The sequence below is a fragment of the Rhodoferax sp. RT4P68 genome, from assembly GCF_056521305.1.
In genome coordinates this window covers 515,712-571,838 of record NZ_JBWMBB010000004.1, presented here as the reverse complement: position 1 = coordinate 571,838, position 56,127 = coordinate 515,712, and the positions used below count along the sequence as shown (strand labels likewise).

General features: G+C 68.2%; 47 protein-coding genes and 1 pseudogene. 19 read left to right on the top strand and 29 right to left on the bottom strand.

All coding sequences use genetic code 11. The annotated features are described in order from the left end of the window. The 3 genes from AC099J_RS11950 to AC099J_RS11940 all read left to right on the top strand — a co-directional run. Positions 1–189 (top strand): beta-barrel domain-containing protein (locus tag AC099J_RS11950; RefSeq protein ID WP_479615451.1); only part of this gene is annotated, 189 nt, incomplete at its 5' end. Positions 190–219: 30 nt separating this feature from the next. Continuing rightward, positions 220–2,013: a multicopper oxidase family protein gene (locus AC099J_RS11945; RefSeq protein ID WP_479615450.1), complete on the top strand. Its 1,794-nt coding sequence runs from the start codon at positions 220–222 to the stop codon at positions 2,011–2,013. 48 nt (positions 2,014–2,061) lie between these two features. Then, positions 2,062–2,682 carry an SCO family protein gene (locus tag AC099J_RS11940; RefSeq protein ID WP_479615449.1) on the top strand — a complete coding sequence of 207 codons (621 nt, stop codon included), beginning with the start codon at positions 2,062–2,064 and terminating at the stop codon, positions 2,680–2,682. Between the two features lie 59 nt (positions 2,683–2,741). On the opposite strand, the gene AC099J_RS11935 is transcribed toward AC099J_RS11940, so the two are convergent. Further along, positions 2,742–4,322, bottom strand: a complete 1,581-nt coding sequence (locus tag AC099J_RS11935; protein ID WP_479615482.1) for a right-handed parallel beta-helix repeat-containing protein — start codon at positions 4,320–4,322, stop codon at positions 2,742–2,744. 270 nt (positions 4,323–4,592) lie between these two features. Then, positions 4,593–6,557 (bottom strand): S9 family peptidase, encoded by a 1,965-nt coding sequence (locus AC099J_RS11930; RefSeq protein WP_479615448.1) that lies wholly within the window; start codon positions 6,555–6,557, stop codon positions 4,593–4,595. 199 nt (positions 6,558–6,756) lie between these two features. Here AC099J_RS11930 and AC099J_RS11925 point away from each other — a divergent pair, with 199 nt between their 5' ends. From AC099J_RS11925 to AC099J_RS11910, 4 genes are read left to right on the top strand one after another with little or no spacing between them, the layout of a single operon-like run. Further along, on the top strand, positions 6,757–7,413 hold the full coding sequence (locus tag AC099J_RS11925; protein ID WP_479615447.1) for a response regulator: 657 nt from the start codon (positions 6,757–6,759) through the stop codon (positions 7,411–7,413). Beyond that, positions 7,410–8,810 (top strand): ATP-binding protein, encoded by a 1,401-nt coding sequence (locus AC099J_RS11920; RefSeq protein ID WP_479615446.1) that lies wholly within the window; start codon positions 7,410–7,412, stop codon positions 8,808–8,810. The genes AC099J_RS11925 and AC099J_RS11920 overlap by 4 nt, the downstream gene beginning before the upstream one ends. A 49-nt stretch (positions 8,811–8,859) precedes the next feature. Further along, complete coding sequence (locus AC099J_RS11915) at positions 8,860–10,134, top strand: MFS transporter (RefSeq protein ID WP_479615445.1); 1,275 nt, start codon at positions 8,860–8,862, stop codon at positions 10,132–10,134. A gap of 25 nt (positions 10,135–10,159) precedes the next feature. After that, positions 10,160–10,477 (top strand): YkgJ family cysteine cluster protein, encoded by a 318-nt coding sequence (locus AC099J_RS11910; RefSeq protein WP_479615444.1) that lies wholly within the window; start codon positions 10,160–10,162, stop codon positions 10,475–10,477. 84 nt (positions 10,478–10,561) lie between these two features. Here AC099J_RS11910 and AC099J_RS11905 read toward each other — a convergent pair whose 3' ends face one another. Next, on the bottom strand, positions 10,562–11,035 hold the full coding sequence (locus AC099J_RS11905; protein WP_479615443.1) for an Lrp/AsnC family transcriptional regulator: 474 nt from the start codon (positions 11,033–11,035) through the stop codon (positions 10,562–10,564). 131 nt (positions 11,036–11,166) lie between these two features. On the opposite strand from AC099J_RS11905, the gene AC099J_RS11900 reads away from it, so the two are divergent. The 4 genes from AC099J_RS11900 to kynA are packed head-to-tail and all read left to right on the top strand — an operon-like array spanning position 11,167 to position 15,489. Then, on the top strand, positions 11,167–12,579 hold the full coding sequence (locus AC099J_RS11900; RefSeq protein ID WP_479615442.1) for an amino acid permease: 1,413 nt from the start codon (positions 11,167–11,169) through the stop codon (positions 12,577–12,579). A 44-nt stretch (positions 12,580–12,623) separates the two neighbouring features. Beyond that, the gene (gene kynB / locus AC099J_RS11895) at positions 12,624–13,259 is read left to right on the top strand and encodes an arylformamidase (RefSeq protein WP_479615441.1); all 636 of its coding nucleotides are present in this window, start codon (positions 12,624–12,626) and stop codon (positions 13,257–13,259) included. Positions 13,260–13,282: 23 nt separating this feature from the next. Next, positions 13,283–14,641 carry a kynureninase gene (gene kynU / locus AC099J_RS11890; RefSeq protein ID WP_479615440.1) on the top strand — a complete coding sequence of 453 codons (1,359 nt, stop codon included), beginning with the start codon at positions 13,283–13,285 and terminating at the stop codon, positions 14,639–14,641. Beyond that, on the top strand, positions 14,641–15,489 hold the full coding sequence (gene kynA, locus AC099J_RS11885; RefSeq protein ID WP_479615439.1) for a tryptophan 2,3-dioxygenase: 849 nt from the start codon (positions 14,641–14,643) through the stop codon (positions 15,487–15,489). Before kynU ends, kynA begins: the two co-directional genes overlap by 1 nt. A gap of 886 nt (positions 15,490–16,375) precedes the next feature. On the opposite strand, the gene AC099J_RS11880 is transcribed toward kynA, so the two are convergent. From AC099J_RS11880 to gcvA, 4 genes are all read right to left on the bottom strand, one after another. After that, the gene (locus AC099J_RS11880) at positions 16,376–17,053 is read right to left on the bottom strand and encodes a nitroreductase (protein ID WP_479615438.1); all 678 of its coding nucleotides are present in this window, start codon (positions 17,051–17,053) and stop codon (positions 16,376–16,378) included. Positions 17,054–17,247: 194 nt separating this feature from the next. Then, positions 17,248–25,809 (bottom strand): glycoside hydrolase family 94 protein, encoded by an 8,562-nt coding sequence (locus tag AC099J_RS11875; RefSeq protein WP_479615437.1) that lies wholly within the window; start codon positions 25,807–25,809, stop codon positions 17,248–17,250. A gap of 107 nt (positions 25,810–25,916) precedes the next feature. Continuing rightward, complete coding sequence (locus tag AC099J_RS11870) at positions 25,917–26,171, bottom strand: DUF1488 family protein (RefSeq protein WP_479615436.1); 255 nt, start codon at positions 26,169–26,171, stop codon at positions 25,917–25,919. A gap of 219 nt (positions 26,172–26,390) precedes the next feature. After that, positions 26,391–27,272, bottom strand: coding sequence for a transcriptional regulator GcvA (gene gcvA, locus AC099J_RS11865; RefSeq protein ID WP_479615435.1), 882 nt, complete (start codon positions 27,270–27,272; stop codon positions 26,391–26,393). A 123-nt stretch (positions 27,273–27,395) separates the two neighbouring features. Here gcvA and AC099J_RS11860 point away from each other — a divergent pair, with 123 nt between their 5' ends. Together AC099J_RS11860 and AC099J_RS11855 are read left to right on the top strand one after the other, a co-directional pair. Next, a complete protein-coding gene (locus AC099J_RS11860; protein ID WP_479615434.1) occupies positions 27,396–28,382 on the top strand; it encodes a tripartite tricarboxylate transporter substrate binding protein in 987 nt (328 codons plus the stop codon). Between the two features lie 30 nt (positions 28,383–28,412). Continuing rightward, entirely contained in the window at positions 28,413–29,780 is a 1,368-nt protein-coding gene (locus AC099J_RS11855) for an amidase (RefSeq protein WP_479615433.1), read from the top strand. 10 nt (positions 29,781–29,790) lie between these two features. Here AC099J_RS11855 and trxC read toward each other — a convergent pair whose 3' ends face one another. From trxC to AC099J_RS11825, 6 genes are all read right to left on the bottom strand, one after another. After that, positions 29,791–30,237, bottom strand: a complete 447-nt coding sequence (gene trxC / locus AC099J_RS11850; RefSeq protein ID WP_479615432.1) for a thioredoxin TrxC — start codon at positions 30,235–30,237, stop codon at positions 29,791–29,793. A 39-nt stretch (positions 30,238–30,276) separates the two neighbouring features. Next, entirely contained in the window at positions 30,277–31,329 is a 1,053-nt protein-coding gene (locus AC099J_RS11845) for an NADP-dependent oxidoreductase (RefSeq protein WP_479615431.1), read from the bottom strand. A 166-nt stretch (positions 31,330–31,495) separates the two neighbouring features. Then, complete coding sequence (locus tag AC099J_RS11840; RefSeq protein WP_479615430.1) at positions 31,496–32,221, bottom strand: Crp/Fnr family transcriptional regulator; 726 nt, start codon at positions 32,219–32,221, stop codon at positions 31,496–31,498. A 74-nt stretch (positions 32,222–32,295) separates the two neighbouring features. Then, entirely contained in the window at positions 32,296–32,913 is a 618-nt protein-coding gene (locus AC099J_RS11835; protein ID WP_479615429.1) for a PAS domain S-box protein, read from the bottom strand. Positions 32,914–32,969: 56 nt separating this feature from the next. Continuing rightward, a complete protein-coding gene (locus tag AC099J_RS11830) occupies positions 32,970–35,591 on the bottom strand; it encodes a chemotaxis protein CheB (protein ID WP_479615428.1) in 2,622 nt (873 codons plus the stop codon). After that, on the bottom strand, positions 35,588–35,956 hold the full coding sequence (locus AC099J_RS11825) for a DUF1428 domain-containing protein (RefSeq protein WP_210827756.1): 369 nt from the start codon (positions 35,954–35,956) through the stop codon (positions 35,588–35,590). Before AC099J_RS11825 ends, AC099J_RS11830 begins: the two co-directional genes overlap by 4 nt. A 285-nt stretch (positions 35,957–36,241) precedes the next feature. Here AC099J_RS11825 and AC099J_RS11820 point away from each other — a divergent pair, with 285 nt between their 5' ends. After that, complete coding sequence (locus AC099J_RS11820; RefSeq protein WP_479615427.1) at positions 36,242–36,532, top strand: HepT-like ribonuclease domain-containing protein; 291 nt, start codon at positions 36,242–36,244, stop codon at positions 36,530–36,532. A 94-nt stretch (positions 36,533–36,626) separates the two neighbouring features. Here the strand turns inward: AC099J_RS11820 and AC099J_RS11815 are convergent, their stop codons facing one another. From AC099J_RS11815 to AC099J_RS11775, 9 genes are all read right to left on the bottom strand, one after another. Further along, positions 36,627–37,652: a DctP family TRAP transporter solute-binding subunit gene (locus AC099J_RS11815; protein ID WP_479615426.1), complete on the bottom strand. Its 1,026-nt coding sequence runs from the start codon at positions 37,650–37,652 to the stop codon at positions 36,627–36,629. Between the two features lie 22 nt (positions 37,653–37,674). Next, entirely contained in the window at positions 37,675–38,712 is a 1,038-nt protein-coding gene (locus tag AC099J_RS11810; protein WP_479615425.1) for an L-idonate 5-dehydrogenase, read from the bottom strand. A 56-nt stretch (positions 38,713–38,768) separates the two neighbouring features. Next, positions 38,769–40,049 (bottom strand): TRAP transporter large permease, encoded by a 1,281-nt coding sequence (locus AC099J_RS11805; RefSeq protein WP_479615424.1) that lies wholly within the window; start codon positions 40,047–40,049, stop codon positions 38,769–38,771. Continuing rightward, complete coding sequence (locus tag AC099J_RS11800; protein WP_479615423.1) at positions 40,046–40,627, bottom strand: TRAP transporter small permease; 582 nt, start codon at positions 40,625–40,627, stop codon at positions 40,046–40,048. Before AC099J_RS11800 ends, AC099J_RS11805 begins: the two co-directional genes overlap by 4 nt. Before the next feature lie 27 nt (positions 40,628–40,654). Further along, entirely contained in the window at positions 40,655–41,668 is a 1,014-nt protein-coding gene (locus tag AC099J_RS11795) for a TRAP transporter substrate-binding protein (protein WP_479615422.1), read from the bottom strand. Between the two features lie 71 nt (positions 41,669–41,739). Beyond that, positions 41,740–42,720: a TRAP transporter substrate-binding protein gene (locus AC099J_RS11790; RefSeq protein ID WP_479615421.1), complete on the bottom strand. Its 981-nt coding sequence runs from the start codon at positions 42,718–42,720 to the stop codon at positions 41,740–41,742. Positions 42,721–42,753: 33 nt separating this feature from the next. Beyond that, a complete protein-coding gene (locus AC099J_RS11785) occupies positions 42,754–43,719 on the bottom strand; it encodes a 2-hydroxyacid dehydrogenase (RefSeq protein WP_479615420.1) in 966 nt (321 codons plus the stop codon). A gap of 35 nt (positions 43,720–43,754) precedes the next feature. Next, positions 43,755–45,002, bottom strand: a complete 1,248-nt coding sequence (locus tag AC099J_RS11780) for an enolase C-terminal domain-like protein (protein WP_479615419.1) — start codon at positions 45,000–45,002, stop codon at positions 43,755–43,757. Positions 45,003–45,009: 7 nt separating this feature from the next. Next, positions 45,010–45,789 carry an SDR family oxidoreductase gene (locus AC099J_RS11775; protein WP_479615418.1) on the bottom strand — a complete coding sequence of 260 codons (780 nt, stop codon included), beginning with the start codon at positions 45,787–45,789 and terminating at the stop codon, positions 45,010–45,012. 120 nt (positions 45,790–45,909) lie between these two features. Here AC099J_RS11775 and AC099J_RS11770 point away from each other — a divergent pair, with 120 nt between their 5' ends. The 4 genes and pseudogenes from AC099J_RS11770 to AC099J_RS11755 all read left to right on the top strand — a co-directional run bounded on the left by AC099J_RS11770 (position 45,910) and on the right by AC099J_RS11755 (position 47,732). Continuing rightward, positions 45,910–46,869, top strand: a complete 960-nt coding sequence (locus AC099J_RS11770; RefSeq protein ID WP_479615417.1) for a FadR/GntR family transcriptional regulator — start codon at positions 45,910–45,912, stop codon at positions 46,867–46,869. After that, positions 46,866–46,985: pseudogene (locus AC099J_RS11765) on the top strand (galactonate dehydratase); the annotation flags it as partial. The gene AC099J_RS11770 and the pseudogene AC099J_RS11765, both read left to right, overlap by 4 nt. Positions 46,986–47,115: 130 nt before the next feature. Continuing rightward, the gene (locus AC099J_RS11760) at positions 47,116–47,394 is read left to right on the top strand and encodes a type II toxin-antitoxin system Phd/YefM family antitoxin (protein ID WP_479615416.1); all 279 of its coding nucleotides are present in this window, start codon (positions 47,116–47,118) and stop codon (positions 47,392–47,394) included. Next, the gene (locus AC099J_RS11755) at positions 47,391–47,732 is read left to right on the top strand and encodes a type II toxin-antitoxin system RelE/ParE family toxin (protein ID WP_479615415.1); all 342 of its coding nucleotides are present in this window, start codon (positions 47,391–47,393) and stop codon (positions 47,730–47,732) included. The genes AC099J_RS11760 and AC099J_RS11755 overlap by 4 nt, the downstream gene beginning before the upstream one ends. Positions 47,733–47,786: 54 nt before the next feature. On the opposite strand, the gene AC099J_RS11750 is transcribed toward AC099J_RS11755, so the two are convergent. Both AC099J_RS11750 and uraD read right to left on the bottom strand, forming a co-directional pair. Next, positions 47,787–48,767, bottom strand: coding sequence for a Bug family tripartite tricarboxylate transporter substrate binding protein (locus tag AC099J_RS11750; protein ID WP_479615414.1), 981 nt, complete (start codon positions 48,765–48,767; stop codon positions 47,787–47,789). Next, a complete protein-coding gene (gene uraD / locus AC099J_RS11745) occupies positions 48,764–49,327 on the bottom strand; it encodes a 2-oxo-4-hydroxy-4-carboxy-5-ureidoimidazoline decarboxylase (RefSeq protein ID WP_479615413.1) in 564 nt (187 codons plus the stop codon). The genes AC099J_RS11750 and uraD overlap by 4 nt, the downstream gene beginning before the upstream one ends. A 104-nt stretch (positions 49,328–49,431) precedes the next feature. Between uraD and AC099J_RS11740 the strand changes: the two genes are divergently transcribed. Beyond that, positions 49,432–50,364: a LysR family transcriptional regulator gene (locus AC099J_RS11740; protein ID WP_479615412.1), complete on the top strand. Its 933-nt coding sequence runs from the start codon at positions 49,432–49,434 to the stop codon at positions 50,362–50,364. Positions 50,365–50,523: 159 nt separating this feature from the next. Here AC099J_RS11740 and AC099J_RS11735 read toward each other — a convergent pair whose 3' ends face one another. From AC099J_RS11735 to AC099J_RS11715, 5 genes are all read right to left on the bottom strand, one after another. Then, positions 50,524–51,972: an NCS1 family nucleobase:cation symporter-1 gene (locus tag AC099J_RS11735; protein ID WP_479615411.1), complete on the bottom strand. Its 1,449-nt coding sequence runs from the start codon at positions 51,970–51,972 to the stop codon at positions 50,524–50,526. A 117-nt stretch (positions 51,973–52,089) separates the two neighbouring features. After that, entirely contained in the window at positions 52,090–53,109 is a 1,020-nt protein-coding gene (locus AC099J_RS11730; RefSeq protein ID WP_479615410.1) for a LacI family DNA-binding transcriptional regulator, read from the bottom strand. After that, positions 53,106–54,083 carry a 2-hydroxyacid dehydrogenase gene (locus tag AC099J_RS11725; RefSeq protein WP_479615409.1) on the bottom strand — a complete coding sequence of 326 codons (978 nt, stop codon included), beginning with the start codon at positions 54,081–54,083 and terminating at the stop codon, positions 53,106–53,108. Before AC099J_RS11725 ends, AC099J_RS11730 begins: the two co-directional genes overlap by 4 nt. Beyond that, a complete protein-coding gene (locus AC099J_RS11720; protein WP_479615408.1) occupies positions 54,080–55,030 on the bottom strand; it encodes a sugar kinase in 951 nt (316 codons plus the stop codon). Before AC099J_RS11720 ends, AC099J_RS11725 begins: the two co-directional genes overlap by 4 nt. Then, positions 55,027–55,752, bottom strand: coding sequence for an amino acid ABC transporter ATP-binding protein (locus AC099J_RS11715; RefSeq protein ID WP_479615481.1), 726 nt, complete (start codon positions 55,750–55,752; stop codon positions 55,027–55,029). The genes AC099J_RS11720 and AC099J_RS11715 overlap by 4 nt, the downstream gene beginning before the upstream one ends. Between the last annotated feature and the right edge of the window lie 375 nt (positions 55,753–56,127).

Genomic DNA, 56,127 nt, shown 5'->3' with positions numbered 1-56,127 from the left:
CAGACCAACCTGCCGTACTACCACGTGATGATCCTGGCCGATGCCGACTCCCTCAAGTCGATCAGCGAGTTCAAGCTGCAGGCCGGCATGCCCGCAGAGGTCTATATCGAAGGCTCCCAACAGACCGCGCTGCAGTATCTGGCCGAACCCATCACGTCCACTGTCCGCCGCGCGGGCAGGCAGATGTGAGTGCATTTCCCTTTCAACAGGAGACCTGCCATGAGCAAGTTTTTTGCGCGACGTAAGAGTGGTGAGGCGCTTCACGCCGACCATGGGCGACGCAACATGCTGAAGACGTCGATTGCAGCAACGGCGGCACCGCTGGTGCTGACCTCACGCAAGACCGAGGCACAGGTCACTCCGCTTCCGCCGAGTCCGCCGACCACCCCGTGGGTCGACGAACTGCCGACGCAGATCAAGCCGCTGGCCCCGGTCACTGCCCCGTTTTACCCGCCTCCCACCGGGGCGGCCAATTATGGGGGCGGGGAGTGCGGGCGCGCCGCACATCAGCGCTTCACGGAACTCACCGGGCCGGGCGGCGTGGCGGGGACACCGCTGCACTACCAGATGACCGCGAAGGAAAACCCGGCCTGGCAGTTCAACGGCAACAACCCGTACTACCCGCCGCAGCCCATTTGGGGCTATGAAGGCGACACGCCCGGCGCGACGACGCCGGGGCCCACGGTGTTTGCCCGCTACGGGCAGTCGATCATCCTGCGCATCCGCAACGAGCTGCCGGCCAACCACACCGGTTTCGGCTCGCCGGAGATCTCCACGCACCTGCACAACATGCACACGCCGTCTGAAAGCGACGGCTACGCGGGCGACTTCTACAGCGCGACCCAGGCCGGCCCCACGCTGACCGGACCGGGTTGGTACAAGGACCACTTCTATCCGAACGTCTACGCCGGACTCGACGAGTTTGGCGGGATCGGTGATTCGCGCGAGGCACTGGGCTCGCTCTTCTACCACGACCACACAGAGGGCGTGACCGCCCCGAATCTCATCAAGGGGCTGTTCGGGCGCTACATGATCTTCGACGACCTGGACACGGGCAACGAGCAGACGGGCCTGCGGCTGCCGAGCCACCCTTACGACTATCCGCTCAGTTTTTCAGACAAGCGATTCGACTCGGGCGGGCGGGTGACCTTTGACGAGCTGAGCCCCGAGGGGGTCCTGGGCGACAAGATCGTGGTGAATGGCAAGATCGAGCCGGTGCTGCGCGTGGCGCGCCGCAAGTATCGGTTTCGGCTGCTCAATGCCGGGCCCTCGCGGTTCTACGAACTCCTGCTGCAGAACGCGAGCGGCACCACGCTGTACACCTTCGCGTACATCGCCAACGACGGCAACCTGCTACCCAATGCGCTGGCCAACCAGTTCAGGGTACGGCTCGGCGTCGCAGAGCGCGCCGATATCGTCGTGGACTTCTCAAGGTTCCCGGTCGGCACCACGCTCTACCTTGTCAACCAACTGGTGCAGATCGAAACACGCCAGCCCGGCGACGTGGTGGCGCCGGGCGTTCGCGTGCTCAAGTTCATCGTCGACCGCAACCCGCCTGCGCCTGACCTGAGCGTCGTGCCGAACGTGCTGCGCGCCCTGCGACCGCTGCCGTCTGCGGCGGAGCTCGCGGCGTTGCCGGTGCGTACCTGGGTGTTTGCACGCTCGAGTGGCATGTGGACCGTGAATGGGCAGTTCTTTAACGTGCTCACACCACGAGCGACGGTGGCCCGGGGCAGTGCGGAGATCTGGGAGTTCGTCAATCCCGACAACGGCTGGCAGCATCCGATCCACATGCATTTCGAGGAAGGGCGCCTGCTGAGCAAAACGTTGAACGGGGTCAACGTGGCGATCCCGCTGCACGAGCGGGGCCGCAAGGACGTGTTCATCCTGGGTCCACGGGCGACGATGCGGGTGCTCTTTCGCTTTCGCGACTTCGGCGGAAAGTACATCCTGCATTGCCACAACCTCACGCACGAAGACCACGCGATGATGGTCCGCATCGACATCGTGTGAGAGCGACCGACTGCCGTGTGCCTGCCCTTGTCCTGAAAGGAAACTGCGATGAACACCCGAAGGTATCTGCTGGCTGGTGTGGGCGCCGCCACACTGGGCGTGCTTGGCGCACGCGCCGAGTCCCTCACGCCATCCACCGCGGGTCGGCCGCCTCACCGACGGATTCCGAACGTGGAACTCAAGACCCATACCGGTGCAACGGTCAGGTTCTACGACGATCTGGTCCGCGGGAAAATCGTCGTCATCAACATGATGTACGCGGACTGCGAGGGGCTCTGCCCGCCGATGACGGCGAACCTGGTTCGCGTGCAGGAGCTCCTCGGAGATCGGGTAGGCAAGAGCATCTTCATGTACTCCATATCGCTGCGCCCCGAAGTGGACACGCCGCAGGACCTCGCGGACTACGCCGAGATGCACGGCGTTGAGCCAGGGTGGCTGTTTTTGACGGGGGCCCGGCACGATGTCGAGCGCGTCCGTTATGCATTGGGGTTCTACGACCCCGACCCGGTCGTCGACAAAGAGGCGGGGCGCCACGTCGGCATGGTCCGCATCGGCAACGACCGCTATGACCGATGGGCGATGGCGCCCGCGCTGGCGGCCCCCGAGCAGATCGTGAGTTCCATCGTGCACGTCGATCGGCAGCCCGTCGGCGCCAGCAACAAGACTTGAAGAAAAAAAGAGCGTCTACAGGACAGGCGGCGACCGCCTGCCGTTGCAGCTGCTCAACTTCAGCTGGAAGCCGCTTCGCAAGTCTTGACCTTGCCCACGTAGGGATCGCCGAACGTTGCGTTGTTGCATGGCACGCTACCGGTGACGGTCTTGAAGAAGTACCTGCCATCGATGCCGTAGCGGACCTGGCGCGTACCGGCCACTGTGCAGGTGCCGTTCTCCGACGCACAGCGGCTCCACGTGGGCGCTGCCGACGCGGTGGCATCGAATGCGCAGGCTTTCAGGACCCCATAGATGGGGTCACCGAAAGTTGCGTTGTTGCAAGCCACCTGGTTCGCCACCCATTTGAAGTGATATTTGCCGCTGGCGCCGTAGCGCACGGTGCGCTGGCCAGCGACGCTGCAGGTCCCATTTTCCTGAGCGCACTGGGTCCAGCCTGGCGTGCTCGGTGCAGCTGCGGGTGGGGTGGTCACGCTGGTGGTCTGGGTGGACGCTGTCGAGGTGCTTTCGTAGGCGCCAATGTCGAGCTTGCCCACCACCGTGCGGGCCCGCGACGAGGCGACAGGCGCGTATTCCATGGCCGGCGTCAACGACACGCCCGAGGGCGGCGTGGCGGCGGCGATGCCGTTGTCCACGGCTTGGGTGCCTGCAAGGGGGCGCAAGTCATAGTTCGCACGGTCTACGAACGCGTAGGAAGCAACTTTCAGGTTGTTGCGATCGACGGTGGTGCCCTGCGTCGAGAAGGTGCCGCTGCCAACGAACAAGTTGTTCTGCGCAAGCACTGGAACCGTCACGCCCGCACCGACCACCAGGAAGGTGCCGCCCGAACTGCGGTCGTTGATGAAGGTGTTGTTCACCACGTACAGGTCCTTGCCGGTGTTGCTTGCGCCTTCCATACCGAAGCTGACCAGGCCAGGGTTGTGGTTGTCTGCCGGCTGCTGAATCACGTTGCCAATGAGGTAGGTGCTGCCCGCATTGGGCAGGTCAATCTCATAGCTCGGCTTGCCTGTCGTGCTGGAGAAGCGGCTGTATGCGATGAAGTTGGTGTTGGCGCGCGACTTCAGGTTGTGGCCAACGTTCGCGTCGTGCGAGAAGTTGCCGAGAAACACCAGGCTGTTGACCTTGCCGATGTAGACGTTGTGCGAGAAGCCGTCGCCGTATCCGTTGGCGCTGAACTCCGTGCCTTCGATGACGATGTTGGAGACCCCATCGTTGTTGGTGAGGATGCTGTTCTCGTTGTGGTGCAGAAAGCTGTTGCGCACTGTCAGGTGCACACCGTCCAGGCGCAAGGCGGCGCCGTTCTGGTCGGGCACTTTGGCGCCAAACATCTCGACGTTTTCGATCGTGGTGCCGGTGCCGCCCACCACCCAGATGCCTTTGCCTCGGCTGTGTTTGCCCCCCGCGTCGATCTTGGGGCGACCATTGACGCCGCGGATGGTGAGGTTGTTTGCAAAGAAGTCGCAGACGTCACCCGTGTATGTGGTGCCTCCTGCAATTTCCACGAGGTCGCCATCGACCGCACGGGTCAGTGCTTGGCAGGGTGTTGTATACGTCTTGCCGGGGCCGACCGAGAGGGTCGCGGCGGCCACTGGGAGGCAGAGAGAAAGTGCGAGGGATGAACCAACTGTGAGGGCGGGCACCAAGGGAGCTGCTAGGCGTTCGAAAATTGACTTTGACATGATCACTAGGAGATTGGAGCGCCGGATTCTGGGGCTCTCGACGCGGGGCCCGGTGACAAAGTGTCGTCACCAGATGGGCCATAGAACGCCGCATAAGAGGGGCGGTCAGCCCCTTTTCCCTAGGTGCCCTGCAGGCTCTGCACGCGGCCTCAGCCCATGGCATCTGGCCCGAGGGGCCGCCTCATAGTTCAGCGCGCGCAGGGCAGAGCCGGCTCCTGCCACAGGCTCAGATCAAAACAACCACGCCCCCAGCTGGTAGTAGTCAAACCCGCTGCTGCGCCCGCCCAGGCAACTGGCCAGGAAGTCCTCGGTCTTGCGGTACATGGCCAGGTTGTTGGTCCACTTCTGATTGCCGTGACCGTCGCCCTGGAACGTGAGGTACTCCACCGGTTTGCCGGCCGCGCGTAGCGCCGCCACCATGCGTTCGGACTGGTCCAGCTTCACGCGCGGATCGTTCACACCATGCATGATCAGGATCGGGCCCCTGGCCTGATGCGCGCGGTACAGCGGTGACTTGTCGCGCATGCGCTGCAGGTCTTCGGGCTTGGCCGGGTCGCCCACGAAGCGCTGCCACCACGGGCGGCTCAACTCCCAGTACGGTGGCGCATCCTTCAGCAGGCTGGCGAGGTCGCTCATGCCGACCACGTCGACCGCGCAGGCGAACACTTCGGGCGTGAAGGTCGCGCCCACCAGGGCCGAATAGCCGCCGTAGCTGGCGCCGTAGATCGCCACGCGCGCGGGGTCGGCGATGCCGGCATCCACCGCCCAGCGCACACCGTCGACCAGGTCGTCGTGCATGCGGCCGGCGAACTCGGCGATGGCCTTTTCCATGAACGCGCGCCCGTAGCCGCTGGAGCCGCGGTAGTTCACCTGCAGCACTGCGTAGCCGCGATTCGCCAGGAACTGCTGGATGGCGCGGTTGTTGGCGCCACCACCCCATCGGTCGCGGATCCATGGCCCGCCGTGCACCAGCAGCACCATCGGCAGTGCCTTGGGCGCCACGCCGGGCGGCAGCGTCAGGTAGCCGTGCAGGCGCAGGCCGTCGCGCGCGTCGAAGGCCACCGGCCGCGTGGCCGAGAGCGTGGTGCCGATCAAACTCAGGCTACTCTCGCCCAGCAGGCGCGGCGCCTGCTCGCCCTGCAGCAGCCAGCTGCGGCTGCCACGGTCGGTGGTCACCACGGCCACCATCACACGCTCGCTATCGTCCATGCTGGCGATCTGCACGTCGGCCGGCTGGTCGCCGGCCAGCGCGTCCAACCGCTTGGCCAGGTCGGCATCGAACACCTCGCGCCGGGGGTGGCCGGGCATGGAATGCACGACCAGCGGCTGGCGCGTGCGACGGCTCAGCACCACGCTGTCCAGGTCCACATCGGTCGCGTCGTGCACCATGGTTTCGGCACCGGTTGCCAGGTCGAAGCGCACCAGCGCCAGCTTGTCGCGGCCGCGGTTCGACAAGGCCCAGGCGTCGTGGCCGTCCTCGTGCAGTCCGAACAGGCGCACCGTGTCCCAGCGGCTCCACTGCGCCAGGTCTTGCCAGGCCGTGCCGTCCGCTCCATCGGCGCCGGGGCGCTGCAGCCGGCTCTGCTCGCCCTCCAGCGCCACGCGCGCCAGCAGGCGGCCCTGGCGGTCCACGCCCCACCAACCCACATTGCCGGGGTTGGTGGCCAGCAGGGTGCGCTTCGCCGTGCGCGGGTCGATGCGGTACAGATCGAACACGCGCTTGTCGCGCAGGTTGGACGAGACGATGAAGTCCGGCGATCCTTCCACGGTCTGCACGATGTGCGAGGTGGTGCGGCTGAACGGCGTGAGGTCCACCGGCTCGGTGGCGCCGGCCTGCACGTCCACGGCCAGCACCCGGTGGTCTTCGTCGCCGGCGCGGTCGGCCACGATGGCCAGATAGCGGCTGTCGGCGCTCCAGCGCAGGCCGCGTGCCCTTAGCCGGATGGCGCGAGCGTCGTCGGCGCCCAGCGTCTGGACCCAGATCGCCGGCACCACGCCGTCGGTGCCGAACCATGCGATGCGCCGGCCATCGGGCGAGACGCGGTAGCCGCCGCTGGACTGCCGGTTGGCCACGAAATCGCGCACCGGCACCAGCTCGGGCAGCGCCGCATCGCGCAGTGCGGGGTGCGTGGGCGCAGTGGCGCAGCCGCCCAGCAAAGCCAGCGCCAGCACTGGCGCGATCCAACGACCCAACATGTTGTTCTCCTGGTGACGAGGTGCGCGAATTCTGCGGCGGCCCAGCTTAAGGCCAGCCAAAGCCCGGCCTGCAACGCAGTGTCGAACCGCCCCCGGCCCCGCCAGAATGCAGGCATGTCGCCCCCACGCCCATGGCTCCGCGTCTTGCTGCCGCCCGAGGAGACAGCTCAACGCCTTCGGGCGGCCGGGCGTCGCTGAGATGCATCTGCTGCTCATCGAAGACGACCTCGACCTCGGCCGCGCGCTGCAGTCCGCCCTGAAGCTCGAAGGTCTCAGCAGCGAATGGCGGCGCCGCGTGGCCGATGCGCCGCAGGCCATCGACGCGGCCCTGTTCGACTGCGTGCTGCTCGACCTGGCGCTGCCTGACGGCTCGGGTCTGGACTTGCTGCTGCGCTGGCGCGGCGAGGGCGTGCAGGTGCCGGTCATCGTCATCACGGCGCGCTCGGCCGTGGCCGACCGGCTGGCCGGGCTCGATGGCGGGGCCGACGATTTCGTCGTCAAGCCGTTCGCGACCGAGGAGCTGATCTCGCGCATCCGCGCCGTGTTGCGTCGTGCCGCGCGCCAGGCCAGCGAGCGCTGGGTGCTGGGCGCGCTGGTGATCGAGCCACGCCGTCGCCATGTCGCGCGCGATGGTGTGCCGCTGGCGCTGTCGCCGCGCGAGTTCCAGATCCTCTTGGAACTGGCGCGCGAGCCCGGCGCCGTGGTGCCCAAAGGCGTGCTGTCGCAGCGGCTGGAGCCACTGGGTGAGCCCCTGGACTTCAGCGCGCTCGAGGTCCACATCTCCAACCTGCGCCGCAAGATCGGCGCCGACGCGATTCGGACCGTGCGCGGCGTTGGCTATCTGCTGACGGTATGAAGTTGCTGCACCGCCTGCGCGCCTCGCTGGCCGAACCCACGCTGGTACGCCGCAGCACCTGGTCGGTGCTGCTGGCCTTCGTCGTGGTCTGGGCTGTGCTGCTGAGCTACGAGTACGCGCAAAACCGGCATGCACTGGCGACCGGCCCGGGCCTGCAGAAGTTCGGCCGTGCGTTGGCCGGTGCACTGGCTGAGATCGACGATCCGGCCCAGGCCCGCGCCACGCTGGCGGCCACCACGCGTTGGCTCAACGAGCGGCGCGCGGATGACAAGCGCTTTACCGGTCGTTTCAAATTCGCGCTCGCCGATCGCGACGGCCAGAGTGTTTTCGCCTCACCGGGCTTGGCCGCCGACGCCGCACGGCCCGCCGACCCGATCTCTCATGCCGTGATCGATGGCACGCCGCACCGCATCTTCCAGGCCGGCGCCGGCCGCTGGACGCTGCGCATCGCCGAGCCCCGGCGCATGCCATCGGATTTCCTGGCATACAACGCGCGCAACCTGCTGCCCTATCTGTTCATCGCCATGCCCGTCGTGCTGCTGGCGGTGTGGCTGTCGGTGCGCAATGGTCTGCGGCCGCTGCAGCAGTTGGCCGGGCGCATCGAGCGCCGCACGGCCGGCGACCTGCAACCGGTCGGCTTCGACGCGCGCCACCGCGAACTGCGCCCGTTGGTGCAGGCGCTGGACCAACTGCTCAGCCGTGCGCGCGACACCCTGCAGCGCGAGCGCGCCTTCGTGCAGGACGCCGCGCACGAGCTGCGCACGCCGCTGGCCGTGGTGACGGCCCAGGCCCATGTGCTGGCGCGCTCACCAGACACTGCAGCGCGTGCCGAGGCACAGCAGCATCTGGAGCAGGCCATCGCCCGCGCCGCCCACCTGGCGCAGCAGCTGCTGGACCTGGCGGCGCTCGACGACGCGCCGCGCGCCGCGCCACCAATGGCCGACATCGCCGCCCAGGTGCGCGCGCAATTGGCCCAGGCCGCGCCCGCCGCGTTGGCGCAAGGCATCGAGTTGGCGCTGGAATCGCCCGAACAGTTGTGGCGCGCGGCCGAGCCCGCTGCGCTGCAGTCCATCGTGGCCAACCTGGTCGACAACGCCGTGCGCTATGGCGGTGAAGGCTGCGCCGTGCTGCTCACGCTGGTGCCCGGGCCGGCGCAGGCCTGGTCGCTGACGGTGCAGGACGACGGCCCGGGCATCGCAGCGGCCGATCAGCGCTGCGTGTTCGACCGCTTCTACCGCGGCGCCGGGCAGGCCGCCAGCGGCTCGGGCCTGGGCCTTGCCATCGTGCGCCAGGCGGCGCTGCGTCTGGGCGGGCAAGTGCGCATCGTCGATGGCTTGCACGGGCGCGGCGTGGGGATGCAGGTCGAGGTGCCTGCAGCCGTCCTGACCGCCTCCTAGAATCGCCGCCGCCGCGGCGCATTGCGCACCGGGGCGCCAGCCCCACGCCATGCCCGCATCCCACGCCTCTGCCGCCCCCCACGCCCTCACGCCTGCGCTGCGCCGCTCCATCCTGCTGCTGTCGTGCGCGACCTTCGCCAGCATGGTGGCGCAGCGCATCTGCGATGCCATGCTGCCCGAGCTCTCGCGCACGTTCTCGGTATCGCTGGCGCAGGCCGCGCAGGTCGTCTCGTATTTCGCCGTGGCCTACGGCGCAGCGCAATTGCTCTACGGGCCGCTGGGCGACCGGGTCGGCAAGTTCCGCGTCGTCGTCTTCACCACCATGGCCTGCAGCATCGGCAGTGTGGTGTCGGCGCTGGCCACCGGGCTGGGGCCGCTGGTCATCGGCCGGGTGCTGGTGGCGTTGGCGGCTGCGGCCATCATCCCGATGTCGCTCGCCTGGGTCGGCGACGCGGTGGCCTACGACCGGCGGCAAGAGACGCTGGCCCGGCTGGGCCTGGGCACCACGCTGGGCATCGTCGGCGGCCAGCTGCTGGGTGGGTTGTTCACCGACTGGGTGGGCTGGCGCTGGGCGTTCGTGTTCATGACCGGCCTGTTCGGCGTCGTCGGCCTGCTGCTGTGGCGCGACCTGCAGCGCCAGGCGCTGCAGCCTCATGTGATGGCCAGCGTGGGGCCGGCACCGGCAGAGCGCCATGGCTTTGTGGCGCAGCTGCGTGTGATCCTGCGCCGCCCGCATGCGCGCGCCGTGATGCTGGTGGCGTTCGTGGAAGGCGTGCTGGCGTTTGGCGCCCTGGCGATCTGGGCCACGCATCTGCATGAGCAGCTGGGCCTGTCGCTGTCGGCAGCGGGCGCCACGGTGGCGCTGTTCGGCCTGGGCGGCATGCTCTACATGGTCACGGCGCGCGCGCTGATCCCCCGCCTGGGCGAGCGCGGGCTCGTGCTGGTCGGTGCGGCGCTGCTGGCGCTGTGCGCCTGCACACTGGGCTACGCGCCGCACTGGGGATTCATGCCGCCAGCCTGCCTGGTGGGCGGCTTCGGCTTCTTCATGCTGCACAACACGCTGCAGACCAACGCGACGCAGATGGCACCCGAGGCGCGCGGCACCGGCGTGTCGCTGTTCGCGTCGTGTCTGTTTCTGGGCCAGTCGGTCGGCGTGTTGCTGGCAGCGGGCCTGGTCGAGCCCTGGGGCTCGGGCCTGGTGATCGCGCTGGCCGGCTGCGCAATGCTGGGGGTGGCGGTGTTCTTCGCGCAGGCTTTGCGGTGGCGCGATGCGGCGGCGGCTTCTGCAGCAGCTGCTGCTGCTGCCACGGCGACGCGGTCGTGACCGCCAGCGGACGGACCACATCGCGATGAGCGCCCACGCGTCACCCTGCCAAAGCTGCGGCGCCTGCTGCGCTGCCTACCGTGTCGACTTCAGCGTGCACGAGCGGGACGACCACGGCGGCCGCGTGCCGTCGGGCCTCGTGGTCGAGGTGAACGACACCCTGTGCCGCATGCGCGGCACCGACCACACGCCGCCGCGCTGCAGTGCGCTCAGCGGCACCATCGGCCGTGCCGTGGCCTGTGGCATCTACGAATGGCGGCCCAACCCCTGCCATGAACTGCAGGCCGGCAGCGACGCCTGCGCGCGTGCACGAGCGCGGCACGGCCTGCCTGCATTGGATTGAGCGTCTGCAGGGCTTGCGCGCGTGCCGTGCGGGCTGCAGGTGAACGCGCCAGGGGTCAGGCCACCGCCGGCGCCCGACTGCCGCTCAGACCGGCACCGGCAGCCCCCCGACCTGCCCCTTGAACTCATGCAGCGACAGGTACGAGTGCACATGCCGCACGCCCGGTAGCCGGTGCAGTTTGCGCTGCAGTACGTCGCCATAGTCGTCCAGGTCGCGCGCCACCACGACCAGCATGAAATCCTCGGGCCCGGCGATGCCGTGGAACATCACGACTTCGGGGATGCCGGCCACCGCTTGCTCAAACGCCACGGACACGCTCTCGGTCTGGTGGTCGATGCTGACCATCACGAAGGCCATCACGCCATAGCCCAGGGCACGCCGGTTCAGCGCGGCGTGGTAGCCGGAGATCAACCCATCTTCTTCCATGCGCCGAACGCGCCGCCAGCAGGGCGACTGCGACAGGTTGGCCAGCTGCGCCAGCTCGCCCGAGGTGAGCCGGGCATTGGCTTGCAAGGCCTGCAGCAGCTGGCGGTCTGTCTTGTCTATTTCCATTTGCATAGATTATCTAAAAACTTCTCAATTAGGTGATTATTATTCAAAGATATTGTTGTTAAGGGATAACCATTAAGTCAACTGCACTTCTGATGAATAGCATTTTCCTCACAAGATACATCAAAGGAGGAAGAGACATGCAGAAATTCCAGGACATCGTGCAGCGCGAAACAGGGCTCAAACAGCAGCTCAGCGCGGGCCAGATGGCCATGATTGCGATCGGTGGGGCCATTGGCACCGGCCTGTTCATGGGCAGCAGCTTTGCCATCGGCTTTGCCGGCCCCAGCGTGATCGTCAGCTACGCGGTGGGGGCGCTCGTGGCCCTGCTGCTGATGGGCTGCCTGGCCGAGATGACGGTCGCACACCCGACCTCGGGCTCGTTCGGCGCCTATGCCGAGCACTACATCGGCCCATGGGCCGGGTTCATGGTGCGTTACTCGTACTGGGCCTGCGTGGTGCTGGCCGTGGGCACCGAGGTCACGGCCGTGGGCATGTACATGGGCTACTGGTTCCCGGCCGTGCCGCAGTGGCTGTGGGTGCTGGTGTTTTCGGCCGCGCTCATCGGCGTCAATGCCATGAGCGTCAAGGCCTTCGGCGTCATCGAGTACAGCTTCTCCGCCGTCAAGATCGTGGCCATCGTGGCCTTCATCCTGATCGGGGCCTACGTGGTGTTCGGCGCGCGGCCGCCGGGCATCGGGTTCGAGAACTACACCGCCCACGGTGGCTTCTTCCCCAATGGGCTGTGGGGCACCTGGATGGCCGTGATCATCTCCATCTTCAGCTACCTCAGCATCGAGATGATCGCGGTGGCTGCCGGTGAGGCCAAGGACCCGCAACGCGCCATCACCAGCGCCTTTCGCTCCACCATGATCCGGCTCGTGTTGTTCTACTTGCTCACGCTGGCGCTCATGCTGGCCATCGTGCCCTGGCAGTCTGCCAGCGCCGACAAGAGCCCCTTCGTCAAGGTGATGGAGATCATCGGCATTCCGGGCGCGGCGGCCGTCATCAACTTCGTCGTGCTGGTGTCGGCGCTGTCGGCCATGAACAGCCAGCTCTACATCACCACCCGCATGATGTTCAGCCTCTCGCGCGCCGGCCAGGCCCCGGCTGCGCTGGGCCGGGTCAATGCGCGCGGCGTGCCGATGCCGGCGCTGGCGCTGTCGTGCACCGGCATTGCGGTGGCCACCGCGCTCAGCCTGTGGCAGCCCGAGCATTCGTTCCTGCTGATGATGGCGATCTCGATGTTCGGCGCCATGTTCACCTGGTTCATGATCTTCGTGACCCACCTGTTCTTCCGCCGCAGCTGGGTGGCGCAGGGCAATGCACCGCTGGTGTTCCGCATGTGGGGGTTCCCGGTGCTCACGCTGCTGGGCGCGGCGCTGATGCTGGCCATCATGGTGTCCACCGCGTTCACCGACGTGTTCCGCCTCACGCTGCTGACGGGCATTCCCTTCCTGGTGGTGCTGGGCATCGTCTACGCCATCTGGTACCGCCCGCGCCGGGCGCCCGCCAGCGGCGGCGCGCGTGCGGTGCCGTCCCCGTTGCAATGAACCGACACCGCGCGCACGATGGTGGTGTTAGCTTTGCGCGCATCATGCCCAGCACACAACGCCATCTGTGGGACATCTCCGCCCCGGTGCACGCGGCCAGCCCCGTGTTCCCGGGCGACACGCCCTACGCGCAAGAGTGGTGCGCCAGCATCGGCCCGGGCTGCCCGGTGAACGTCAGCGCCATCCAGATGTCGCCCCACGTCGGCACCCATGCCGACGCGCCGCTGCACTACGCGCCGCAGGGCGCCGCCATCGGCGAACTGTCGCTCGATCCCTACCTGGGGCCTTGCCGCGTGATCCACGCGCTGGACTGCGGGCCGCTCGTGACCTGGGCCCACATCGCCCATGCGGTGCATGACCTGCCGCCGCGCGTGCTGGTGCGCACCTACCGGCGTGCGCCGGACGGCTGGGACGCCGCCCTGGCCGGCTACGCCCCGGACACCATCGAGCGCCTGGCCGCGCTCGGCGTGCGGCTGATCGGCATCGACACCGCCAGCATCGACCCGGCCGACAGCAAGCTGCTGGCCAGCCACCAGGTGATCCGCAGGCGCGACATGCGCGTGCTGGAGAACCTCGTGCTGGACGAAGTGCCCGAGGGTGACTACGAGCTGATCGCGCTGCCGCTCAAGCTCACCACGGCCGACGCCTCACCCGTGCGCGCCGTGTTGCGCACGCTTTGATTTTTGTTTTGGAGACCCATCGTATGACCACATTGGAAGACTGCCGCCGCCTGGACGCAGCGGACCCGCTGCGCGAGCTGCGCCAGCTGTTCACCATCCCGCAGGGCGTGATCTATCTGGACGGCAATTCGCTGGGCGTGATGCCCAGGGCCGCGCCTGCGCGCATCGCCGCCGCCGTCACTGACGAGTGGGGCACGCAACTGATTCGCGCCTGGAACGCGTCGGGCTGGTTCGACCTGCCGCAGCGCCTGGGCGACAAGCTGGCGCGCCTGGTCGGCGCCCGGCCGGGCGAGCTGGTGTGCACCGATTCGACCTCGATCAACCTGTTCAAGGTGCTCTTTGCGGCCGTCAAGATGGCGGCCGAGGACGCCCCCACGCGCCGCCTGCTCGTCAGCGAGCGCAGCAACTTCCCGACCGACCTGTACATCGCCGAAGGCCTGTGCCGCGAACGCGGGCTCACGCTGCACCTGGTCGACGACGTGGCCGAGATCCCCGCGCTGCTGCAAAGCGGCGACGTCGCCGTGTTGATGCTGACCCACGTGAACTACCGCACCGGCGCCATGCACGACATGGCCGCCATCAGCGCCCTGGCCCACGCAGCCGGCACGCTGGCCGTGTGGGACCTGGCGCACAGCGCCGGCGCCGTGCCGGTGGACCTGAACGGCGACGGCGCCGACTTCGCCGTGGGTTGCGGCTACAAGTACCTGAACGGCGGCCCCGGTGCGCCGGCCTTCGTCTGGGTGCACCCGCGCCATGCCGACCGCTTCTGGCAGCCGCTGTCGGGCTGGTGGGGCCATGCCGCACCCTTCGCGTTCACACCCGACTACAAGCCCGCGCCCGGCATCACGCGCTACCTGTGCGGCACGCAGCCCATCCTGTCGATGACGGGGCTGGAATGTGGGCTGGACGCGATCCTGGCGGCCGAGCCGCTGGGGGGCATGCAGGCGTTGCGCCAGAAATCGCTGGCGCTGACCGACCTGTTCATCGAACTCGTGGCCGAGCGTTGCGCGGGGCATGGGCTGGAGCTGGTGACACCGCGCGCCCATGCGCAGCGCGGCTCGCAGGTGTGTCTATCGGTACGTGACCCCCACGCTGTGCCGCTGCGCGGGTCGCTGCCCCCCGAGCGGGCCGTCGCCGCCTCGGGGCGGCCCGGCGGCGGCGAGTCGGGGGCCTACGCCATCGTGCAGGCCCTGATCGCGCGCGAAGTGATCGGCGACTACCGCGCCGGTGATGCGCAGATGCCCGACATCCTGCGCTTTGGCTTCACGCCGCTGTATCTGGGCTTCGAAGACGTCTGGCATGCCGTCGAGCATCTGCGGGACGTGCTGGCCACCGAGCAGTGGCGCAAGCCCGAGTTCAACCAGAAGCATGCGGTGACGTGATGACGCAGTCGCCGAAGCCCGAGTCCATCGTCCACGACGAGAAAGCCCAGCTGGACTTCAGTCAGTCCATGAGCTACGGCGACTACCTGCACCTGGACGAGATCCTCAACGCGCAGCACCCGCTGTCGCCCGCGCACGACGAGATGCTGTTCATCGTGCAGCACCAGACCAGCGAGCTGTGGATGAAGCTCATGCTGCACGAGCTGCGCGCCGCGATCCGCGCGGTGGCGGCCGACCAGCGCGCCGATGGTTTCAAGATGCTGGCGCGCGTCACGCGGATCATGGAGCAGCTGGTCGGCGCGTGGACGGTGCTGTCCACCATGACTCCCCCCGAGTACAGCGCCATGCGGCCCTACCTGGCCAGTTCCAGCGGGTTCCAGAGCGCGCAGTACCGCTGCATCGAATTCGCGCTGGGCAACAAGAACGCCGCCATGCTCAAGCCGCACGCGCACCGGGCCGATCTGCTGGCCCAGGTCGATGCCGCCTACCGTGCGCCGTCGCTCTATGACGAGGCCTTGCGACTGCTGGCGCGCCAGGGGCTGCCCATCCCCGCCGACCACCTGGAGCGCGATTGGACCCAACCGTATGTGGCCAGCCCCGAGGTCGAGGCGGCCTGGGCCATCGTCTACCGCGACCCGCACCAGCACTGGGACCTGTACCAGCTGGGCGAGAAGCTGACGGACATCGAAGACGCCTTCCGCCTCTGGCGCTTTCGCCACGTGACCACGGTGGAGCGCGTGATCGGCTTCAAGCGCGGCACCGGCGGCACGGGCGGCGTCAGCTACCTGCGCAAGATGCTGGACGTGGTGCTGTTTCCCGAGATCTGGACGGTGCGCACGGCGCTGTAGGGCCGCGCGCTATCGGTCCCATGACTTTCAAGGTCTTTGCGATCGAAGTGTGCTGTCCGTGGCGTGCCGCTCGGCCTGGGTCGGGCTGCCCGTGCTGGGTCGGGCCGCCCGTGGTGGGTCGGGCCGCCCGGCCTGGGGTGCCCGCCGTGGCCGCCCGGTGGACGCGTCCCTCGCCTAGGGGCTCGGGCAGCCTGTGGTGCTCGGCCTGCGGGCGCATTGCACAACTCGCACCACTCACTGCGTTCGTTCACCTCGAACAAGTGCAATGAGTCAGTCATTGAGGCGTGCTGCGCCGCCGCCCGCAGTCCTGCGCTCCTCGGCGCGTCCACAGGTTGGCCACGGCGGTCACCCCAGGCCGGGCTACGTGGCTGGTGGCTGAAGCGCTGCCGGGGGAACCGGGGACAGGCTCGCTCGACGCGGGCTCGTTCGCCGGACAACCAACGGCCTCTCTCTCGGGACTACCAGCGAGCACCGCACATCGGAGTCAGCCGCACCGAGCCCGGCATGGGGTACCCCCAGGGCCGGCCCTGCAGATGCGTCGAGGAGCGCAGTGGCATGGGCGGCGGCGAAGCACGCTTCAACATCTGACTCATTGCACCTGTTCGAGGTGAACGAACGCAGTGAGTGGTGCGAGTTGTGCAATGCGCCCATGCCGCGAGCACCGCAGGGGACCCCGAGCCCCTGGGCGAGGGGCGCTGAGCCGGGCCGGCCCTGGGGGTGCCCCATGCCGGGCGGCCCCCAGCACACCGGGCACACCCAGCACACCGAGCACACCCAGCACACCCAGCACACCCAGCACACCCGGCACACCCAGGCACACCCGGCACAAACTGAAAACCCAGGACTCGGCGAAGCACCAGCGCCAACACCTTCAAAGGCCTGGCTCTCAGTCCTCGAACCCCACGAACCGTGCCGCCTCGTCCACCGACTTGCGCTGCGAGACCACCGCGTTCGCCGGGAAGCTGTCGTCCGGCCAGCCCATCGCGATGCAGGTCTGGATCACCTGGTCGTCCGGGATGCCGGCCTCCTCGCGCACCACCGGCGACTGCATGATCCCCTGGCTGTTGATGACGCAGCCCAGCCCGCGCGACCACGCTGCGTTGACGATGGCGTTGACCACGCCGCCGCAGTCGAACGGCGCGATGTCGCTGCCCTGGATCGCGCGGTCATACGTCACGACGATGGAGACCGGCGCATCGAACTGGCGAAAGCCGCGCAGCACCCATTCCTGGCGCGCGGCCTTGTCCTCGCGCGCGATGCCCATGGCCGCGAACAACTGCTTGGCGATGCCGATCTGCCGCTCGCGGTGCACGCCGTCGTAGCCCGGCCCCATGCGGAACTCGCGCGAGTCCGGCACGCCGGCCAGGTTGCGCTCCACGTTGCCGGCGCGGATGCGGTCCAGCACGTCGCCCGTGACGACGTGGAAGTTCCACGGCTGGGTGTTGAGCGAAGTCGGGGCGCGCAGTGCCAGCGCCAACACCTCGCGGATGAGGGCCTTGGGAACGGCCTTGCGCTGGTAGCCCCGGATGCTGCGGCGGCGCTGGACCACCTCGTCGAAATCCATGCTGGTCTTCCTTGGTTGTTGTGGATGCTCGGCGAATCATCGCCACAGAGCGGCGGCCCTGCGATCACGTGCGTGACATGGGGTGGGCCGAGGTGCGTGACCGGCCAGATGCCACCGCGCTTCACCATGCAAGGTCCGCATCGGCTTCGTTGGCGAACTCGTGTGATGCCTGGACACCATGTTGGGCAAGCCCCTCACACCGTCACGGTCAGCACATGCTCGCCCCCATCCAGCGGCACGCACCACCCCTCTGCCCCACGCGCCAACGGCGCGCCGTCCAGCACGGCACCCAGGGAGACCGCGCCGTCCGCTGACGCCCGCTGGACGCGTACCTTGCAATGCGTCCCCGCTGCGGTGACGGTGGCCTCGAAGCCCGGCCAATCCTGGGGCATGCATGGCGCCACCAGCAGTACAGCGCCTTGCCGGCGCAGGCCCAGGATGCCCTCCACCCCGGCGCGGTGCATCCACGCGGCCGAGCCGGTGTACCAGCTCCAACCACCCCGGCCCGCATGCGGCGGAACGGAATAGACATCCGCCGCGATCACGTACGGCTCCACCTTGTAGCGCTGGGCCTCGGCACCCGTGCGTGCGTGGTGGATCGGGTTGACCAGGCGGAACAGCGCGGCCGCGCGGTCGCCGTCGCCCTGCTTGGCAAAGGCCAGGATGCCCCACATCGCGGCATGGCTGTACTGACCGCCGTTCTCGCGCAGGCCGGGCGGGTAGCCCTGGATGTAGCCGGGGTCGCGCGCGCCGGTGTCGAAGGGCGGCGCCAGCAGCAGGGCCAGGCCTTCGTCGGGGCGGATCAGGTGCTCGGCATACGAGGCCATGGCCTGCGCCGCGCGCTGCGGTTCGGCCGCCTCCGACAACACGGCCCAGGCCTGGGCGATCGCATCGATGCGGCAGGCCTCGTTGTCGTGTGTGCCCAGCCAGCTGCCGTCGTCGTAGGTGGCGCGGCGGTACCAGGTGCCGTCCCAGGCTTCGCGCTCGATGGCGGCGCGCACCGATTCGGCATGCGCGCGCCAGCGTGCGGCGCGCGCCGGGTCGCGGCCCTCGGCCAGCGGGGCGAACAGCGCGATGGTGCGCACCAGCAGCCAGCCCAGCCACACGCTTTCGCCACGGCCCTCGGCGCCCACGCGGTTCATGCCGTCGTTCCAGTCGCCGGTGCCCATCAGCGGCATGCCGAGTGCGCCCGTCAGCGCCAGGCACTGGTCCAGGCCGCGTGCGCAGTGTTCGAACAAGGGGGCCGGCGTGCCGGCCGGCATCGGCTGGAAGAAGGCGTCGTGCTCGCCGGCTGCCAGTGGTGGCCCTTCGATGAAGTCGACCGGCTCGTCCAGCACCGCCACATCGCCGGAGGTGCCGATGTAGTCGGCCGCGGCATAGGCCAGCCAGACCCGGTCGTCCGAGATGCGGGTGCGCACGCCCTGGCCCGAATGCGGCAGCCACCAGTGCTGCACGTCGCCCTCGGCAAACTGCCGGCTGGCGACGCGCAGCAGGTGTTCGCGGGTCTGCCAGGGCTGGGCGAAGGCCAGTGCCATGCCGTCCTGCAACTGGTCGCGAAAGCCATAGGCGCCGCTGGCCTGGTAGAAGGCCGCGCGTGCCCACAGCCGGCAGGCGATGGTCTGGTAGAGCAGCCAGCCGTTCAGCAGGATGTCCATCGCGCGCTCGGGCGTGCGCACCTGCACGGCGCCCAGGGTCTGCTGCCAGTAGGCGCGCACCTCGTCCAGCGCATCGTCGGGGTCGGTGTCGCGCCAGCGGGCGATCAGCGCCTGCGCCTCGGCCATCGACGCGGCCTGGCCCAGCAGGGCGACGATGTCCGTGCTCTCGCCCGGTCCCAGCTGCACCACGCATTGCAGGGCGGCGCAGGGGTCCAGCCCGGCACCGGTGGCGCCCGACAGGCGCTGCTCGCCGGCCAGGGCTGAGGGCCGGGCCGGGTGGCCGTCGCGGCCCAGGAACTCGGTGCGGTCGGCCGTCCAGGCGCTTTGGCGGCCGCACAGGTCGGCGAACGCCACGCGACCGGGCGACAGCTCGCTCCACGGCTTGCGCGCCAGCAGCGCGCCGGTGGCCGTGTCGACCTCGGTCAGCACGAACGGGGCCGATGCACCGCGCGCCGTGCCCAGCACCCATTCGACGTACGCGGTGATCGACAGCGTGCGGGTCTGGTTGGAGCGGTTGACCAGGCGCAGCCGCGAAATCTTGACCGGGTCGGCCAGCGGCACGAACAGCAGTAGCTCCGATGCGATGCCGTGGGCCTCGTGGGCGAAGCGGCTGTAGCCGAAGCCGTGGCGGGCCTCGTAGTGGCCAGCGCCGCGCAGCGGTTGTGCCGTGGGCGACCACAGCGCTCCGGTGGCGTCGTCGCGCAGGTAGAAGGCCTCGCCGCAGGCGTCGCCGACCGGGTCGTTGGACCAGGGTGTGAGCTGGTTCTCGCGGCTGTTGCCGCACCAGGTGGTGCTGCTGCCATCGGCCGAGACGTGGAAGCCGAAGCCGGGGTTGGCCACGACGTTGATCCACGGTGCCGGCGTGGTGGCGCCGGCCTGCAGCCGCACCACGTATTCGCGCCCGTCCTGGTCGAAGCCACCCAGGCCGTTCCAGAACTCCAGGGGCGGCGACGCGGCTGTCACGGGGGCGGTCGGTGCCGCTACCGTGGCAGCAGCGGTAGCGGCGAAGAGCGCCGTGACCGGGCCCGGCGCCAGGGACGCCGGCGCCGGCAGTGGCAGGCGCTCCAGTCGCTCGGCCATGTTGCCCTGGCGTGCGATCAGCTCGACGCGGGCCACCGCCTGCAGCAGCGCGCGGGCCGAGACGTCCAGCAGGTCGGCGCGCAGCACATGCACCGTGCCTTGCGCCTGCGTGCCGGTCTGCCGCGTCTGGCTGCTGCGCACGGCGGTCTCGATGGCGATCTGCAGGTCCTGCACGTACGAGGACGCGCGTTCGTTCAGGATCACCAGGTCCACGCTCAGCTGCTTGAGCCGCCAGTACTCGTGGGCACGCAGCAGCTGGCGCACCTGCGCCATGTCTTCGATGTCGTCGATGCGCAGCAGCACGATGGGCCGGTCGCCCGAGACCGCATGCGGCCACAGGCCGGCCTGCGGACCGGTTCCGCGCAGCAGCGCTGCGGGCATCGCGCGCAGGCGGCGGTCGGTGTAGAGCAGCGGGGCGGCCATGCGCTGGAAGTCGGCCGCCTCATCGGCATGGATGCCCAGGTGGCGCAACTGCACCTGCGCCTGCGTCCAGGCCAGCGTGGCGGCGCGGTCGAAGGCGCTGCGATCGTGGTGCTGGTCGATCAGGTCCAGCAGCTCGGCACGGCTGGCGGCGACCAATGTCCAGAACGCGACGCGCACCAGCCCGCCCGGCGGCACGGCCACGCGCTGGCGCAGGCTGAAGATCGGGTCGAGCACGGTGCCCACGGTGTCGGACAGCGGCAGCCCGTCCATGATGGCGGCCGCGTTGCCGGCGTCGCGGCCGCGGCCGAGAAAGCGGGCGCGGTCCGATTCGTATTGCGTTGCGGCCGTGGCCACACCTTCGACCACCGTGAAATGGGCGGCCCAGACCTGCGCCTCGTCCGGTCCGCGCCGGCGCCGCGTGGCCAGCAGGGCGCCGAACTCGGCCAGGTACTCGGTCTGCACGAACAGTTTGGAGAACGCGGGGTGCGCCTCGTCGGCGGCCTGGGCGGCCAGCACCAGTTCGGCGTATGAGGTGATCTCGGCCTCGCGCACGTCACGCCCGCCATTGGCGATCGACAGGCGGCGCACCTCGCCATCGACTTCACCGGACACCAGCACCTCCAGCGTCGTGTCCAGGCCGAACTGGTGCTGGGTGTAGGTGGCCCGGTCTTCGCTGAACAGCACCTCGCAGGTGCGGCCCAGCGACATCGGCTGGGCGCAGGCCGACCAGTTGCGCCCGGTGTGCACGTCGCGCAGGTACAGGAAGGCGCCCCAGTGGTCGCGCGTGGCGTCCTCGCGCCAGCGGGTCACGGCCAGGCCGCGCCAGCGGCTGTAGCCGGCACCGGTGGCCGTCAGCATCACGCTGTAGCGCCCGTTGGACAGCAGCTGTGTGACCGGCGCCTGGCCCGGCGTCGCCGGTTCGATGCGGCGCACCGTGGCGGCGGTGGCGGCGGCCTCGTCGCGCGAGGCATGCACTTCCTCGGCACGCGGGTGTTCGACCGCCACGTTGCGCGGCATGCGCTCTTGCAGCAGCAGCTCGCTGGCCTGGATGGAGGGCTCGCGGTGAAAGCGCGCGCGCATGCGGCCCTGCTGCAGCACGTTGGCAATCGCCACGATGCTCATGCCCTGGTGGTGCGCCATGTAGCAGCGCACCAGGGCCATGCGCGCGCCCTCGGGCAGGCGCTCGGGGGTGAAGTCCAGCGCCTCGTAGAAGCCGTAGCTGCCCAGCGCGCCGACGGCTGTCAGCCGTGCCTGGTTGCGGCAGGCGGCCTGCGCGTCGACCATGGCCGCCAGCGCCGTGGCGTACGGCGCGATGACGCAGTGGTCCGCCAGCCCGCGCTTGAGGCCCAGGCCCGGCACGCCGAAGTTGGCGTACTGGTACGTGTACTCGACGTCGCGCGCGTTGTAGGCCGATTCGGAAATGCCCCAGGGCACGCCCTGCGCATCGCCATAAGCCATCTGGCGGCGCACCACCAGGCGGTTGGTCTGCTCCAGCAGGCTGCCGGCCGGCGCGCGCATCACCAGCGAAGGCATCAGGTACTCGAACATCGAGCCCGACCAGGAGATCAGCGCCGAAGCGCCGAACAGCGGCGTGGCCGTGCGGCCCAGACGGAACCAGTGGCGCGTCGGCGCGTCGCCCTTGGCGATGGCGAACAGGCTGGCCAGCCGCGCTTCGGAGGCCAGCAGGTCGTAGCAGTTGGTGTCCAGCCGCTGGTCGGCCACGGCATAGCCGATGGACAGCAGCTTGCGGTCCGGGTCGATGAGGAAGGCGAAGTCCATGCCGTAGGCCATCGCGCGCGCGGTGTCGGCCAGCTGCTGCAGGCGGGTGTCCAGCGCCGCGGGCGTGCCGGGGTGCAGGTCGTGTGTATGCGCAGCCGCCAGGCGGCCCAGGGCCTCGACCCAGAACAGCAGCGCGTCGGTCTCGGGCTCGCCGGCCAGCACCAGGCCGCGCGCCGCGTCGGCGGCTTTGTCGGCCAGCCGGCCCAGTGCCGGGGCGATGACCTCGATGGCCTGCGCGCCCTGCAGCTGTGCGGTCATCTCCTGCAGCAGCTCGGCGATGCGCTGGCCGCGCCGGCCCGCTGCAGCGCCTTGGGCGCCCAGCGTCTGGCGTGCCAGGTCGACGGCGTCGACCATGCCGGCGCGAGCCTCGGTGCAGGGCGCGCCGCCGCGCCATTCCTCGCAGGCGTTGGCCAGCGCGATCAGGTGGCCGGCCAGGTTGCCGCTGTCCACCGAGGAGACGTAGCGCGGCTCCAGCGCGCGCCCGTCTTCGGTGGCGTACCAGTTGTAGAAGTGGCCCTTGAAGCGGGGCAGTTCGTGCAGCGAGGCAAAGGTGGCCTCCAGCCGCGCCACGGTCTCGGCCGTGCCGGCCCAGCCGAAATCACGCGCGGCGACGGCGGCCAGCAGGTACAGGCCGATGTTGGTCGGCGAGGTGCGCCGCGCCACCGTCGGGCGCGGGTCTTCCTGGAAGTTGTCCGGCGGCAGCATGCGGTCGGCCGCCGTGACGAAGGTCTCGAAGTAGCGCCAGGTGCGCCGAGCCGTCAGGCGCAGCGCCCGCGTGTCGGCCGGCGACAGCCGTTGCTGGCTGGGCAGCGGCGGTGGGCGGCTGGCCCACAGCGCCAACGCAGGGGCCGCGGCCCACAGCAGCGCCAGTGGCACCACCACGGGCCAGGCCGCCGGGGCCAGGGCGATGGCGCCGCCGGCCGCCAGCAGCCCCAGCGCCGTGCCGCCGGCCATCTGGCGGTAGAAGCCCGCCAGGTCCAGGCGCGGGCGCTGGCCCGTCTGCGCGGCCGTTGTCCATTCCAGCAGATGCTGGCGCGTCAGCCCCAGCCGCACCAGCGTGCGCACCACGGCGTCGCCAGCGCGCCAGCTCTGGTCTGGCAGGAAGGCCAGCTGCGCCAGCGTCTGCGCGGCACCGAGCTTGAGGTCGGCTGCCAGGCCCAGCAGGTGGCTGCGCAGCCGCACGCCGCTGCGGTTGGGCAGCACCGCGAACAAGGCCGGCAGCAGCGCCGGGATGGCGATGCACGCCACCACCAGCAGCAGCGCCACGCCCGCGGCCGGGGCCGGCAGCAGCCAGGCCAGGCCCACGGCGGCCAGCGTCGAGGGCGCCACCAGCGAACGGCGCAGGTTGTCCACCATCTTCCAGCGGCCGATGGGCGACAGCGCGCGTACGCCCTGGCGCGGGCCGAAGATCCACGGCAGCAGCTGCCAGTCGCCCCGCGTCCAGCGGTGCTGGCGCCGCGAGGCCACGTCGTAGCGCGCGGGCGCTTCCTCGACCAGTTCCACATCCGAGGCCAGGCCGGCGCGGGCGAACACGCCTTCGAACAGGTCGTGGCTGAGCAGCGTGTTCTCGGGCACGCGGCCCTGCAGTGCGGCCTCGAACGCGTCGATGTCGTAGATGCCCTTGCCGGTGTAGGAGCCTTCACCGAACAAGTCCTGGTAGATGTCGGAGACGGCCATCGCATACGGGTCCATGCCGCCGGGGCTCGACGAGATGCGCTGGTACAGCGAGCCCTCGCGCCCCACCGGCAGCGACGGCGTGATGCGCGGCTGCAGCACGGCGTGGCCGGCCACCACGCGCTGCGACACCGGGTCGAAACGCGGCTGGTTCAGCGGGTGCGCCATCTTGCCCACCAGCCGCAGCGCGCAATCGCGCGGCAGCCGGGTGTCGGCGTCCAGCGTCAGTACGTAGCGCACGCCCTGCGGTACCAGGGCGCTGTCGGCCGGCACGAAGCTGGTGTCCGTGGCGCCGCGCAGCAGCCGGTTCAGCTCGTGCAGCTTGCCGCGCTTGCGCTCCCAGCCCATCCAGCGCTGCTCGGCAGCGTTGAACAGGCGCCGGCGGTGCAGCAGCAGGAAGCGCGCGCCGGCCGGCGCCGGGCCGTGGCGCCGGTTCAGCACGGCAATCGCCTGGCGCGCCACGGCCAGCAGCGGGGCGTCCGAAGGCATCTCTTCGGTGTCGGCGTCCAGGCCGTCGGTCAGCAGGGCGAACACCAGGTCGCCACCGCCGGCGGCCAGGTGGTGTACCTCCAGCCGCTCGATCTGTTCCAGCAGATCGGCCTCGCCGGCCAGCAGCGTGGGCACCGCCACCAGCGTGCGCAGGGGGGTGGGCACGCCGCCCAGCAGCTCCAGCCCCGGCAGTGCCACGGCCCCGTAACGCCAGTTCACCCACCGGTGCAGCAGCGCAGTGGCCAGCTCGGTGGTGGGCAGCAGCATGGCCAGCAGCCACAGCGCCAGCAGCCCGGTGGCGGCGCTGGCCGCTGCGGGCAACAGCCACCAGGCCATGGCCAGCAGCGCCAGCGTGCCAGCCAGGATGGTCGTGGCGTAGCCGCCGATGCCCAGGCGCAGTTGCCAGCGAATGAACCGCAGCCGCAGCGGCACGCGAAAGCCCACGCGGCGTTCCAGCGCGGGCCGGCCTTGGGCGATCAGGTGGTAGCCCGGGTCTCGCAGGCGCGCGGTGTCGGGTGCGTCGGCCAGTCCCAGTGCGGCTTCATCCACGGGTTCATCCACGGCTTCCTGCGTGGCCTCGCGGGCCGCCGCCAGGGCGTGGTCGGTGACCTGCAGTTCCGTGCACGGGGAGCCGCGTGCCAGCTGCTCGATCGCGCTGCGATACAGGTTGCGCGTGGCAAAGTCCATCGCCGCATAGCCGCTGTCGGCACGCAGCCGCGCATCGACCAGGCTGACGCTTTCGAACAGGTCGGCCCAGTCGATGTCGGCCATCAACCGCAGGCTGGTGACGACGTTGCGCACCGTCACGTTGGAGGCGCCCTGGCGCAGCTGCGCATGCGCAACCGCGTCGTCGACGCTGATGCCCTGCTGCTGCAGGCGCTCTTCCAGCCAGCCCAGGGCCGGCGTGGTGCGCGGGTCCTGGTCGCGCAGGCGCTTGGCCAGCTGCGCCGCGAACAGCTCGGACAGGGCCAACGGCGAGCGCGCGGCGATGTCCTGCGCCAGCGCCGAGCGCGCGGCGCCCGAGGCCATCAGCTCGCTGGCCAGCAGGTCGGCATCGGCACGCGCCGCGCGGCCCTGCGTCATCTGGTCGGCCAGCCGGCGCAGGTTTTCGATCAGCACGATGCGCACCGTGATGGCCACGGCCCACAGCTCGCCGATGGTCAGCGGTTGCACCTGCTGGTAGGCCACCAGGAAGCCGCGCAGCACATCGGCATCGACATGGCTGTCGGTGTGCGCCACGAAGGCCCAGGCCAGGCCGAAGACGCGCGGGTAGCCGGCGAAGGGGCCATCGGACAACTTGGGCAGCTGGCGGTAGTAGTGGGGCGGCAGGTCGGTGCGGATCTCGCGGATCTGCTGCTCCACCACGTGGTAGTTGTCCAGCAGCCACTCGGCGGCCGGCACGACGCGGCGCCCGCTCTCCAGCTCGGCGGCGCTGGCCCGGTAGGCCGCCAGCAGCACACGGGCGTTGTCGTTCAGCCGCGTGCGCAGCGGCGGCACGGAGGCCGGCCGGGTCGTGACGTGCTGCGCGGCCGCCAGGCTGCGGGCATGCGCCTCGAGCCGCTCGACGCCGAACAGTTCCTGGCGCACCGGCGCGGTGTCCAGCCACGGCAGGGCGGTGCCACCACGGTGCAAGGATTTGGGGAGAAAAGACAGCATGCGCGCCCTTGTTGACAAGTTGCCGTGGCAACGTGGGCGACAGAAGGCCGCCGCGACGGTGGCGACGCAGGGGCCTGGAGAGCCGGTGGAAGAAGAAAGGGCCCTGGCTAGCGCGCCCGCAGATCGTGCTCGCGCAGCATCACGGGCTCGCGCGCGCCTTCTGCGACGCGGTGGCGCACGGCCGCCTCGATCGCGGCCAGGTTCTGCGCGTACGTCTGCAGCGGATCTTCGTCACGGCCCTCGGGCCGGTAGTGGTAGTGCAGGGTCTGTTTGCCGATGCTGGCGCCGACCCACTGCGTGTCGATCTCGACCCAGAAGCGCACGGTTTCCGAGGCTTCGTGGAAGAAGGGGGCTTGTGACATGGCGGAACTCCTGGTGTGGCGGGTCCAGCGCCTGGTGTCGGGAAGAAGGCGGCCCACACGGGCCGCAAGCGGATGGCGCAGGTGCGCAGAGCGGTGTGCCGGCATGGGGCGGTGCTGCGCGTGGCCCAGCATACGCTGGTGAATGGCTGGCGGGCGCCGACGCACGTCGTCTCAGGCGCCTGTCCTACGTCGAGGGGGGCTGATGTGTGCCCGTAGCGCTCACAACGCCAGCGATGCCGCCCAGCTGCGGAACTGATCCAGCTCGCGCGAGTGCCGCTTGTAGGTGTCCGGCGGCAGCACCAGGTAGTAGGTGGTGCTGCCCAGGTCGACCAGCAGGTTGAACGGTGCCACCAGCCGTCCTTCGCTCAGCTCACGCTCGACCAGCGCCTTCTGCGCGATGACAACGCCGTAGCCCTCCAGCGCGGCCTCGTAGGCCAGGGCCGACGACTCGTAGCGCGGGCCCCGGCTGACGTCGATGTCATCCACACCGGCGGCCCGCAACCATTGCTGCCAGTCGTCCGGCCGCGCCAGCGTGTGCAGCAGGGTCTCGCGCGCCAGATCGCGGGGGTGGCGCAGGCGGCTCAGTTTTTCGGGCACGCACACCGGGATGACCTCGTTGGCCATCAGCTTGTAGGCGACGAGCCCCTTCCAGTGGCCGGTGCCCAGGCAGATGCCCGCGTCCAGATCTTCACGCTCGAAGTCGGGCGGCAAGACGGATGTGTTGAGCTTCACGTCGATGTCGGGGTGCGCCTGGTGAAAGCCGGCCAGGCGGGGCAACAGCCAGCGCATGGCCACACTGTGCGGCGCGCGGATCGTGAACGCGTGCCGGTCGCTGACGCGGGTCAGGTCCGCCGTGGCCCGCCGCAGCCCTGCGAACAGCCGGGCTACTTCACCGTGGTACTGGCGCCCGGCCGCTGTCAGCACGATGCTGCGGTGCTCGCGGGTGAACAGATGCTGGCCCAGGTGCCGCTCCAGCGCACGGATCTGCTGGCTGATGGCCGCAGGCGTCACGCACAGTTCTTCAGCCGCGCGCGTGATGCTGCCTGTGCGGCCGACGGCGTCGAATGCTTTTAGTGCGGTCAGCGGGGGCAGGCCGTCCATGGTTCGATTTAGAAAAACTAAAGTTTGACACAGCGAATGTTGGTTGAGTGAACGCTGTGCACACCGCAACATGGGCCTTCACCCTCCCGTGCCAGCGTGTCTTTCTTCAAGGAGCACCTTCTGATGTCTCGCCACTTTGCTTGCGCCCGACGCGCCATCCTTCTCGCCGCGGCGGGCCTGTTGGCCAGCCCGGCTTTCGCGACCGGCGCATTCCCCCAGCGCACCGTCAGCATCGTCGTGCCCACGACGGCCGGCGGTACGGCAGACATCCTGGCCCGCCTCATCGCCCCGAAGCTCTCGCAGATGTGGGGCCAGGCCGTCGTGGTGGAGAACAAACCGGGCGCCGGGTCGCTGATCGGCGCCGAGTACGTGGCGCGGGCCGCGCCGGACGGCCACACGCTGATGCTCACGTTCAACGAGCTGGCCTCGCTGCCGTCGATCAACAAGAACGTGCGGCTGGACGTGGTGGGCGACCTCACCCGCATCGGCCGCATCGGCAGCCTGGGTGTGCTCGTGCTCGCGCACCCTTCGATGAAGGCCAACACGTTGCAGGAGCTCATCACGACGCTGCAGGCCAGCCCGGGCAAATACACGTATTCGTCCAATGGCGCTGGGTCGGTGCTGCAGCTGTTCACGGAGATGTTCAAGCGCGAAGCCAAGGTGGACCTTCTGCATGTGCCTTACCGGGGTGCGCTGGAGGCGTCCACCGCGCTGCTGGCCGGTGAAGTCGACGTGCTGGTGCAGTTCGCGTCCGGCAACGTGCAGTCGTATGTGACCAGTGGCCGCGCCAAGGCCTATGCCGTGGCGTCCGAAACGCGCCTGGCCGGCTTGCCCGATGTGCCCACCTCGTCGCAGGCCGGGCTGCCCGGCTTCCGTCTGGAGGCCTGGTACGGGCTGTTCGGCCCGGCGCGGATGGACCCAGCGGTTGCTGAGCGCATCAACCGCGACCTGGCCGAGGCGATGAAGCAGCCCGATGTCGTGCAGCGATTCAACGCCGTCAACCTGCGGCCCCAGCCGGGGACGGTCGCCTCCTTCGACGCCTTCTTCCGCGCCGAGACCACCCGTTGGGCCGAGCTGATCAACAGCGCCGGCATCCAGAGCAGCCAGTGAAGCCACACCACCGAACCGCAGGAGACACCCATGGCCTATGACCCATCGACCCACCGAGCGTTGACCTTCCACGACGCCCAGCCTGCATTCCTGTCGGGCAAGGGTTCGCCACGCGACTACCTCGAGTCCTGCCTGGCCGTCATCGCCGAGCGAGAGCCTGTGCTGCGCGGCTGGGTGGTGCTGAACGAAGCGGGCGCGCGCGCGGCGGCCGATGCATCGGCCGCGCGGTACCGGCACGGCCAGCCGCTGTCGGTGATCGACGGCATGCCGGTGGGCATCAAGGACCTGATCGAGACCAAGGACATGCCCACGCAGATGGGCTGCGCCGCCTTCGACGGCAACTTTCCGAAGAACGACAGTGCCGTGGTGCGCGCCCTGCGCGAGGCCGGCGCCATCATCCTGGGCAAGACGGTGACGACGTCGCTGGGGTTTCTGGACCCTGGCCCGACGACCAACGCCTTCGACAGCGAGCGCACCCCGGGCGGCTCTTCCAGTGGCTCCGGCGCTGTCGTGGGCGCGGGCATGGTGCCGCTGGCCATTGGCTCGCAGCTGGTGGGCTCGGTGCTGCGCCCGGCCAGCTACAACGCCAACTGGGCACTCAAACCGACTTACGGCGCCATCAACCGCGGCGAGCGTCAGGGCTACAGCCAGTCGCATGTGGGCGTGCACGCCAGCAGTGCGCAAGACCTGTGGAACGCGACGTATGAAATCGTGCAGCGTGTTGGCGGCGACCCGGGCCACCCAGGCCTGCATGGCGGCGCTGCACCGCCGCAGCCGAAGAAGCCGGCCACGCTGGTGCTGCTGCAAACCGAAGGCTGGGCCCGGGTCGAGCCACTTGCCATGCAGGCGTTCGAGGCGCTGCTCGTGCGTTTGCAGGGCCAGGGTGTGCGGCTGCTGCGCAGAGACGACAACCCGCTGGTCGAGCACCTGGAGCGGGCGATCGCGGATGCGACCGAGCTGTCACTGCGCCTGATTTCCTGGGAGCAGCGCTGGACGCTGGAGAACCTGGTGGAGCAGCACCCCGGCACCCTGGGCCCGAGCCTGGTGCGCCAGCTGGACACCGGCCGCTCGCTGCGGTTGGCCGACTTTCGCCAATGCCTGCTGGAGCGCGAGCACGCGCGGCAACGCCTCGCCGCGCTGAGCACCTTGGCCGACGGGTTCATCAGCCTGTCTGCATGCGGCCCCGCACCGATCGCCGCGCAAGCCAGGGGCACCAAGTTCCCGACGGGCGACGTGTCGTTCGCGTGTGCCTCATCGTGGCTCGGCACGCCGGCCGTCACCGTGCCGGTGCTGGCGGTCGATGGTTTGCCGCTTGGCGTGCAGATCCTGGGGCAGCCTCACCAGGATGAGGCTGTCGTCGCCATGGGCCGCTGGCTGGAAGTCGCCGCCCGCGGCTGAGCGGCCAGCGTCACCCCACGCGCGCCAGGTGCTCGCGCGCCCAGCGCACGATGTCGGCGCTGCCCATCGCGCCCGGCTGCCGTGCGATCTCGCGGCCGCCGCGGAACAGCGCCAGCGTGGGGATGCTGCGGATCGCGAAGCGCGCGCCCAGCGCCTGCTGGGCCTCGGTATCGACCTTGGCCAGGCGCACCTGCGGTTCCAGCAGCCTGGCTGCCTCTTCGAACGCCGGCGCCATCTGCCGGCAGGGGCCGCACCACGGCGCCCAGAAATCCACCAGCACCGGGATGTCGCTGCGGCCGATGTGTCGCTCGAAGCTGGCGGCGTCCAGCGCCAGCGAATGCCCGGTGAACAAGGGCTGGTGGCACTTGCCGCAGTCCGGGGCTTTGCCCAGGTCGGCCGTGGCCACGCGGTTGGTGGTGTGGCAGTGCGGGCAGACGATGTGCAGGGGTGTGGTCATGCCATCAACTGCGGGCCACCACTGCGCAATTCAAGGGAATCAGCGGCCGTCGTCCGCCGCCACCTGCAGCACCAGCTTGCCGAAATTGCCGCCCGCAAACAGTTTGTTCAGCGATTCGGGGAAGGTGTCCAGGCCCACAACCACGTCTTCCTTGCTCTTCATCCGCCCGTCCTGCAGGTAGCCGGCCAGCTCGCGGATCGCCTCGGGGAAACGCGGCGCGTAGTCGAACACGACCATGCCCTCCATGCGCGCGCGGTTGACCAGCAGGCTCAGGTAGTTGCGCGGGCCGGCGCCCGGCATGCTGTTGGCGTTGTTGTACTGGCTGATGGCGCCGCAGATGATCACGCGGGCCTTGCGGGCCAGTTTGGCCAACACCTGGTCGAGGATCTCGCCACCCACGTTGTCGAAGTAGATGTTCACGCCCTTGGGGCAGTGCTGCTTGAGGCCCTCGCGCACAGCGCCGGGGCCGGCCTTGTAGTCGATGCAGGCATCGAAGCCCAGCTCGTTCACGACCCAGTCGCACTTGGCCGCGCCACCGGCAATGCCGACCACGCGGCAGCCTTTGATCTTCGCGAGCTGGCCCACCGTCTGGCCGACGGCGCCGGCCGCGCCCGAGACCACCACCGTGTCGCCGGGCTGGGGCTGGCCGATGTCGGTCAACCCGAAATAGCCCGTCATGCCCGGCATGCCCAGCACGTTGAGCCACTGGCCGATGCTGCCGATGCCGAGGTCGACCTTGGTCAAGTCGCCGCGCGCGATCTGGTCGGGTGCCAGCAACGCATATTCCTGCACGCCCAGCGCGGCGGAGACGGCGTCACCGACCGCAAACGCCGGGTTCTTCGAGACGACCACGCGGCCGATGCCGCCGGCGCGCATCACCTCGCCGATGGCCACCGGCGGGATGTAGCTCTTCGCGTCGTTGAGCCAGCCGCGCATCGCTGGGTCCAGCGACAGCGACAACGTCTTGACCAGCACGCCGCCCTCGGCCGGCTCGCCGACCGGCTCGGTCGTGAAGCTCCAATGCTCGCGCGTGGCGGTGGTGTCAGGGCGTTTGGCCAGGCGGACCTGGTGGTTGGTGAGGGCGGTGGGCATCAGGTTGTCTCCGGTTGTTGTGGGTGTGCCGCTTTCGCGGGTGTCGTGCAGGATGCAGGTCATGCATTCTCCACAGAGGGATGCGCTTGATCCTGCGACGGGTTGTACGCAATGCATGACGTGGGGGCGTACCAGCCTCCTCGAAGCGATGGCTGTCGCAAGTGCTTCATGTCGCTATGCAGTGCGGCAAAAGGCGCTCGTACTCGTTCTTCACGACCCGATAGCACTCGCAGCTCCGGCCTTCCAGCGCCTTTCGGTCGATAACCGTGATACGGCCGCGGCCGTAAGTGATGAGGCCTGCTCGTTGTAATCTCATCGCAGCCTCGGTCACACCCTCGCGACGAACCCCCAGCATGTTCGAGATCAGCTCCTGCGTCATGTTCAACTGGTTGCTGCTCAATCGATCCAGGCTCATCAGCAGCCACCGACACAGTTGCTGGTCCAGCGAGTGGTAACGATTGCAAACAGCGGTCTGCGCCATTTGTGTGATCAGGGCCTGCGTGTACCGCAGCAACAGGTGCTTGACGGGTATCGAGCGATCGAATTCGGCTTTGATCACTGCCGCAGGCAGCCGGTAACCCTGCCCACCACTTTGCACGACCGCCCGATTCGGCGTCGTGTCACCGCCCATGAACAAGGAAATTCCGACAAGCCCTTCGTTCCCGGCCACGGCAATTTCAGCCGACGCTCCTGTCTCCGTCACGTACAGCAGCGAAACAATCGCTGTGGTCGGAAAGTAGACATGGTGCAGAGTGCACCCCGATTCGTAGAGCACCATGCCAAGCGGGAGCTCAATCGGCTCCAGCGCGGATAACCACTTTTCCAGGTCATCCCTGGGCAGAGATGCGACCAGAAAATTCCTTCTGGGGTCGTCGGCTTGAGTCACTGGCATTCCTAGAGCGGCGTATCGCTACGCGGGCCGCGGGACTTCAAGGCCTCGGCCACCTGTCGGCAGCTGGAGGTGGATTACTTGTCGGAATGGCGCATCTGCGTGAGGGCCGGAGCCATCAACACCAACAGGAAGCGCCCCGGTGTGATGTCCTGGTCGACCGCAGCCTGCACGGTGCGGTGCGTGCCCAAAATCGGCTTCAGCTCCAGCTCGCAGGTCTCTGGGGCGCGGCCTGGGCGCGTCCGAGCGAGCAGCGCTTGCAGTGCCTCAATGCTGGGTAGCATCAAAAAACTGGTCAGCGCAAGACCCAGCAGCTCTTTGCTGGTCGCGCCCAGCAGTCGCGCGCCTGCCAGGTTGATCTCGCACAACACTGTTCGTGTGTCAATGGTCATGTAGCCGACGGGCGCCCGCTCGACCAGATCCGCCTGGCGCCTCAGCGCAGTCTCCAACTCGGACTGTGAGCGACGAAGCTCTTCTTGCTGAAGATCCAGCTCGACCTGATGAACCTGCAGTTCGTGAAGCAGCGCCACGGCGTCCCCCGCTGTCGCTGGCGACGATGCCAGCTGATGCAGCACTGCCATAGCGTCGATCTGACCGGCCCGCTTACCAGTTGCCGGGCTGCTACCGCCCAGTTTGTCTGCGGCACGCTGGCGCAGGCTTGCCAAGCTGTGCGCCTCGTTCAATGCATCTGACATTTGAGTTCCTGTTGGATGGGTATTGTGGCCTGAACAATCCCAAGGGGCGGTGCGTTCTAGGCCTTGCGCAGGCGGGATTCGAGTTCTTTGGCAGCGGTGATGTCAATGAAGGTGATCACCACACCTTGGATCACGTTGGAGAGGGTCCGGTAGGGCTTGATGCGGACCATGAACCAAAGTCCATCGGTGGTGGTGATCTGCTTTTCGGTGAACGTCAAGGTGCGCAGCGTCTGCTTGGCATCGTCGTCCAGCTCCGGGTAGTTCAGCGTGCTGGCCAGTTCGGTCAGGGGTCTGCCGATGTCGGTTTCACGCAGGTGGACGATGCGCGCGATCTGGTCGGTGTATCGACGCACGTTCAACGCACTGTCCAGGAACAGCGTAGCAATGTCGGTGCTGTTCAGCAGGTTCTGCATGTCGCTTTGCGCCAAGGCCAGATCGTCGAGCTTCAACTGCAGCTCACCGTTGAGCGTCTGCAGCTCCTCGTTCATCGATTGGGACTCTTCTTTGGAGGTGGTCAGTTCCTCGTTTGCCGATTGCAGTTCTTCATTGGTCGATTGCAGCTCCTCATTGGCCGCCTGCAGTTCCTCCGCCGACGCCCCCATCTCCTGCCGCAATGCATGTATCTCGTCTTTGCAGCGTTGCAGTTCCTCGGCAGTCACCGCGTCGATCGTGCCCGGCTTGCCACGCCTGCGCTTCACTGGCTCGTGGACATCACGGAAGACGATCATGACCAGTCCGGCCAGAGACTTCGGTTCCTGCATGGCTTTGACGGTCACGTTGACTGTGAACTGTGCGTCATCGCCCAACCGCAGGCCCCTGAGTTCAACGGTGCTCCGGGCCTGCAGCACCTGGCGCAGTCCCGCCGCGATCTGCGCCCGTATAGGCGGGCGTGCCATGACATGAATATTCCAGTTTGCTTTGCCCGACGCAGGCTCCATGTATTTGCTGACACTGCCGTTGATGTACACCACGTCGCCCTGTTCATTGACCAACACCGCGGCCGGAGAGAACTCCTGAAGGAGTGCTTGTTCTGCATGGGTCTGGAGATTGGGCGATGGGCTGGCCGGTTGCGACACTTTCGACTCCTTGGGAAGCCGGCTCGGGAGCGGGCGAGGGATGACGGGGAATTCAACCGAACCGACACTGAGCGCTGACTCGTTGCGCCAATACAGCCTGGATTTCTGGCTGAGCGGCGTGAACAGGGCGTGCGAGCCGCCGACAGTCTCGGAGCCCCCCAGAAGCAGAGCGCCCCCGGGCAGCAGGCTGTAGCTATAAAGGGGCATCAAACGCTTTTGCAACGTGGCGTTGAAATAGATCAACAGGTTGCGACAGCTGAGCAGGTCGAGCTTGGTGAAGGGCGGATCCAGAATCACGTCGTGCTGGGCGAACAGCACCATCTCGCGGATCTCTTTGTCGATCAGGTAGCCATCGCCCTGGGTCGAGAAAAATCTCGCCAGGCGCGCCGGGCTTATGTCGGCCGCGACCTTGGCCGGGTAGCGGCCCTTGCGAGCGACGCTGATCGCATCGGCACTGAGGTCGCTGGCAAAGATCTGGACCGACTTGCCCGCCGCCGCCGGCAGCTCGGCAATGACCTCCCTGAAGACCATCGCCAGAGAGTAGGCCTCTTCACCCGTGGAGCAGCCGACAACCCAAGCCCGTAAGCGCTTGCTTTTGGGGCCTCGCGCGAGCAAGACCGGGAGAACGGATTCCTTTAGCTCCTGCCAGACCTCAGGATCGCGAAAGAAGCTGGTCACGCCGATCAGCATCTCCTTGAAGAGCAGATCCAGTTCCTGAGGGTTCTTTCTGACGAAGCCTTCGTAGTCGGCCTTGGTCGTCAGGCCATGCACGCTCATGCGGCGCTCGATGCGTCGGCGCAAGGTGCTGGGCTTGTAGTCGGAGAGATCGTGTCGGCTCCTTTCGCGAACCATGTGCAGGACCGACGACAGAGCTTGCGCGTTGCTCTCGTCACTGCCAGGGGGCAACATCGCCGCGGCCTGCCGATCGGCCGTGACGCGCAGGATGTGACTGGGCAGTTCGACCGGCAGGCCGACGATATCGACGCAACCTGCAGCAATGGCGCTCTTGGGCATCGAGTCGAACTGTGCCGATTCGGGCGACTGCGCCAAGGTCAGACCGCCCTGCGACTTGATGGCCTGCAAGCCTAGCGTGCCGTCGGCGCCCATCCCCGACAGCACCACACCGATGGCCCGCTCGCCCTGGTCGCGCGCCAGCGAGGAAAACAGCAGGTCGATCGGCAAACGCAAGCCGCGGGGCTGACTTGGCGGCGCCAGGTGCAACATGCCGGACGCCACGGTCAAGTCTCGATTGGGGGGGATGACATAGACGACATCCGGCTCCAGCCGCATCGCCTCCGCGGCTTCGACCACTTGCATGCCGGTGTCTCGCCGCAGCAGTTCCACCAGCATGGCCTTGTGCGTTGGGTCCAGGTGTTGAACCACCACGTAGGCCAGGCCGCTGTCTGCCGGGATCTGAGCCAGGAACTGCCCAATCACGGCCAACCCACCGGCCGAGGCGCCGACGCCGACCGCTTGAACCGCGTTGTCGACGCTAGCGTTGCTACCGTGAGCCGGGGATGTGGGCATGTCGAAGTATCGCTGCAGGACCCGGGCCGAAAGTAGTTTGACGCCTTTGTGGGCGGCCTTGCCACCGCCGCTCAAGCCTTCACTTCAACCACCTGTTCAAACCCGCCGAAGATCATGCGTTTGCCGTCGAACGGCATGGGCGGGTTGCCAGGGGTGGACGGATCCATGCGCGGGTCTTCCATCATCTTCTTCATGCCGGCGTCGCGCGTGGCCTTGTCCGGCCATTCGACCCACGAGAACGCCACCGTCTCCTCGGCCGTGGCCTGGACTGCACGGCGGAAATCGGTGACCTTGCCGTCGGGGACGTCGTCGCCCCAGCCCTCGATGACACGGATGGCGCCCAGCTCGATGAACAGCGAGTCGAAATGGCGCGCGTGCTCGATGAACTTCTGCTTGTTGGCCGTGGGGACGGCGATCACGAAACCATCGATGTAGGACATGTCTTCACTCCTGTTGGGTTGATCGGTCGGCGCGCTCGCCTGAGTGCGCCTCGCATCCCATCGACGAACGACAAGACGCCAAATCGACATGGCCCGCCCGCCCGGCAGCAGGGTAGGCGCCCTGTGACGGCGCCGGGGCAGCGCCGGGGCAGCGCCGGGGCAGCGCCGGGGCAGCGCCGGGGCAGCGCCGGGGCAGCGCCGGGGCAGCGCCGCTGCAGATTGTCGACCCCTCAGCGCTTGGCCGCACGCCTGTGCTCGTGATGGGCTCGCGCTGCGCTTCGACCGATGCGGCGGTGCACGTCCGGGATGGACGCAGCGGCCTACGCGGGTAACGCGCTGGTGCAGGCCGCTGTGGAACGCAAGTTCGAGGTCATCGGCGAAGCACTCAACCAATTGGCCAGACAGGACGTCACCATGGCGTCGAGCATCCCGGATCTGCGTTTGATCGTAGCGCTCCGCAATCAACTGATCCACGGGTACGCCACCATCAGCACCGGCACGGTCTGGAACATTGCACAGGACGCGTTGCCTGTGCTTGTGGCGCGCGTGCAGGGGCTGTTGGACGAATCGACATAGCGCCAGCGCGGTCCGAATCTGGTGGCCGCGAAACGCGGGCTTCACGTGCGGCCGAGGCCGATGACTCACCTGCAGCCCGCTTGCCCCCCAGCCCTCAGCGCTTGGCCGCCCGCACCTTCGCCAGCTCCCCATAGAACGACTTCGCAAACTCGGCCCCGATGGTCTCGGCGTTCTTGTCGATCACCGGCTGCACGGCCGCGCGGATCTTGTCGAGCTCGGCGGGCGGCATGTCGTTGACGGTCATGCCTTTGGCCGTGAGGTGGCCCACGGCGTCGGCCGCGTCCTTCAACTCCAGGCTGCGTTGCAGCGTGCGCGTGCTCTCGGCCACCTTCTGCACCGCCTGCTGCTGGTCAGGCGCCAGGCTGGCCCACCAGCGCTTGCTGGCCACCAGCGCCACGGGCGTGTAGACATGGTTGGTGATGGTCAGGTACTTCTGCACCTCGAACATCTTGTTGGCCAGCATGTCCACCACCGGGTGCTCGTAGCCGTCCAGCGCCTTGATCTCCAGCGCCGGGTAGACCTCGCTGAAGGCCATGGGCACGGCGTTCATGCCCATGGCGTTGAAGCTGGCCAGCGCCATCGGGCTTTGCATCACGCGCACCTTCAGGCCCTTCATCTCCGCCATGGTGGCCAGCGGGCGCTTGCTGTTGGACATGTTGCGAAAGGCGCCGCCAGCCCACACCAGGCCCTGCATGTTCATGTCGGCCAGGCCGTCCAGCAGCTTGCGGCCCACGGGGCCATCGAGCACCTGGGCGGCTTCCGCGTCGCTGGCCAAGATGAACGGGAAGTCGAAGATCTGCAGTTCCTTCTTGCGCGCGGAGATCGGCGCCAGCGCGCCCATGTACAGGTCCTGCGTGCCGCTTTGCGTGGCGATCAGCATCTTGTCTTCGGCGCCGAGCTGGGCGCTGCCGTAGACGTCGATCTGCACCTTGCCACCGGTGGCCTTGGCCACATCGGCAGCGAACTGCTTCATCGCCACGGCGCGTGGGTGGCTCTCGGTGAAGGAATGGCCCAGGCGGGCGCGCTTGACGTCTTGCGCGCTGGTGCCGGTGGTGGCCAGGGCCAGCGTGGCGGCGGCGGCGATCGTGGTGAAGGTCCGGCGGGTCGTGAAGCGGTGCATCGTGGTGGATCTCGTGGACGGTTTAGTCGAAGCTGAGCAGCACCTTCATGGACTGCGTGCGGTCTGCCGCCAGCGCGAATGCCCGGCCGGCATCTCGGTAGGGCATGGTCGCCGAAACCAGGGGTTTCAAGTCGACCAGCCGCTGGTTGATCAGCTGCACGGCCACGCCGAACTCTTCGTGGAAGCGGAAGGTGCCGCGCAGGTCGAACTCCTTGGCCACCACCACGTTGAATGGCAACGTGAGTTCGGCGCCCGACAGGCCCAGCTGCACGATCACGCCGCGCGGGCGCACCACGTCGAAGGCGGCGCGCAGCGCAGCGGCATTGCCACTCGATTCGAACAGCACGTCGAACTGGCCCTTGTCGACCGCGTACTTGGCCAGCTCGCCAGGTTGTTCTGCAATGTTGATGACCTCGTCGGCACCGATCTGCAGCGCCTTGCGCAAGGTGTTGGCCACCACGTCGGTGACGACGATGCGGCCGGCACCGGCGCGGCGTGCGGCGATCACCACCATCGCGCCGATGGGGCCGCAGCCTGTCACAAGCACCGTGCGGCCCAGCAGCGGGCCTGCCCGGTTGACGGCATGCAGGGCCACGGCCAGCGGTTCGGCCATGGCGCCTTCGCCATCGGTGATGCCGTCGGCCAGCGGGAAGGCCTGGCTCTGGTGGATCACGATCTCGCGGCGGAACGCGCCCTGCACATGCGGCATGCGCATGGCGCTGCCGTAGTAGCGCATGTCCAGGCAGTGGTTCTGCAGGCCCTGCTGGCAGAAGCGGCAGGCCCCGCAGGGCTGGCTGGGGTTGATGGCCACGCGCGTGCCGACGGGTAGCGCGGTGACACCATCGCCCAGCTCTTCGATGATGCCGGCTGCCTCGTGTCCCAGCACCATGGGCTGCTGGATGCGGATGGTGCCGAACCCTCCATGCTGGAAGTAGTGCAGATCCGACCCGCAGATGCCGCCGGCGCGCACGCGCACGCGCACCTGGCCGGCCTCGACCGCAGGGGTGGGAACATCTTCGACACGCAGATCGCCGGCGGAGTGGATGACAAGGGCTTCCATGGTGTTGTCTCGCAAAAGGTTGTTGTTGGGAACTCAGTGGGCAACGGCGGGCTGCGTCATCTCGTCATCCAGGCCAGCGGCCACATGACGATCTGCGGAAACAGCACCAGCAGGAACATCACGATGGCCTGCGCCACCATGAACGGGATCACCCCCTTGATCGCGCCGCTCATCGGGATCTTGGCCACGCCGCAGACCACGTTGAGTACCGTGCCCACCGGCGGCGTCACCAGGCCGATGGCGTTGTTCATGATGAACAGCACGCCGAAGTACACCGGGTCGATGCCGGCCTGCTTCAAGACCGGCATCAGCACGGGCGTCATGATCAGCACCGTGGGCGTGAAGTCCAGCGCCGTGCCGACCAAGAGCACCAGCAGCATCAGCACGAAGGTCAGCAGCATCTTGTTGTCCATCAGCGGCGCGACCAGTTCGGCCAGCTGCTGCGGGATGTTGGCCGTGGTGATCAGCCAGGCCGACACGCCCGCCGCCGACACCAGGAACATGATGATGGCCGTGGTCTCGGCCGCGCGGTAGAACAGGCGGAACAGCTGCGAGGGCTTGATCTCGCGGTAGACGAACATGCCCACCACCAGCGAGTACATGGCCGCGATCACCGCAGCCTCGGTCGGCGTGAACCAGCCGAACTTGAGGCCACCGACGATCACGATGGGCAGCACCATGGCCCACAGCGCCTGGCGCGTGGCCGCGAGCCGCTCGGCCGTGGTCTTGCGCGGCTCGGTGGTCATGTTGTCGCGCCCGATGCACCAGCGCCAGGCGATCATGATGGCCACGCCCATCAGGATGCCCGGCACGATGCCGGCGATGAACAGCTTGGTGATGGAGACGCCGCCCGTCACCCCATACAGGATCATCGCGATCGACGGCGGGATCACCGGCGCGATGATGCCGCCGCAGGCGATCAGCCCGCAGGAGCGGTTCACGTCGTAGCCGGCCTTGCGCATCAGCGGCACCAGCACCGCGGCCAGCGCGGCGGTGTCGGCCACGGCCGAGCCCGAGAGAGACGCCATGACGATGGCGGCCAGCACGGCCACATAGCCCAGCCCGCCGCGGATGTGGCCGATCCAGGCCATGGCCATCTGGATGATGCGGCGCGTCATGCCGCCGGCGTTCATGAACTCGCCGGCCAGCATGAAGAAGGGCACGGCCAGCAGCGGGAAGCTGTTGGCGCCGTCCCACATGTTCTGCACCACGATCTGCGGATCGGTGAAGCCCATCGTGTACATGATGGCCAGGCCGCAGCCGATCAGCGCGAACGCCACCGGCATGCCCAGGGCCATCAGCCCCAGCAGCGAGGAGATGAAGATGAAGATGGTCATGGCCGGCCCCCGGCCTTGGCGGTCTGCGCCTGCATCTCGTGCTCGGCCTCCAGCGCTTCGTTCATGCCTTCTTCGTGCACGTCGATCAGTTCATCGTCGCCCACCTTGCCGGCGAACAGCCGCACCAGGTTGGACAGGCAGATCAGCCCGATGGCGCCGCCGGTGAGGTAGCTCACGCCGTAGACCCACAACATGCTCCACTGCGCCACCGGCGATGCGTTGCCGGCGATGATGTCGTGCTGCAGCCAGGTGCCGTAGACGATGTAGACGCAGCACACCAGCATGATGGCCTGGCTGATGCCCCAGCAGATGCGCCGGCCCAGCGCCGGCAGCATCCGCACCACGATGTCCACGCCCAGGTGCGCGCGTTTGCGCATGCCGACGATGGCGCCCAGGAAGGTCATCCACACGAAGGCGAAGCGCGGCACTTCTTCGGAAAGGTCGATGCCGGTGTTCAGGAACAGGCGCAGCATCACATTGCCGAACACCATGAGCAGCATGGTGAGCAGGCACAGCACCATGACGACTTCCAGCCCGCGCGTGAGCGCATCGGCCAGCGATTTCAACATCCTGCCCATGGCAGATCCTTCGCTTCGCGCTGTCGTTTACTTGGCCCGCACCTTGTCGATCTCGGCCAGAAAGCCCTTGACGAAGTCCTCACCGATCACCGGCGCGAACTTGGCCACCACGGGCTTGACCTTGTCCTGCACGCGGGCCAGCTCGGCCGGGCTCATGGTGTTCATGGTCACGCCTGCGGCCTTGAACTTGTCCACCACCGCGGCGTCGCCTTCGTCCAGCAGCTTGCGCTGGTACAGGCCGGCCTCGGTGGCGGCCTTCTGCACGCCCGCCTTGTCATCGGGCGAGAGGCTGTCCCAGAATTTCTTGGAGGCGACCAGGGCCACCGGCGTGTAGACGTGGTTGGTCACGGTGATGAACTTCTGCACCTCCTGCATCTTGTTGGAGTACATGTGCAGCAGCGGGTTCTCTTGCCCGTCCAGCGCCTTGATTTCCAGCGCGGGGAACACCTCGGCAAACGCCATGGGCGTGGCGTTGGCGCCGATGGTCTTCCAGGTTTCCAGCGCGACCGGGTTTGTCATCACGCGGATCTTCAGGCCGCTCACGTCTTCCAGCTTGGTGACGCTGCGCTTGCTGTTGGACAGGTTGCGAAAGCCCATGCCGGTCCAGGTCAGGCCGACCAGGCCGGCCGGCGCGATCTTCTCGAAGATCTGCTTGGACGAAGCGCCGTCCAGCACGGCGTAGACCTCGCGCTGGTCGCGGAACATGAAGGGCAAGTCCCAGACCTGCACTTCCTTCACGCGGGTGGACAGGGGCGCCAGCGTGCCGATGTACATGTCCTGCGTGCCCGACTGCACGGCCTGCAGCTGCTTCTCGTCGCTGCCCAGCGTGGCCGAGTGGTAGGCCTGCACCTTGACGTTGCCCTTGGTGTAGGTGGAAGCGAGCTCGGTGAACTTGTTCATCGCCGCGGCCTGGGGGTGGCTTTCGGGCATGGCGTGGCCGATGCGGGCCTTGATCTCGGCCATGGCGGGCGTGGCGAGCACGCTGGCGGCCGCGATGGCCAGGATGGTGCGGCGGGTGGTGGTGAAGCGCGTGGACGGCATGTGGTCTCCGAATGCGGGTTGCAAACAAAAAAATTGGCGCGCCGGCCTGTGCCGGCGCGCCGCGGGTGCGCTTACTTCGTGTCTTCGATGGCCTTGAGCAGGTCAGGGCCCAGCTTCTCACCGAAGGTCTTGGCGATCGGCTCGGCCACGATCTTCTGGAACGGCGCCATGTCGACCTTCTCGACCACCTGCATGCCGGACTTCTTCAGCTCCTCGACCCACTTGCCCGCGTTGCTGGCGTTCAGCTCGCGCTGGTAGCGGGCGGCCTCGCGGGCAGACTCGACCACCACGGTCTGGTAGTCGGCAGGCAGGCTGTCGAACTTGGCCTTGTTCATGACCAGGATCAGCGGCGAATAGATGTGGTTGCTGACCGTCAGGTGCTTCTGCACTTCGTAGAACTTGGCCGACAGCGTGACGTTGATCGGGTGCTCCTGCGCGTCGAAGGCGCCGCTTTCCAGCGCACCGTACAGCTCGGCAATCGCCAGCGGCGAGGGGTTCATGCCCAGGAGCTTGAAGGCCTGGATGTGATACGGGTTGGGCGTGGAGCGGATCTTCAGGCCCTTCAAATCTTCGGGCGTGCGGATGGGGCGCTTGCCGGTGGTGAAGGCGCGCCAGCCGTTTTCCCAATAGGCCAGGCCCTTCAGGCGGTGCGGGCCGAATTCATCGAGCACCTTGGTGCCGATGGGGCCGTCGAGCACGGTGTAGGCGTGCTGTGCGGTGCGGAACACGAAGGGCAGCTCGAACGCCGCCGTGGCCGGCACGATGCCGTTGTAGTTGGAAGCGCCGCTGGAGACGATGTCGATCGTGCCCCCGCGTGCGCCGCTGATCATGGCGGCATCCGTACCCAGCGTGCTGGACGGGAAGATGGTGATCTCCACATCGCCGTTGGTGCGGGCCTTCACCAGCTCGGCCATCTTCACGGCGGCGGCGTGCTGGCCGTCGGTGGTGTTCACCGCGTGGCCGAGCTTGAGGTTGAACTTGGCGGCCAGGGCGCCGGCCGGGATGCAGGCGGCGGCCAGGCAGGCCAGGGCGAGTCGGGTGAACTTTTTCATGCTGTTGTCTCCTTGGGGTTGGGTCTTGTGGGCTTACACGAGGCGGTTGACGAGTGGCTGGCCGGCCACCAATCGTCCGATGTTGTCGGCCATGGTCTGCTGGCGACGGCGCACGGTGCCTTCTGTCCAGCCGGACATGTGCGGCGCCATGCGCACGTTGTCCAGCTCGGCGAAGGGCAGACGCGAGGGCGCGCATTGCGGCTGCGTGGGCGTGGGGTACTGGTACCAGGTGTCGATGACGGCGCGGCCCAGGTGCCGGCTCTTGAGTGCATCGAACAGCGCCTGCTCGTCGATGACCGGGCCGCGCGCCACGTTCACGATCGTGCTGCCGGGGCGCATGGCGGCGAGTGCGGCGGCGTCGACGATGCCGGTGGTCTCGGGCGTCAGCGGCAGGGTGACGATGACGATGTCCACGCTGGCCATGAAGGCGTGCAGCTCGGTCAGCAGAAAGGCGCGGTCCACCGCGTCGGTCTTCAGCGGGCTGCGGTTGGCCGCGTGCACGCGCATGCCGAAGGCCCGTGCGCGGTGGGCAATCGCCTGGGCGATGTGGCCGAAGCCCAGGAGGCCGATGGTCTGGCTGCCCAGCTCGGTGCGCAGGGCGCCGGGGCGGCCGGCCCAGAACGTCCATTCACCACGGCGCAGATCGGCATCGGCGCGGGCCAGGGGCACGTGCTGCTCCAGCAGCGCCGCGAACACGTATTCGGCAATCGCATGCTCATGGCCGTGGCAGTTGCACAGCGCCGTCTGCGCGGGCAGGCAGGTGCGGTCGATCGCATCGGTGCCGGCGGCGGGCGCGTGGTACAGGCGCGCGTCGGCAACGGGCGGCATGCTCGCGTCGAGCTTGGTGCCGATCAGCACCTCGGCGCTGGCGAAGTGCTCGGCCTCACCTGGTGCGGCCAGCGTGTCGCTGACATGGACGATCTCATGGCCGGGGCCGATCAAGGCATCGAAGCCCTGGCGGAAGCCGCCGGCGTTCTGGCCGTGGAAGACGATTTTCAAGGGCAGCTCCTGCGAGGGTAGTGGGGGTGAAAAAATCAAGGCAGGGCCAGGCTGCCGTCCAACAGGCGCGTCTGCGTCCAGGTGGTGACGCCTGCCGTGGCCGGGTACCTGGCGGCTTCGGCTTCGTTCACGTCCACGCCCAGGCCGGGCTTGTCGTTGGCGTAGACGAAGCCTTTGCGGCATTCCGGCAGGCCGGGGAACACATCGAGCAGTGCGCTGCCAGAGCCCGTCAGCTCCTGGATCACGAAGTTCGGCGGCTCGGTGCCCGACCATTCCTGGATGCCGAAGTTGCGTGCCGCCAGATCCATATGGATGTTGGCCGCGTGGCCCAGCGGCGACTGGTCGCCCGGGCCGTGCCAGGCCGTGCGCACGCCGTACTGCTCGGCAAAGATCTGCAGCTTGCGCGTGGGCGTGATGCCGCCCAGCTGGCTGGGGTGCACGCGGATGAAGTCGATCAGCCGCTCTGCGATCAGCGTGCGCCACTCGAACGGGTGGTTGAACAACTCGCCCTGGGCCAGCGGCGTGCTGGTTTGCGCGCGCAGGCGGCGCAGCCATTCGCCTTCTTCGAGCGGGATCGCGTCTTCGAGGAAGAACAGCTGGTAGGGCTCCAATTGCTGGGCCAGCCGCACGGCGTCGGCCGGGCGCAGGCGCTCGTGCACGTCGTGGCACAGCTCGACCTCGAAACCCAGCTTGCTGCGCAGCGCATCGAACAGCGCCACGGTGTCGCGCATGTAGCGGCGCGGCTCCAGGTAGATGCCCTCGGCCGACCCTTCTGCAGCTTGCACCGGTGCTGCGCCGAAGCCGCCGCCGCCATAGCCGCCGCTCTGGCAGCGGATGTGCTGGATTCCCAGTTCGCGCAGGCGGGCCACGTCGTCGCACAGCGCGTCGATGTCGCGGCCCTCGGCGTGGCGGTAGACCGGCACGCCCTGGCGCACCTTGCCGCCCAGCAGCTGGTAGACCGGCATGCCAGCCAGCTTGCCCTTGATGTCCCACAGCGCCATGTCCACGCCCGACATGGCGTTGTTCTCGATCGGGCCGTTGCGCCAGTAGGCGTTCTGGTGCATCAGCTGCCACAGCTCTTCGATGGCCTCGGCGTCGCGGCCGACCAAGAGGGGCTTGAGGTACTGCTCGACCACGCATTGCACGGCCAGGTGGCGGTAGGCGAAGGTGGCGCAGCCGAAGCCCACGAGGCCGCTCTGGTTGGTCTCCACCTTCACGACCAGCAGGTTGATGCCCTGCGGCGCCGTGGCAATGGTGGTGACGTTGGTGATCAGCGTGGCCATGGTGGCCTCACAGAACGGAGAGCCAGCCGCCGTCGACGTAGATGATCTGGCCGTTCACGTAGTCCGACGCACTCGACGCCAGGTACACGGCGGTGCCGGCCAGTTCATCGGGCCGGCCCCAGCGCTTGGTGGGGTTGCTGGCCTTGACCCAGGCGTCGAACTCGGGGTTGTCGACCAGGGCCTGGTTCATGTCCGTGAGGATGTAGCCGGGGCCGATGCTGTTGGCCTGGATGTTGTGCTGCGCCCATTCCGCCGCCATCGATTTGGACAGCAGCTTGATGCCGGCCTTGGCCACGGTGTAGGGCGCCACCGTGGCGCGCGCGGCCGCGCTGGTCAGCGAGCCGATGTTGATGATCTTGCCGGCCTTGCGCGGCACCATGCGGCGCGCCGCCTCGCGGCCCACGAGGAAGGCCGCCGTGAGGTTGGTGTCGATCACGCGCTGCCAGTCGGCCAGCGGCACGTCCAGCAGCGGCTGGCGGTGCTGGATGCCGGCGTTGTTGACGACGATGTCGATGGCCATGCCCTGTGCATCGAACTGCGCGAAGGCGGCTGCGACGGCGCTTTCCACCGCCACATCGAACACCGCACCGCTGGCGCCGATGCCCTCGGCCTGCAGCTTGGCGACGGCTTCATCCACCGCGCTGTGCTGCCGGCCATTGACGACGATGTGGGCACCGGCCTGGCCCAGGCCCTGCGCCAGCGCGTAGCCAATGCCACGCGTGGAGCCAGTGATCAGCGCGGTGCGGCCGGAAAGATCGAAGGGGCTGCGGGGGGCGGGTGTGTTCATGGGCGCTGAATTTATCGGAGGTATGACGTTTGATCGATCAGGGGAAACCCGAAACCGGTTTCAAGTACGCTTCACTATCCTTATTGGGCGTGACGCCAAACGTATGATGTGAAGTTACAAATGAACACCTTGTCAGCTCCTCGCGCCACCACTTTCCACGCGCAGGTCGTGGCCCAACTCGGCCGCGACATCAGCGCCGGCCGCTATCCGCCAGGGGCGTTGTTGCCGTCTGAGCCCGAGCTGGGCGGCCGCTTCGGCTACTCACGCATCGTCATCCGCGAGGCCATCAAGTCGCTGGTGGCCAAGGGCATGCTGCAAGTCAGCCGCCGTGTCGGCACACTGGTGCGCGACACCGCGCACTGGAACCTGTTCGACCCCGAGGTGATCACCTGGCGCGCGGCCTCGGCCGATTTCGACACGACCATGGCACGTGACCTGATGGAGCTGCGCCGCATCGTCGAGCCGGCTGCCGTGCGCCTGGCAGCCGAGCGTGCCAGCGAGGAAGAGCGGCGTGCGCTGCGTGCCGCCTACATGGCGATGGCGCGCGCCGTCGCCGGCAAGGGCGACTATGTGGAGGCCGACGTGGCCTTCCACACCACCATCCTGCTTGCCTGCGGCAACCAATACCTGCGCCAGATGCAGCAGGCCATGTCGGCCATGCTGGAGGCCAGCTTTGCCATCGTCGCGCAGAAGCCCGGCGGCCCGGCCGCATCGCTGCCGCTGCACGAGGCGGTGTGCGTGGGCATCGAGAGCGGCGATGCGGCGGGGGCCGAGGCAGCAGCCATCACGTTGATCGTCAGCGCCGAGCAAGACTTGCGCGAACTGCTGGCCGAGCGGCGCCGCGCCACGGGCGCCAGTGCGCCGATGGTGACGCGGGGGGCGGCCGTCCGCACAAGGGTGGCGCCCAGGTCGAGGGCGGTGCGCACCACGGCCGGTGCCGACGCAGACTCGGTCGCGCGCCCGGCCGGCGAGGCGCGCAAGGCGAAGCAGAAGGCGGCGGCCAAGGGGGTGCAGAACGTCGCAGCGCATGCGGTGGCCAAGAAGGTGGCGCCCAGGCGTGCGCCAAGGGCCGCAGCATGAAGATCACCGCGCTGCACACGTACCACGTCGCGCCGCGCTGGTTGTTCCTCAAGGTGGAGACTGACGAGCGCATCAGCGGCTGGGGCGAGCCCGTCGTCGAAGGCCGGGCCCGCACGCACCTCTACCGGGGCGGTGTTGTCTGCAGCTGGACTTCGTGGCCTACAGCAGTGTGGCGCAGGTGTGACCTCTTAGTCGGCACGGTGAACTGAATAAGGGCTATATTCAGTCTTCTCAAGGAGTCCCGCCATGCGCTATTCGTCCCAGGTCAAGCCCATCAGTTACCTCAAGGCCAACGCCGCTGAAGTGTTGTTGACTCTCGCCGAGCGGCGCGAGCCGCTGGTGATCACGCAGAACGGCGAGGCCAAAGCCGTGTTGCAGGACGTGGCCTCGTTCGAGGAGACACAGGAAACGCTGGCCTTGCTGAAGGTGCTTGCGCTCGGCCACCAGGATGAGGCTGCCGGCCGGCTCAAGCCCGTGCACGAGGTCGTGGCCCGCTTGCGCGCCAAGCGTGTCGCGGCCGAATGAGCGAGCCTGCCAACCGCTATGCGGTGGTGCTGACTGTGGGCGCGGAGCAAGACCTCGAAGCGATTCACGACTACATCGCTGAGTTCGATAGCTTGCCGAGCGCCGACTACGTTTTGGACCGGCTCGTGCAGGTTGCTGACAGCCTGCAACGCATGCCGGAACGCGGAAGCTACCCAAAAGAATTGTTGTCACTGGGCATCAAGACCTACCGCCAGGCGCTGTTCAAGCCATACCGGCTGATCTACCGCGTGAGCGGCGAACAGGTCATCGTCCACCTGATCGTGGACGGGCGGCGCGACATGCAATCGTTGTTGGCGCGCCGGCTGCTTGGCGCTTAGCGCGCGCTCCGCATCAGGGATTAGTCGCAGTCCAACGGCGCCCAGCCTGGGCGCTCACTGCGGCACCAACCCCGACGCCTTCACCAGCTCCGCGTGCAACCGGCTTTCATCCGCAATCGTCTTGCCGAACTGCTCGGGCGTGGTCGGCGCCACGTCCATGCCGGCCTCGCGCAGCTGGGCTTTCACCTCGTCGCTGGCCAGGATGGCGTGGATCTGGCGGTTCAGCTGGTCCACCAGCGGGCGGGGGGTGCGGGCCGGGGCCAGCATGCCGATCCAGGTCTGGAACACCATGTTGTCGATGCCTGCCTCCTTCATGGTCGGCACGTCGGCGATGAGTGCGGAGCGCTGCTCGCTCATGATGGCCAGCGCCGTGAGCTTGCCGGCTTTGATGTGCGGCAGCGCCTCGGGCAGCGGTGCGAACAGCATGTCCACGTTGCCGCCCAACAGGTCATTGATGGCCAGCGCGCCGCCCTTGTAGGGGATGTGCGTCATGCGCACCTTCATGCGCGTCTCGAACATCAGCGCCGCCAGGTGCTGCGGGCTGCCGTCGCCCGAGGATGCGTAGTTCACGGCTTCCGGCTTGGTCCTGGCCGCCGCCAGCACCGCACCGGCGTTGGCGAACTTCTGCCGATCCTTGACCACCAGCACCATCGACTGGTTGGCCAGCTTGGTGATGGGCGCGAAGTCCGTCTCCGCGTCGTAGGGCATCTCTTTGAAGATGTGCTTGTTGGTCGTCAGGAACGACGCCGGCGACGCCATCAGCGTGTAGCCGTCGGGCGCGGCCTTGGCCACCAGCGGCAGGCCGATGCGGCCGGAGGCGCCGGCGCGGTTGTCCACCACGAAGGGCTGGCCCGTGGCGGCGGCCAGCTTCTGGCCGACCAGGCGGGCGATCATGTCCACGCCGCCGCCGGCCGGCAGCGCCACCATCAGCTTGACCGGTTTGTCGGGGTAGGGCCCCTGGGCCAGGGCGGGCGCCGTGGCGGCCAACAGGCCCATCGCACAGGCGAGGAGAGAAATTCGGCGGCTCGTGTTCATGGGGCAACTCCGTGGTGGGCAGGGGTGGTTTCAGGGGGGGAAGGGGTTGCGAGCCGTCGCTCCAGCCGCAAGCGTGTGATCGCGGCGATCTCGTCCAGTGCGGCGGCCAGTTCGGTCGCGCGATCGTGCTGCAGCCGCTGCTCGAAGGCGCGCAGCGCCGAATCGTGCGTGTGGCGACGGATGCACAGGATGAAGGGGAAGCCGAAGCGCGCGCGGTAGGCCTGGTTCAGCGCGTCCCAGCGCTGGGCGGCACCGCCCTCCAGGTTGGCCAGTGCCAGCGTGCCCTGTTCGGCGACGGAGGCCTCGGTCATCGTGCCGCGCCGGGCGTCGGCGCCGGCCAGCTCCGGGTGCCCGGCGTAGAAGGCGACACGGGCTGGCTCGTCCAGCGCGGCCACCACGGCGACCATGGCGCGGTGCAGTGCGTCCACGCTGGCGAAAGGGCGCAGAGGTGCCACGCGGGCGGGCACCCAGGCGGCGTGCTCCCAGATGTCGGCCAGTGCTGCACTGAAGGCATGCGGCGGGCAGGTGTTGAGGGCGTCCAGGGTATGCGGGTGCGTCATGGGCTGGATCGTAGGCAGGCACCGCATTGCCGTCCATCACAGAATAAGCTACGTTGCATTCGCAAAATCAGTACGATCAGCGCTCCGCATTCAGGACCACCACCATGCGCCACTCGCTCGTGCCCGCCGGCCTGCGCTATGCCGACCAGGTCGCGCGCTCCGGTTCCATCCAGAAGGCTGCGCGCGAACTGCATGTGGCGGCGTCGGCGATCAACCGGCAGATCCTGCAGCTCGAGGACGAACTCGGCGTGCCGATGTTCGAGCGGCTGCCGCGCGGCATGCAGCTGACGGCGTCTGGCGAGGCGGTGATCACGATGGTGCGCCGCTGGGGGCAGGACGAGCGCCGCCTGGTGGCCGATGTCCGGCGCATCCAGGGCGTGCACCAGGGCCACGTGGCGCTGGTGGCGATGGACAGCCATTCCACCAGCGTGCTGCCCCGGCTCATCGGGCAGTTGAGCGCGCAGCATCCGCTGGTCAGCCTGTCGATCGAGCTGGCCACGCCCGACGATGCCGAGGTGGCGCTGATGGGCGGCAAGGCCGACCTGGCGGCGATCTTCAACCTGGCGCCGCGGCGCGAGTTGCTGGTGCTGTGGAAAGCCGAGCTGCCACTGGGCTGCGTGGTGGCGCCGGGGCATGCGCTGGCCTCCTGCGCCAGCGTCAGCTTCCAGGAGGCCACGCTGCACCCAGTCGCGTTGCAAAGCCGGGCGCTGACGATCCGGCGCTACCTGGAGGCGCAGTACAGCTGGCTGTTCCAGGCGCCGCGCCGCTTTGTGGAAAGCAATTCCCTGCAGCTCGTCAAACAGCTCGCCATGGCGGGCCAGCACGTGGTGTTCACCTCGGAGTTGGATGCTGCCGCCGAGCTGGCCGACGGCCGGCTGGTGTTCGTGCCCATCCGCGACCGGGGCGCCGAGCCGCAGGGCATCAGCGTGGTGGTGGATGCGGCGCGGCCGCCGGGCTCGGTCGTCAAGCTGGTGGCCGAACAGCTGATCGCGGCGCTGCAGGACGGCCTGGCAGCGGCGCGGGCGCCGAAGGGTTGAACGCGCGCGGCAATCGCTGCAATCGCTGCAGTCGTGGCATGCGGGCAAAGTCACGCGCCGGGCGCGTCCCGCGCATCGGAGGATCGCCAGCCTGCTGCGCACGGTGAGGTGCTGCCTGCAGCGGGCCTGCAGCGCCTGACCTGCGCCCCAAGCAGGCTGTCAGGCCGCCACCGGCGGCACTGCCCGCACCGGAACGCTGCCGCGCGCCAGCACGCCGTAGATGGCCCCGCCGAAGAATGCGCCGAGCAGCCACGCGTAGCCCGACAACGCAGCCAATGCTTCCACCCAGACGGTGGAGATGGAGAACACCGCCGCCAGCGCGAACGCGACCAGCGCCTTGGTGTTCCAGCCGCCGGTATAGGCGTAGGTGCCCGTGGGGCTGGTGCTGTACAGGTCGGCCAGCACGATGTTCTGGCGGCGCACCAGGTAGTAGTCGACCACCATGATCCCGTACAGCGGCGCCAGCGTGGCGCCCAGCGTGTTGACGAAGCCGGTGATGCCCACCGTGCTGATGAAGCCGACCCAGAAGCCGCCGATGACCAGCGCGAACAGCGACGTGATCCACCCGGCGCGCCGGAAGTCCAGCACGCGCGGCGCCATGTTGGAGATGCCGTTGACGGCCGGAATGAAGTTGGCCACCAAATTGATGCCCACCGTGGCCGCGAAGAAGGTGATGGCGGCGATCACGCTGAGCAGCGCGCTGTCGGCGCGGGCCACGATGTCGGTGGGGTTGGTGATCTTCTCGCCGTAGATGACGGCGGCGCCGGCCGTCGTCAGCAGCGCCAGCGCCGAGAACAGAATCATGTTGGCCGGCAGCCCGGCCAGGTTGCCCAGCACCATGGCTTTGCGGCTCTTGGTGTAGCGCGAAAAATCGCTGAAGTTGATCATCACCGCGGCGAAGTACGCCACCATGGTGCCGACGATGGCGACGAAGCCCTTGAACTCGGTGCTGAACGTGGGGTTCGGCGGCGCGAAGATGGTCTGCGCGGCGCTGAGCAACTGGCCATCGGACTTCTGCCACAGCACCACCAGCAGGCCGATCATCACGACATAGACGAACGGCCCGGCCACGTTCAGGAAGGTGCCGATCCAGCCCATGCCGCGCGAGAAGATGAAGATCTGCAGCGCCCACACCACGACGAACGAGACCCAGCCGATGGCCGTCAGACCGAACCAGGTGGCGCCGCCCGTGGCGCCGGTCAGCGTGACGATCAGCAGCTCGAGCGCGGTCGACGCAAAGTACGTTTGCGCGCCGTACCAGAACACGGCCACGGTGGCGCGCAGGATGGCGGGCAACCGCGCACCGCTGACGCCCAGGCTGGCGCGTGCGAGCACCGGGTAGGGGATGCCATGGTCCACCCCGGGGCGCCCCGAGATGTTGACCAGCACCATGACGATCAGGCTGGCGGTGATGAGCGCGCCGAACGCCGTCCAGCCCGTCACGCCATACGCGATGAACAACGAGGCCACGAGCGAGTAGCCGAACAAGCTCTGGATGTCGTTGGCCCAGATGTTGAAGATCTCGAACCAGCCCCAGGTCTGCTTGTCCTTGGGGATCGGGGCCAGTGAGTCGTTGTGCAGTCCGGTGTCGTCGGGCGTGGCATGCATGCGGGCTCCAGGATGTGTGCGGGGCACGGGTGCAACCGACGACGCACGGCGCGTGCCAAGTCGTGGATGGAGCGCGGTAACAAGTTGTGGCGTCGGCCGGTGCCGGCCGGACACGCCCTACGCAGCGGGCGCCGCCGAGGAGCCCCGCACCACCAGACGCCCTGGCAGCCGCAGCACACGCGCCGGGCCTTCGCGACCCTGCAGCCGTTCGATCAGAAAGCGCGCTGCCTCGCGGCCGATCGCATCGGTCGGCTGGGCAATGGTCGACAGCCCAGGGCCGATCAGCGAGGCCCACTCCGGGTCGTCGAAGCCGGCGAAACCCAGATCGGTGCCGAACTGCCAGCCGAGCTGGCGCACGGCGTGGGCCACTCGCAAGGTGACCACGGCATTGCCGGCGACCACGGCGGCCCGGCGCCGCGTGCCGGCGCGCTTGCGCAGCTCGCCGAGGGCCGCCAGCAAGGCCGCGTCGGCGCCGTCCGTGCTCTCGAACACGCGGCCGGCCGCTGGCGCGCGCAGGCAGGCGCCGAACGCCGTGGCGCGCTCGCGCCGGGTGCTGACGCCCACCACCGGCTCGGTCACGTAGAGGATCTCCTGCCAGCCGCTGGCCATCAGGTGGTCGCACACCAGCGCCATGGAGGCCGCGTTGTCCAGCGCCACGAAGTCGGCCTGCATGCCGGCGTGGCGCCGGTCGACCAGCACCACCGGCTTGTTCTGCGCGGCGATCGCGTCGGGCATGCTGGCACCGCGGCCCAGTGTGTTCAGGATGAACCCGTCGACCTGGTAGCCGGCCAGTGCGGCAATGGCTTCGCGTTCGCGCTCGGGCTCGTTGCCCAGGTTGAACAGCATGACCAGGTAGCCGGCCTCGCGGCAGGCCTGCTCGGCACCGCGCAGGACCGCCACCGAATAAGGGTTGGCGATGTCGGCCACGACCAGGCCGATCAGGCGCGAGCGGCCGTGGCTGAGCGCCTGCGCCATGGGGCTGGGGGCGTAGCGCAGCTGCGCGATCGCGGCCTCGACGCGGGATGCGATGTCCGCGCTCAGCAGCCGATCGCGGTGGTTCAGGAAGCGCGAGACCGTGGCCTTGGAGACGCCGGCCGCGCTGGCCACGTCCGAGATGGTGGGGCGGGTGGCGCTCACGTGCTGCGCGTGTCGTAGCGTGCCGTCGGTGCCTGGCCGGCCAGTGCCTGCAGAACATTGGTGACGGCCAGTGCAGCCATGGCGTGGCGCGTCTCGGCGGTGGCCGAGCCGATGTGCGGCAGGGGCGTCACGCGCGGGTGGTTGCGCAGCGGTGAGTCGGCCGGCAGCGGCTCCTTGGCGAACACGTCCAGGCCGGCGCCGCGCAGGTGGCCGGTGTCGAGCGCGGCCAGCAACGCGGCCTCGTCCACGGTCGCGCCGCGCCCGCCGTTGACGAAGAAGCTGCCGGGCTTCATCTGCGCGAACACTTCGGCGTTCAGCATGCCGCGCGTGGCGTCGGACAGCGGCAGCATGGCGACCACGAAATCGGCGCGCGGCAGCAGCTCGGCCAGTGGCGTGTGGGTGGCCTTGCCCAGCAGATCGGGCGCCTGCGCCTGCAGGTCTACGGGCCGGCGCGCGTGGTAGAGCACCTGCATGCCGAAGCCCAGGGCCGCGCGCCGTGCGATGGCCTGGCCGATGCGGCCGAAGCCCAGCAGGCCGAGCGTCTTGTGGTGCACATCCCAGCCGAACAGGTCTTCGCCCACGCTCTGCGTCCAGCGGCCCTCGCGCACCAGGTTGGCCAGCTCGACCACGCGGCGGCTGCTGGCCATCAGCAGCGCGAACACGGTGTCGGCCACGGTTTCGTCCAGCACGCCGGGCGTGTGGCACAGCACGATGCCGCGCCGGTCCAGTTCGGCCAGCGCGTAGTTGTCCACGCCAACCGAGACGCTGGAGATCACGCGCAGCTGGGGCGCGCGGTCCAGCAGCGCGGCATCCACCGGCATGCTGGCGCCCACCAGCGCCTCGGCCGTGGGCAGGGCTGCGGCGAAGCCGGCGGCATCGGTCTTGGGGTTGGCCACGGTCACGTGGTGTGCGGCCTGCAGCCGTGCCAGTTGGTCCGGTGGCAACGCACCGAACACCAGAATGTTCTTCTTCACAGTCCTGCCTCCTGCAGTTGCGCCCGCGTTGGCAGGCCTTCCGTGTCGCCCAGCACCTGCACCGCGCGCGCGCCGATCCATGACCCGCGGCGCACGGCCTCGGGCACGCTCTTGCCTTCCAGCAGCGCGCTGATGACGCCGGCCGCAAAGCCGTCGCCGGCACCCACGGTGTCGATGACGTTGGCCACCGGGAAACCGGGCACGTGGCCGGTGCCCTGCGTGTCGCTGTCGTAGTAGGCACCGTCGGCGCCTAGCTTGACGACAACCAGCCTGGCGCCCTGCGCACGGTAGAAGGCGGCCACACGCTCGGGCTCGGTCTCGCCGGTGAGGATCAGCCCTTCCTCGATGCCGGGCAGCACCCAGTCGGCGCGCGCCGCCAGGCTGTTGATGGTGCTGCGCATGGTCTCGGTGCTGCCCCATAGCCCGGGCCGCAGGTTGGTGTCGAACGAGATGGTGCGGCCGGCGTCACGCGCGATCTCCATGGTGCGGATGGCGGTGGGCAGCGTGGTCGCCGAAATGGCCGGGAACACGCCCGTCGCGTGCAGATGCCGTGCGCTGCGCAGCCAGGCCTCGTCGATGTCGGCGGGTGTCATGCAGCTGGCGGCCGAGCCCTTGCGGTGCGATTCGACCAGTGGGTCGCTGCCATCCGTCACGCGGCTCTTGAACTGAAAGCCCGTGGTCTGCGTCGCATCGCACACGACATGCGAACAGTCGATCCCCTCGGCGCGCATGCTGGCCAGCAGGTAGCGGGCCATGCTGTCGGTGCCCAGCCGGCTGGCCCATCCGACCTTGAACCCCATGCGTGCCAGGCCGATGGCCACGTTGGTCTCGGCGCCGGCGGTGCGTTTGTGGAAAGAGGTGGCGTGCTCGAGGAGGCCGGGTTCATCGGCCACCAGCAGCAGCATGGCTTCGCCGAACAGGGCGACGTCGAAGGTGGTGTCGGTCATGCGTGCGAACTCAGAATTTGGCCCAGGAATTGTCGCGTCTTCTCGTGCTGCGGATTCTGGAAAAACTCTTGCGGTGGCGCCTGTTCGATGATGCGACCGTCGGCCATGAAGATCACGCGGTCGGCCACGCTGCGCGCAAAGCCCATCTCGTGCGTGACGCACAGCATCGTCATGCCGTCTTCGGCCAGGCCGATCATGGTGTCGAGCACTTCCTTCACCATCTCCGGGTCGAGTGCCGACGTGGGCTCGTCGAACAGCATGATCTTGGGGCTCATGCACAGCGCCCGCGCAATCGCCACGCGCTGCTGCTGGCCGCCGGAGAGTTGGCTGGGGTATTTCTTGGCTTGCTCAGGAATGCGCACGCGGGTCAGGTACTGCATGGCCACTTCTTCGGCCTGCGCCTGCGTCATGCCGCGCGAGCGCATCGGCGCCAGCGTGCAGTTCTGCAAGATGGTGAGGTGCGGGAACAGGTTGAACTGCTGGAACACCATGCCGACCTCGGCCCGCACGGCGTCCACGTTCTTGCCGCCCGCGGTGAGCTCGATGCCGTCGACGACGATCTTGCCCTGCTGCACGGTCTCCAGCCGGTTGATGCAGCGGATCAGCGTGGACTTGCCGGAACCCGAGGGGCCGCAGACCACGATGCGCTCACCGGTCCGCACCGACAGGTCGATGCCGGTCAGCACCTGGAAGCTGCCGTACCACTTGTTGACGCCGGCCATCTCGATGATGGGGGCGCCGAGGGTGTGTTCTGGGGTGGTGGTCACGATGGCTGGCCTCGGTCTCTGTTGGGTGTGCTGGTGCGCGTTCGTTCAGCTGTCGATGCGCGGTGCGCTTTGCGTGTGCTGCGCAGTTGCAATCGGGTTCGGGGTCGGGTTTCGCTTTGGCTTCGGCTGTGGGGCGCGGGCCGAGGCCACCGGGTGGCCCCTTCCGCGAATGTCCCCCGCCAGGGCCGCAGGCGGCCCAGGCTCCTCCTCTATTTCGCTGCAGGGGCCACCCGATACCCTCGACCCTGGGGCCGTCGCGTCGTGCTGACAGAGCAACCGCGACGGTGCTGACGAGGACGGCACGTCGTGCTGACCGATGAAGCACAGCGG

What these genes read in the sequence shown, in the direction of transcription:
- AC099J_RS11945 (WP_479615450.1), top strand. Translation starts at nt 220, where the DNA reads ATGAGCAAGTTTTTTGCGCGACGTAAGAGTGGTGAGGCGCTTCACGCC.
- AC099J_RS11795 (WP_479615422.1), bottom strand. Translation starts at nt 41,668, where the DNA reads ATGCCGTCCACGCGCTTCACCACCACCCGCCGCACCATCCTGGCCATC.
- AC099J_RS11780 (WP_479615419.1), bottom strand. Translation starts at nt 45,002, where the DNA reads ATGGCCACGCTGATCACCAACGTCACCACCATTGCCACGGCGCCGCAG.
- AC099J_RS11925 (WP_479615447.1), top strand. Translation starts at nt 6,757, where the DNA reads ATGCATCTGCTGCTCATCGAAGACGACCTCGACCTCGGCCGCGCGCTG.
- AC099J_RS11845 (WP_479615431.1), bottom strand. Translation starts at nt 31,329, where the DNA reads ATGCCCACCGCCCTCACCAACCACCAGGTCCGCCTGGCCAAACGCCCT.
- AC099J_RS11815 (WP_479615426.1), bottom strand. Translation starts at nt 37,652, where the DNA reads ATGCACCGCTTCACGACCCGCCGGACCTTCACCACGATCGCCGCCGCC.
- AC099J_RS11825 (WP_210827756.1), bottom strand. Translation starts at nt 35,956, where the DNA reads ATGTCCTACATCGATGGTTTCGTGATCGCCGTCCCCACGGCCAACAAG.
- kynA (WP_479615439.1), top strand. Translation starts at nt 14,641, where the DNA reads ATGACGCAGTCGCCGAAGCCCGAGTCCATCGTCCACGACGAGAAAGCC.
- AC099J_RS11810 (WP_479615425.1), bottom strand. Translation starts at nt 38,712, where the DNA reads ATGGAAGCCCTTGTCATCCACTCCGCCGGCGATCTGCGTGTCGAAGAT.
- AC099J_RS11770 (WP_479615417.1), top strand. Translation starts at nt 45,910, where the DNA reads ATGAACACCTTGTCAGCTCCTCGCGCCACCACTTTCCACGCGCAGGTC.
- AC099J_RS11855 (WP_479615433.1), top strand. Translation starts at nt 28,413, where the DNA reads ATGGCCTATGACCCATCGACCCACCGAGCGTTGACCTTCCACGACGCC.
- AC099J_RS11875 (WP_479615437.1), bottom strand. Translation starts at nt 25,809, where the DNA reads ATGCTGTCTTTTCTCCCCAAATCCTTGCACCGTGGTGGCACCGCCCTG.
- AC099J_RS11805 (WP_479615424.1), bottom strand. Translation starts at nt 40,049, where the DNA reads ATGACCATCTTCATCTTCATCTCCTCGCTGCTGGGGCTGATGGCCCTG.
- AC099J_RS11735 (WP_479615411.1), bottom strand. Translation starts at nt 51,972, where the DNA reads ATGCATGCCACGCCCGACGACACCGGACTGCACAACGACTCACTGGCC.
- AC099J_RS11840 (WP_479615430.1), bottom strand. Translation starts at nt 32,221, where the DNA reads ATGCCAGTGACTCAAGCCGACGACCCCAGAAGGAATTTTCTGGTCGCA.
- AC099J_RS11900 (WP_479615442.1), top strand. Translation starts at nt 11,167, where the DNA reads ATGCAGAAATTCCAGGACATCGTGCAGCGCGAAACAGGGCTCAAACAG.
- AC099J_RS11800 (WP_479615423.1), bottom strand. Translation starts at nt 40,627, where the DNA reads ATGGGCAGGATGTTGAAATCGCTGGCCGATGCGCTCACGCGCGGGCTG.
- gcvA (WP_479615435.1), bottom strand. Translation starts at nt 27,272, where the DNA reads ATGGACGGCCTGCCCCCGCTGACCGCACTAAAAGCATTCGACGCCGTC.
- uraD (WP_479615413.1), bottom strand. Translation starts at nt 49,327, where the DNA reads ATGACGCACCCGCATACCCTGGACGCCCTCAACACCTGCCCGCCGCAT.
- trxC (WP_479615432.1), bottom strand. Translation starts at nt 30,237, where the DNA reads ATGACCACACCCCTGCACATCGTCTGCCCGCACTGCCACACCACCAAC.
- AC099J_RS11940 (WP_479615449.1), top strand. Translation starts at nt 2,062, where the DNA reads ATGAACACCCGAAGGTATCTGCTGGCTGGTGTGGGCGCCGCCACACTG.
- AC099J_RS11775 (WP_479615418.1), bottom strand. Translation starts at nt 45,789, where the DNA reads ATGAACACACCCGCCCCCCGCAGCCCCTTCGATCTTTCCGGCCGCACC.
- AC099J_RS11755 (WP_479615415.1), top strand. Translation starts at nt 47,391, where the DNA reads ATGAGCGAGCCTGCCAACCGCTATGCGGTGGTGCTGACTGTGGGCGCG.
- AC099J_RS11915 (WP_479615445.1), top strand. Translation starts at nt 8,860, where the DNA reads ATGCCCGCATCCCACGCCTCTGCCGCCCCCCACGCCCTCACGCCTGCG.
- AC099J_RS11720 (WP_479615408.1), bottom strand. Translation starts at nt 55,030, where the DNA reads ATGACCGACACCACCTTCGACGTCGCCCTGTTCGGCGAAGCCATGCTG.
- AC099J_RS11910 (WP_479615444.1), top strand. Translation starts at nt 10,160, where the DNA reads ATGAGCGCCCACGCGTCACCCTGCCAAAGCTGCGGCGCCTGCTGCGCT.
- AC099J_RS11920 (WP_479615446.1), top strand. Translation starts at nt 7,410, where the DNA reads ATGAAGTTGCTGCACCGCCTGCGCGCCTCGCTGGCCGAACCCACGCTG.
- AC099J_RS11740 (WP_479615412.1), top strand. Translation starts at nt 49,432, where the DNA reads ATGCGCCACTCGCTCGTGCCCGCCGGCCTGCGCTATGCCGACCAGGTC.
- AC099J_RS11835 (WP_479615429.1), bottom strand. Translation starts at nt 32,913, where the DNA reads ATGTCAGATGCATTGAACGAGGCGCACAGCTTGGCAAGCCTGCGCCAG.
- AC099J_RS11750 (WP_479615414.1), bottom strand. Translation starts at nt 48,767, where the DNA reads ATGAACACGAGCCGCCGAATTTCTCTCCTCGCCTGTGCGATGGGCCTG.
- AC099J_RS11880 (WP_479615438.1), bottom strand. Translation starts at nt 17,053, where the DNA reads ATGGATTTCGACGAGGTGGTCCAGCGCCGCCGCAGCATCCGGGGCTAC.
- AC099J_RS11760 (WP_479615416.1), top strand. Translation starts at nt 47,116, where the DNA reads ATGCGCTATTCGTCCCAGGTCAAGCCCATCAGTTACCTCAAGGCCAAC.
- AC099J_RS11930 (WP_479615448.1), bottom strand. Translation starts at nt 6,557, where the DNA reads ATGTTGGGTCGTTGGATCGCGCCAGTGCTGGCGCTGGCTTTGCTGGGC.
- AC099J_RS11790 (WP_479615421.1), bottom strand. Translation starts at nt 42,720, where the DNA reads ATGAAAAAGTTCACCCGACTCGCCCTGGCCTGCCTGGCCGCCGCCTGC.
- kynU (WP_479615440.1), top strand. Translation starts at nt 13,283, where the DNA reads ATGACCACATTGGAAGACTGCCGCCGCCTGGACGCAGCGGACCCGCTG.
- AC099J_RS11860 (WP_479615434.1), top strand. Translation starts at nt 27,396, where the DNA reads ATGTCTCGCCACTTTGCTTGCGCCCGACGCGCCATCCTTCTCGCCGCG.
- AC099J_RS11870 (WP_479615436.1), bottom strand. Translation starts at nt 26,171, where the DNA reads ATGTCACAAGCCCCCTTCTTCCACGAAGCCTCGGAAACCGTGCGCTTC.
- kynB (WP_479615441.1), top strand. Translation starts at nt 12,624, where the DNA reads ATGCCCAGCACACAACGCCATCTGTGGGACATCTCCGCCCCGGTGCAC.
- AC099J_RS11820 (WP_479615427.1), top strand. Translation starts at nt 36,242, where the DNA reads ATGCGGCGGTGCACGTCCGGGATGGACGCAGCGGCCTACGCGGGTAAC.
- AC099J_RS11905 (WP_479615443.1), bottom strand. Translation starts at nt 11,035, where the DNA reads ATGCAAATGGAAATAGACAAGACAGACCGCCAGCTGCTGCAGGCCTTG.
- AC099J_RS11715 (WP_479615481.1), bottom strand. Translation starts at nt 55,752, where the DNA reads ATGGCCGGCGTCAACAAGTGGTACGGCAGCTTCCAGGTGCTGACCGGC.